34 protein-coding genes, 1 other RNA gene, 1 pseudogene and 1 riboswitch are annotated in these 53,056 nt (G+C 28.8%); of the genes and pseudogenes, 25 read left to right on the top strand and 11 right to left on the bottom strand.

Annotated features, from left to right (window positions below; translation table 11 throughout):
* Positions 1–351 precede the first annotated feature (351 nt).
* Genes B3603_RS01980 through B3603_RS01970 form a run of 3 tightly spaced genes read left to right on the top strand, consistent with a single transcriptional unit; the run spans position 352 to position 4,391 of the window.
* Entirely contained in the window at positions 352–930 is a 579-nt protein-coding gene (locus B3603_RS01980; RefSeq protein WP_291560086.1) for a TerD family protein, read from the top strand.
* A gap of 27 nt (positions 931–957) precedes the next feature.
* Positions 958–1,566, top strand: a complete 609-nt coding sequence (locus B3603_RS01975) for a TerD family protein (RefSeq protein WP_291560084.1) — start codon at positions 958–960, stop codon at positions 1,564–1,566.
* Between the two features lie 41 nt (positions 1,567–1,607).
* A complete protein-coding gene (locus B3603_RS01970; protein WP_291560081.1) occupies positions 1,608–4,391 on the top strand; it encodes a calcium-translocating P-type ATPase, PMCA-type in 2,784 nt (927 codons plus the stop codon).
* 78 nt (positions 4,392–4,469) lie between these two features.
* Here the strand turns inward: B3603_RS01970 and B3603_RS01965 are convergent, their stop codons facing one another.
* The 5 genes from B3603_RS01965 to B3603_RS01945 all read right to left on the bottom strand — a co-directional run bounded on the left by B3603_RS01965 (position 4,470) and on the right by B3603_RS01945 (position 9,560).
* Positions 4,470–5,273 (bottom strand): hypothetical protein, encoded by an 804-nt coding sequence (locus tag B3603_RS01965; protein WP_291560079.1) that lies wholly within the window; start codon positions 5,271–5,273, stop codon positions 4,470–4,472.
* Entirely contained in the window at positions 5,270–6,364 is a 1,095-nt protein-coding gene (locus B3603_RS01960; RefSeq protein ID WP_291560078.1) for a cysteine protease StiP family protein, read from the bottom strand. Before B3603_RS01960 ends, B3603_RS01965 begins: the two co-directional genes overlap by 4 nt.
* A 17-nt stretch (positions 6,365–6,381) precedes the next feature.
* The gene (locus B3603_RS01955; RefSeq protein ID WP_291560075.1) at positions 6,382–7,716 is read right to left on the bottom strand and encodes a phosphoribosyltransferase domain-containing protein; all 1,335 of its coding nucleotides are present in this window, start codon (positions 7,714–7,716) and stop codon (positions 6,382–6,384) included.
* Positions 7,676–8,752 (bottom strand): HpcH/HpaI aldolase/citrate lyase family protein, encoded by a 1,077-nt coding sequence (locus tag B3603_RS01950; protein ID WP_291560074.1) that lies wholly within the window; start codon positions 8,750–8,752, stop codon positions 7,676–7,678. Before B3603_RS01950 ends, B3603_RS01955 begins: the two co-directional genes overlap by 41 nt.
* Positions 8,753–9,146: 394 nt before the next feature.
* Positions 9,147–9,560, bottom strand: a complete 414-nt coding sequence (locus B3603_RS01945) for a RidA family protein (protein WP_291560072.1) — start codon at positions 9,558–9,560, stop codon at positions 9,147–9,149.
* 936 nt (positions 9,561–10,496) lie between these two features.
* Between B3603_RS01945 and abc-f the strand changes: the two genes are divergently transcribed.
* The 7 genes from abc-f (at position 10,497) to B3603_RS01910 (ending at position 21,790) form a co-directional block, all read left to right on the top strand.
* Positions 10,497–12,128, top strand: a complete 1,632-nt coding sequence (gene abc-f / locus B3603_RS01940; protein ID WP_291560069.1) for a ribosomal protection-like ABC-F family protein — start codon at positions 10,497–10,499, stop codon at positions 12,126–12,128.
* A gap of 530 nt (positions 12,129–12,658) precedes the next feature.
* Complete coding sequence (gene smpB, locus B3603_RS01935; protein ID WP_291560067.1) at positions 12,659–13,126, top strand: SsrA-binding protein SmpB; 468 nt, start codon at positions 12,659–12,661, stop codon at positions 13,124–13,126.
* A 299-nt stretch (positions 13,127–13,425) separates the two neighbouring features.
* Positions 13,426–13,756: a transfer-messenger RNA gene (gene ssrA, locus B3603_RS01930) on the top strand.
* An 864-nt stretch (positions 13,757–14,620) separates the two neighbouring features.
* Positions 14,621–16,321 (top strand): P-loop NTPase fold protein, encoded by a 1,701-nt coding sequence (locus B3603_RS01925; protein ID WP_291560065.1) that lies wholly within the window; start codon positions 14,621–14,623, stop codon positions 16,319–16,321.
* 939 nt (positions 16,322–17,260) lie between these two features.
* Positions 17,261–18,550 carry an SIR2 family protein gene (locus tag B3603_RS01920; RefSeq protein ID WP_291560062.1) on the top strand — a complete coding sequence of 430 codons (1,290 nt, stop codon included), beginning with the start codon at positions 17,261–17,263 and terminating at the stop codon, positions 18,548–18,550.
* An 18-nt stretch (positions 18,551–18,568) separates the two neighbouring features.
* Positions 18,569–20,410 (top strand): ATP-binding protein, encoded by a 1,842-nt coding sequence (locus B3603_RS01915; RefSeq protein ID WP_291560061.1) that lies wholly within the window; start codon positions 18,569–18,571, stop codon positions 20,408–20,410.
* Positions 20,411–20,668: 258 nt separating this feature from the next.
* On the top strand, positions 20,669–21,790 hold the full coding sequence (locus B3603_RS01910) for a P63C domain-containing protein (RefSeq protein ID WP_291560059.1): 1,122 nt from the start codon (positions 20,669–20,671) through the stop codon (positions 21,788–21,790).
* Positions 21,791–21,899: 109 nt separating this feature from the next.
* On the opposite strand, the gene B3603_RS01905 is transcribed toward B3603_RS01910, so the two are convergent.
* Positions 21,900–22,292, bottom strand: coding sequence for an LAGLIDADG family homing endonuclease (locus tag B3603_RS01905; protein ID WP_414632358.1), 393 nt, complete (start codon positions 22,290–22,292; stop codon positions 21,900–21,902).
* 546 nt (positions 22,293–22,838) lie between these two features.
* Between B3603_RS01905 and B3603_RS01900 the strand changes: the two genes are divergently transcribed.
* Positions 22,839–23,369, top strand: coding sequence for a GNAT family N-acetyltransferase (locus B3603_RS01900; RefSeq protein WP_291560057.1), 531 nt, complete (start codon positions 22,839–22,841; stop codon positions 23,367–23,369).
* A 1,239-nt stretch (positions 23,370–24,608) separates the two neighbouring features.
* Here B3603_RS01900 and B3603_RS01895 read toward each other — a convergent pair.
* From B3603_RS01895 to B3603_RS01885, 3 genes and pseudogenes are all read right to left on the bottom strand, one after another.
* Positions 24,609–25,427 (bottom strand): MerR family transcriptional regulator, encoded by an 819-nt coding sequence (locus B3603_RS01895; protein ID WP_291560055.1) that lies wholly within the window; start codon positions 25,425–25,427, stop codon positions 24,609–24,611.
* Positions 25,428–25,523: 96 nt separating this feature from the next.
* Positions 25,524–27,920, bottom strand: coding sequence for an HAD-IC family P-type ATPase (locus tag B3603_RS01890; protein WP_291560090.1), 2,397 nt, complete (start codon positions 27,918–27,920; stop codon positions 25,524–25,526).
* Positions 27,921–27,959: 39 nt separating this feature from the next.
* Positions 27,960–28,091, bottom strand: a pseudogene (locus B3603_RS01885) (cation-transporting P-type ATPase); the annotation flags it as partial.
* A 347-nt stretch (positions 28,092–28,438) separates the two neighbouring features.
* Between B3603_RS01885 and B3603_RS01880 the strand changes: the two are divergent.
* Both B3603_RS01880 and B3603_RS01875 read left to right on the top strand, forming a co-directional pair.
* Complete coding sequence (locus tag B3603_RS01880) at positions 28,439–29,074, top strand: GNAT family N-acetyltransferase (protein ID WP_291560053.1); 636 nt, start codon at positions 28,439–28,441, stop codon at positions 29,072–29,074.
* Positions 29,075–29,739: 665 nt separating this feature from the next.
* Positions 29,740–30,630, top strand: a complete 891-nt coding sequence (locus tag B3603_RS01875) for an ABC transporter substrate-binding protein (protein ID WP_291560050.1) — start codon at positions 29,740–29,742, stop codon at positions 30,628–30,630.
* 43 nt (positions 30,631–30,673) lie between these two features.
* On the opposite strand, the gene B3603_RS01870 is transcribed toward B3603_RS01875, so the two are convergent.
* Positions 30,674–31,642 (bottom strand): helix-turn-helix domain-containing protein, encoded by a 969-nt coding sequence (locus B3603_RS01870; protein WP_291560047.1) that lies wholly within the window; start codon positions 31,640–31,642, stop codon positions 30,674–30,676.
* Between the two features lie 323 nt (positions 31,643–31,965).
* Between B3603_RS01870 and B3603_RS01865 the strand changes: the two genes are divergently transcribed.
* Genes B3603_RS01865 through B3603_RS01845 form a run of 5 tightly spaced genes read left to right on the top strand, consistent with a single transcriptional unit; the run spans position 31,966 to position 37,524 of the window.
* Positions 31,966–32,898: an ABC transporter substrate-binding protein gene (locus tag B3603_RS01865; RefSeq protein ID WP_291560046.1), complete on the top strand. Its 933-nt coding sequence runs from the start codon at positions 31,966–31,968 to the stop codon at positions 32,896–32,898.
* Between the two features lie 25 nt (positions 32,899–32,923).
* On the top strand, positions 32,924–33,952 hold the full coding sequence (locus tag B3603_RS01860; RefSeq protein WP_039632917.1) for a FecCD family ABC transporter permease: 1,029 nt from the start codon (positions 32,924–32,926) through the stop codon (positions 33,950–33,952).
* Positions 33,949–34,962: a FecCD family ABC transporter permease gene (locus B3603_RS01855; RefSeq protein ID WP_291560044.1), complete on the top strand. Its 1,014-nt coding sequence runs from the start codon at positions 33,949–33,951 to the stop codon at positions 34,960–34,962. Before B3603_RS01860 ends, B3603_RS01855 begins: the two co-directional genes overlap by 4 nt.
* 10 nt (positions 34,963–34,972) lie before the next feature.
* A complete protein-coding gene (locus tag B3603_RS01850) occupies positions 34,973–35,803 on the top strand; it encodes an ABC transporter ATP-binding protein (protein WP_291560043.1) in 831 nt (276 codons plus the stop codon).
* On the top strand, positions 35,800–37,524 hold the full coding sequence (locus B3603_RS01845) for an ABC transporter ATP-binding protein (protein WP_291560042.1): 1,725 nt from the start codon (positions 35,800–35,802) through the stop codon (positions 37,522–37,524). The genes B3603_RS01850 and B3603_RS01845 overlap by 4 nt, the downstream gene beginning before the upstream one ends.
* A gap of 153 nt (positions 37,525–37,677) precedes the next feature.
* Here the strand turns inward: B3603_RS01845 and B3603_RS01840 are convergent, their stop codons facing one another.
* On the bottom strand, positions 37,678–38,058 hold the full coding sequence (locus tag B3603_RS01840) for a metal-dependent transcriptional regulator (RefSeq protein WP_291560039.1): 381 nt from the start codon (positions 38,056–38,058) through the stop codon (positions 37,678–37,680).
* A 333-nt stretch (positions 38,059–38,391) separates the two neighbouring features.
* Here B3603_RS01840 and B3603_RS01835 point away from each other — a divergent pair, with 333 nt between their 5' ends.
* From B3603_RS01835 to B3603_RS01805, 7 genes are all read left to right on the top strand, one after another.
* A complete protein-coding gene (locus tag B3603_RS01835; RefSeq protein ID WP_291560037.1) occupies positions 38,392–39,669 on the top strand; it encodes a DUF1963 domain-containing protein in 1,278 nt (425 codons plus the stop codon).
* An 82-nt stretch (positions 39,670–39,751) separates the two neighbouring features.
* Complete coding sequence (locus B3603_RS01830; RefSeq protein ID WP_291560034.1) at positions 39,752–39,889, top strand: hypothetical protein; 138 nt, start codon at positions 39,752–39,754, stop codon at positions 39,887–39,889.
* 502 nt (positions 39,890–40,391) lie between these two features.
* Positions 40,392–40,493, top strand: a riboswitch (purine riboswitch).
* Positions 40,494–40,832: 339 nt separating this feature from the next.
* Entirely contained in the window at positions 40,833–41,534 is a 702-nt protein-coding gene (locus B3603_RS01825; protein ID WP_291560032.1) for a 4'-phosphopantetheinyl transferase family protein, read from the top strand.
* Positions 41,535–41,550: 16 nt separating this feature from the next.
* Positions 41,551–42,243: a thioesterase II family protein gene (locus B3603_RS01820; RefSeq protein ID WP_291560029.1), complete on the top strand. Its 693-nt coding sequence runs from the start codon at positions 41,551–41,553 to the stop codon at positions 42,241–42,243.
* Between the two features lie 25 nt (positions 42,244–42,268).
* On the top strand, positions 42,269–46,753 hold the full coding sequence (locus tag B3603_RS01815; protein ID WP_291560027.1) for an amino acid adenylation domain-containing protein: 4,485 nt from the start codon (positions 42,269–42,271) through the stop codon (positions 46,751–46,753).
* 24 nt (positions 46,754–46,777) lie between these two features.
* The gene (locus B3603_RS01810; protein WP_291560024.1) at positions 46,778–49,858 is read left to right on the top strand and encodes a cyclic peptide export ABC transporter; all 3,081 of its coding nucleotides are present in this window, start codon (positions 46,778–46,780) and stop codon (positions 49,856–49,858) included.
* A 21-nt stretch (positions 49,859–49,879) separates the two neighbouring features.
* Positions 49,880–53,056 (top strand): amino acid adenylation domain-containing protein (locus B3603_RS01805; protein ID WP_291560023.1); only part of this gene is annotated, 3,177 nt, incomplete at its 3' end.

Genomic DNA, 53,056 nt, shown 5'->3' with positions numbered 1-53,056 from the left:
CTATTTTCCATCATACTGCGTTGTCAGAACCCGCCCATAGCTCCACTATGAGCAGAACCTGACGCCTTGTCTGATGTAAGGCATATTCAAAAAAATAACTAGTCAGTATGCTCACCTATTTTGTATCATACTGCTTCGTCAGAACTCCATGATAGCTAGCCTATCATGAAAACCTGTCTCCTTGTCTGATGCAAAATATGTTTCGCATCTTTAACTAGTTATTTTATTTCATATGCCTAAAATATACTAACATCTTTGATCTATTATTTTCTTTCAGATGCCTAAAAGATACTTAGCTCAAGTATCTTTCTTCATATATGAAGGTTATGTGGCCAATGAGGAGGAATAGAAATGGGAGTAATGTTAAAAAAAGGACAAAAAGTTGACTTAACTAAAGGATATCCTAAATTAACAAAAATAATAGTAGGCTTAGGATGGGATACTAATTCATATGACGGAGGATATGATTTTGATTTGGATGCTGCAGCTTTTTTATTATTAAGTAATGGAAGAGTTTCAAAAGATGAGGATTTTGTATTTTATAATAATTTAAGTCATGAATCAGGTTCCGTACTTCATATGGGAGATAATCTTACAGGAGACGGTGAAGGTGATGATGAACAAATAACAATTGATTTAAGTAAGATACCATCAAATGTTGAAAAAATAGCTTTCACAGTTACCATTCACGAGGCAGATATAAGACGACAAAACTTTGGACAAGTATCTAATGCTTTTGTAAGAATTGTTGATGCATCAACAGAAAAAGAGTTACTTAAATACGATTTAGGAGAAGACTTCAGCGTAGAAACAGCATTAGTTGTAGCAGAGATATATAGATATAATGGTGAATGGAAATTTAATGCAATAGGCAGTGGTTTCCAAGGAGGATTAGAAGCTCTTTGTAAGAATTTTGGAGTGAATGTATAGAAAACTTAACAAAAAGAGGTGAGACATATGTCAGTTAATTTGCAAAAGGGACAAAAGGTTAGTTTAACTAAAGATAATGCTTCATTATCTAAAATTATAGTAGGTTTAGGATGGGATGCAGCAGAAAGTAAAAGTGGTGGATTTTTAGGAGGACTTTTTGGAGGAAAATCGGTAGCAAACATAGATTGTGATGCTTCAGTATTTATGTTAAACCAAAATGGTAAATTAGTAGGTAATAAGAGTGTGGTGTATTTTGGAAATCTAAAAAGCTCTTGTGGCGGAGTAGTTCACACTGGAGATAATCTTACAGGAGATGGCGATGGAGATGATGAGCAAATCATTGTTGAGTTAAATAAAATTAGCCCTAATATCCATAGATTGCTATTTACTGTAAATATATATGATTGTATAAAAAGAAAACAAGATTTTGGTATGATAAAAAATGCCTTTATAAGAGTAGTTGATGCTAAAACAAGAAAAGAGCTAATAAAATATAATCTATCAGATGACTATAATGGTAAGACAACACTATTAGTTGGAGAATTGTATCGTCATGATGGTGAATGGAAATTTTCTGCTCTAGGTGAAGGTACAAATGATACAGGACTTCAGGACATTGCAAATAGATTAAGATAGTGTATTTTAAAAATTTAGAAGATTAATAAAGAGGTGTAAAAATGAAATTCTTCAAAGAGTCAAAAGAAGAGGTCTTGAAAGAATTAGATGTGGATTCGTCGCAGGGATTATCTAATGAAGAAGTTAAAAAAAGAATTGAGAAATATGGACATAATCAATTCACTAAACAAGAAGAAGGTAGTCTTTGGGATGATATTAAGGATGCAGTAACAGAACCTATGATGATAATCCTTTTAATTGCTGCTGGTATAAGCGCATTAATAGGTGAATATCATGATGCAATTGGAATTATCTGTGCTATATCATTAGGTATTACTATTGGAATAGTAACAGAGGGAAAATCTAAAAAAGCAGCAGAAGCTCTAGCTAAAATGACAGAAGATATTGAAGTTAAAGCAATTAGAGGTGGAAAAATACTACAGGTTAATAAAAGTGAACTTGTACCTGGAGATATAATCATGGTTGAAACTGGTGATATGGTACCAGCAGATGCTAGATTAATTGAAAGCTTAGATTTAAAAGTAAGAGAAGATATGTTAACAGGAGAGTCAGATGACGTATCTAAAAATGCAGACAATATAATAGAAATGGAAGTTATAGAGTCTGAAGGAAAAAATATAGTTCAAGACCCAATTCCAGCAAAACAAACTAATATGCTATTTGGGGGTACTCTTATAGCTTATGGAAGAGGTAAAGCTGTATTAACTTCAACAGGAGATAATACAGAAATGGGTAAAATTGCAGCTAGCCTTGTAGAAGATGATGAAGAAACTCCTCTACAAATTAAGCTAGGAGAATTAGGTGGACAAATTTCGAAGATATCTAGTGCTATAGCAGGATTATTATTTATTGCTATGGTTGCAAAAATGATATTATCAGGTGCATTACATATAGATACTTCAGGATTTATGCCATTTTTAGATTCTATAGGTCCAGTTAAAACAGCATTTATAGTATGTGTTGCTTTAATAGTTGCAGCAGTTCCAGAAGGACTTCCAACAATGATAAATATGACATTAGCAATAACAATGCAAAAGATGGCAAAGATTAATGCTCTTGTTACTAAAAAGGAAGCTTGTGAAACAATAGGAGCTGTAAGTGTAGTATGTTCTGATAAAACAGGTACATTAACACAAAATAGAATGACAGTAGAGAAAGTTTATTTAAATGGAGAATTTGTTGAGAAATCCGAGTTTACTAATGATAATTTCTTCGTTGATAACTGTATTGTGAACTCTACAGCAGATATTGAATGTGAAGGTAATTCATTTAAATATTTAGGAAGTGCTACTGAGTGTGCATTACTTCTTTGTAATGACCCACATAATTATAAAGAAAAAAGAGAAAGTGCTGAAATAGTACACCAAATACCATTTACTTCAATGCGTAAGAGAATGGTAACTATTATGAAAAGTGGACAAGATTCTGTACTACTTTCTAAAGGAGCACCAGAAATTGTTTTAAGCCTTTGTAAGTATGAGCATATTAACAATGAAACAAATGAACTTACAGAGAAAAGAAGAAGTGAAATTTTATCAGAAATAGAAAAATTACAAAGTCAATCAATGCGTATTTTAGGATTTGGTTACAAATATATACAATCAGAATTGGCAGAGGTTGCAGTAGATACAATGGCTGCAGACCAATTTGAGGAAAATCTAATATTTACAGGCTTTGTTGGAATTAAAGACCCGCTAAGACCAGAAGTTAAGGAAGCTGTAGAAACAGCTAGAAAAGCTGGAGTACAAACTAAAATGCTTACTGGAGATAATATTAATACTGCAGTGGCAATTGGTAAAGAATTGGGAATAGTAACTGATAACATGAGAGCTGTTGAAGCAACTTTTATTGATACTTTAAGTGATGAAAAACTTAGAGAAGAAATAAAAACAATTGCAATAGTTGCTCGTTCAAAACCAGAAACTAAAATGAGAATAGTTGATGCTCTTCAACATAACGGAGAGGTTGTTGCAGTTACTGGAGATGGAATTAATGACGCGCCGGCATTAACTAAGGCAGATGTTGGAGTAGCAATGGGTATTGCTGGAACAGAAGTTAGTAAGAATGCAGCAGATATAATTCTTACAGACGATAGTTTTGGTACTATTATAAAAGCTATTAAATGGGGAAGAGGAATCTATGAGAACTTCCAAAGATTTATCCAATTCCAAATCACAGTTAATATAGTTGCCTTTCTTATAGCTATTGTTTCTCAGCTTACAGGTCATGAAATGCCATTTACAACTATTCAATTATTGTGGGTTAACATTATAATGGATGGTCCACCAGCATTAGCATTAGGTTTAGAGCCAGTAAGAGATAAGGTGTTAAAGAGAAAACCAGTTAATAGAAAAGCTAATATAATTACAAAGCAAATGTTAACTACTATAATATTAAATGCATTATATATAACAGCATTGTTATTTATTCAAATGAATTTTAATATTTTAGGCGCTGAAGTAGCACCTGCTTCAGCTAATGGATTTGTACCTAATGAAATGGAAACCGTGTTATTTGGTATATTTGCATTTAGTGCATTATTTAATGCCTTTAACTGTAGAGAATTTGGTAAAGATAGTATAATACCAAACTTTACAAAAAATAAAATTGCTCTAAGAATTATAGCAATAACTGCTATAGGACAATTAATACTTACAGAAGTGTTTAAAGATTTCTTTAGTGCAGTAGCATTAAGTCCAATGATGTGGTTAAAGATTATTGGATTATGTTCAACAATTGTAATAGTTAATGAATTAGTTAAATTAGTACTTAGAACATTTGGGGCAAAAGAAGATATGAATATAGAAGGTAAAATTTCAGCTTAATAGAAATTTTAGTTTTTATAATTTTACATTTAAAAAATAACAAAAAAGTAGCTGTTAAAAAACAGCTACTTTTTTTATTTAAATATGACTAAGGACTTTTTCTAATATTTCTTCAGAAGCTTTAACTCCTATATTTTCAGTAATATAAATATTTTTATAGTTATCAATTAGTAGTTTTTCTCTCATTGAAGAATGTTTAGGTACCATTCCAACAGTAGAATTTACAAGCATAGGTAGATCAAATTCAGAATCTCCTGAACTATATAAATCGTAGTCATTTTCAATTTCCATTATATACTCAAGAGGTGAATATTTGTTTATACATAGTGGAATTATATATAATTTTCTACCATGAATTATTAAAGTGTAATCACTGTCTAAACAAATGGTTTGGGCCTTTTGGATAAGAGTATTATCTAAAAGGCTTTTATCTTTTAAAATAGCACATAAATATAGATCTTCACAAAGGGAATAAGATTCTATATAAGAGCTATTGATTAGAAAATTACAATACTTTATCATCAAAGTTAAAGGTGGAATTTTATTTAAGTTTTCTTTTATAATTTTATCCCAACTATGAAGAGGAACACCATCTTTAAGTATAACTCCACCATTACACATAACAGCATACTTAGGAACTACTTTTTTATTAAATAGTTCTATTCTTTTAAACTGATGTTGCACTCTTGTGGTAATAGGAATAAAAGTTATTTTTTTATTTACTTCATATAATAAATTTTCAATTTCCAAGGAAACATATGAAGTAGGTGAATTATTTTTATATTCAGCCACCATAAGATTATTCATATTACATTTTTTAAATTCTTTAAAAAACTTATTAGAATATATAAGTGTTCTATCTAAATCTGAAGCATAAATCATCTTTTCATCTCCATAATAATTCCACAACAACTGTAAGACATATCTTTATAAACCATTATAGGAACCCCTCTATCTTCAGCAAGTTTATATATATGGATAAGATCTGGATTATCTAAAGAATCTACTAGTATTCTCCATGGTACCCTTCTAAGTAGCACTCTAGTGGTTTCTCCAATACCAGGTTTAATATGATTGATATTTTTAATATTAAATAATTTTTTTATACGATTTACCTCAGAAAGTCCTCTATAATCTACAGTAGTATCCTTCTTATTTATACCAAAACCCTTTTCAACTGACGTTAATTCATTAAAACATTTAGATATTTCATCAATAAAGAAATTTGATACATCAATGTTTGACCATTCACTATAAAATTTAGTACCATGAAAGTCATCTTTAAAGATAAATTTATCATTATGAACTGTTCTGCTCACAAGACCGGATACCGTAGAATTAAGACAGGCACTAGGAATTAGAAAATCATCTCTTGTTCCATATATCTTTGATGCATATGCTGGATCAGAAAGAACAGCAAGAGCTGGATCTAATTTAATTCCATATTCCTTATAAAAGTCATTACAAGAAGAAATTAAAGTATCTTGAATAACTCCTTTTCCAGTCCAGCCATCAATAAATTGTATATTACAGTTTGGATGATTATCTATAATATATTTTATAGCATTTTTATCTACGCCTTTATCTCTAATTATTGAAATGCTGTAATGTGGAAGATCTAATTTATACTTTAGTTTTATATATCTTTTTATTAAAATTCCAATAGGGGTACCAGCTCGGGCAAGGGATACTAAAACTAAATTATTCATATTTTTATTTAAAATTTTTTCACTTACTATTTGAATTAAATTAGCTATTTTATTCTTTGAATGTTGCAGAGTACTATAGAATATATTCATATACTCTTCACTAGGATGATATTCAATAGGCAGCATTTCTGAATAATGAGTACCTGAATCCATTGCTACCTCTCTTGTTAGATTATTCTCTTCTTTAATTAATTTACTAATATCTTTTAATAAGAATATTACATCAGAAATATTATAACTTCCAGAAAATGTAGTATAATTCATCATATAAACCACCTTAATTAGCTTTTAAAGGATACAAAGATAACCTTTAAAATTCCTAAGTTCTTTAATTTTTCTAATAAACTTTCTTTACTTTTGTTATCTAACGGTCTTTCAGTGAAATAAATTAAGTTTTTATAAGTTCCACTAGGAATATTATAAATATAATTTTTATTAGATTTATTAAATAGTGAATCCATTTCTAGTTTATTTTTTATCCCATAGAACTCATAGCTATTATCACAATATATTGGACTTATAGTAGATGAATGAAAAAGTACATTATCTCCTAAATTACAAGCTACAAGGCTTGGCATAAATATAAACTCTTCATGTCCAAGGCATAAAGTAGGGCTATCATCAATTTTATCTTTAATTATTTCCGTAATTTTCTCTACTTCGATGGATAAATTACTCCAATCACAAGAGGTCATGCCAAATCTGCCACTATATCTATGAAATCCCTCTATATTTTCTTCATGATCTATGAGTACTTCCTCAGAAGAAATTGTATTATCTAAAGTTACAATATCAGTTCTAACTTCAGTTACTTCACCAGATTTTTCACAATTAAAATTTCCCTTAATTAGAGAAAATGAAGATAAGTTGATATTATCTATATCATTGAAAAGTTTTAAATTATCAGCACTCCTCCAATCTAAAATAGATATAATAGAAAAATTATTACATTTTAGATTATTATTTAGTTCTTTTATAAGATTCAATGAAGTTTTACCAGTGGTAATTTCATCATCTACAAGTACAATTTCATCACAATTCATAAGTAGCTCATTATTAAGAGGATACATAAGATGATCAACAGCATGAGAATGTTCCTCTTTAAAAAGACAATAGGATTTTAATGAAAGTAATTCATCTCTAGTGGTTTGAATATAATAAGCATTTTCAAAAGAAGATGCAACAGCTTGTCCTAAAGCGGTAGCTGTTTCAGCGAAGCCTATAAATAATATTTTTTTATTTAAGGTTAATTTTTCACTTAAAATATGCAAGCTATCTTCTGAAATTTTATTAATGGAAGTAGTATTAATATTTATTAAATCTTCAACTAAAGTCTCTATATTATTATCTTTTATATTATTCTTTTTAGAAAAATAATCTCTTGCAAGAATATTTCCTACAAGTCTTAAATTATATGGTGACATAGGTATATGTTTTCCAATAACCTTGCTAACAAATAAAAAACTTCTTTTAGGATTTTTTCTTGCTGCTACAGAAAATAAGGCATTGTAGGGAATATTATATTGATTTTCTGTTATTTCTATATCTAACTGTAATTTATTTTGTATATTAAAGTTAAGATGATCTTGACAGTATGTCTTTGTAAGTAAATTCATTATTTAAAACCCCCATAATCTTTGCTCTAAGTAAAATATTTTTAGCCCATATTAAATGAGGCTTAACTTCATTCATTTTATTATTAAAACTGCTCTTTAATACACCATTGCTAGAAGAATCAACTATTTTTTTAGCATCTATATAGTCTTCATAGGTAACAATATATAGAGAGTTGACTACATTTACTTGCTTTGGATGTATTACCACTTTACCAGTTAAACCATTTATAATATCTAGATGCACTTCTTTAATAAGGCCAGATAATACATCTATATTATGAATATCATAATATTCATGTACAACTCCTGATATTACAAAGCCTTCTGGTTTAAATATATTTATAATATCGCTTATACAATCACTAATGGATACTACATCATAGATAGTATCACCAATTCCACGCCTAATTCCTAAAATTCCACATAAATCTGTTCCACCAATTCTTATGTTTAGTACATATGAATTATACTTTTTTAATATATCCCTAATTCTTATAAGTTCATTAAATCTATATTCTTTGTATAGAATTTCATAGGATTCTAAGATTGGCATTCCATAAAGATGTGTATTATTTTCCAAGTTATACTTTTCTAACTTATCAAAATATTTTGCTCCTATGAAAGCTGTGAATTTTGGAAAAACAAATCCGCAAAGTGCAGATTTAGGACAATTCTTAAGACAGAAGTCAAATTGATTAACATTTCTAACTCTTATAAATAAAAGAGGAAGATCCTCTAAAGAAATTTCACCTTTTGAAAGTTTAGTTTCTATTTCTATAAATGTTTCAATAAGATTTTTTTCTGCTATAGCAACATTTGAATCGGATACAGCATCTTCTAAACAAATTATTATAGTATTTGCTCCTAACTTTTTTTGAACTAATATATTATTAAATAAATTTTCTTTTAGAGGATTTATGTAAAGTGTAGCACCTAAGGAATGAGATAATATTTCCTTTGAAGAATGTAATGAATATTCTTCTGGTGGAATGAAAAATATCTCTTTGTAATTGTCTATATGTCGAAAATAATTCATGTGATAACCTCCGTCTAGTTAAGGCAATTTTTATGTGCCTAAATAATTAAAAATATAACGAACTTCTATAATTACTATAATATAATATTTGCTTAATTAATATAACTAAAATATTCTAGATTTAAAAATATATTATTAGGGGGTATGGAGTAAAATAACTATAGATATATAAGTAGACTATAATGTAGTACATATTTTTTAATAGTGAGTAATTAAATGGATGGATAAGCAAGGAGGATAACACCTAGAATATAAGAATGACAAATAAAATATGGCATATAACATTCTTAAAATGCAAATTAAGGGAAGTCACAAATAAAGTGACTTCCCTTAAAAATTTATATATTATCAATACTATTTTAAAACAGCTCATTTTAATATTTATATTTAGTTATTATTTAGCTGCCCAAATGTCTATTTCAATTTTTAATTCTGGTAATCCTAATGCTGTAATATAAGCAATTGTCATTGATGGTGAGGGCACATTAAATAAACGGTTCCATAAATCATCAAAGTAATCCCAATCAATTTCTTCAGTTGCCCAGATATTAACTTTTACAACATTTTCAGGCGACAAATTTTGGCTTTTTAACAAATTGGAAATGTTGTTTAAGGTATTTTTAACTTGTTCATTAAAATCCTCTGGAATATTTTCATTAATATCAATTCCAATCTGTCCAGAAAAGCTATACCATTCGGCATTTTTAGCAATACGTGTTACATGGCTGTAGCTGCCAACTGGCTTAGGATATTTTAATGGGTTTAACCTTGTAACTACTTTTTCATTATTATTTATACTATTCTTCATCTCTATTACTCCTTTAAATTCAATAGAATGTTCAAGTAAATTTAATATCAAATTATTTTGAACATAATCTAACTATTTTCTTTTATTATTACTTGTATAAATAGGAATAAATGGGCATAAATACCCATAATTAGGCATAGTTATCCCTTACCCAATAATTTTAAAAGAAAACAGCAGTCGAGTATCCAATACCGAAAGATAAAGTCTTTATTGATCTTTTTTTCATTTGAATACCCTCCCCTAAATTTATAGTTAGTAATAGTATACTAATACTTTCCAATTTAACATAAAAATTTTCAATAGTCAATAAATCATATGCTTTATAAAAAATTGGTAATGCATTGCTAGTAAAGACAATAATTCAAGAGATTAATCTAAGAAAGAATTAATTTTTAAATATTTATTGTTATAATTTTTATAAAATGGTATAATACTAAGTGAAATATTATGATTAAAGAAAAGGAGGTCGCAAGTATATGATAAATATTGCAAATTTAACTATAAGATTAACAATAACTAAAAATACAATATTAAATGGAATTAGAAATAGCGACCCGATGGGCTTTAATTGTAATATAATAATTTAGAGTTAAATTGTTATTGTGATTATAAATGTCACGGGCAAAATAAAGTTCCGTGACTTTTTATATTATATATTAGCTTTTAAAAGCGATATACATCTGTAATTTACGTACATAAGAAAAAAGGTCATGGATTAATCCATGACCTTTTTTCTTTTTTAATATTACTATAGATAAGGAGGTGAAAATAATGAAAAGATATGAAGAAGTAGACGTTAAAACCATCTAGCTAGCTCATTTGGTGGTTAAAAATCCAAGGACCTAGGTTTTTAGCCATTTAAAATTAGGTATCTTCAAATTTTAGATACTTAAATGGGTTACAAAATCATCAAATGAGCAATAGGAGAGGGTTAAAATGTTAGTACAATTAAATAATGTAGGAAAAAGCTTTAATGGAGAAATTTTAATTTCAAATATAAATTTAAAGGTTGAAGAGTCAGAAAAAATAGGCTTAATAGGAGTTAATGGTGCAGGTAAATCTACACTATTAAAAATGATCTATGGAGATCTTTCACAGGATGAAGGAGAAATAATAAAGTCTAGAGGAAAAACCTTTGCTTATTTAAAGCAGGATAGCGGTTTGAATTTAGAAAACTCTATTAAAGAGGAGATGCTTTCTGTATTTAATGAACTTTTAAATGTAGAAAAAGAATTAAGACAATTAGAAAAACTTATGTCCTCACAAGAAGTTATTGAGGATTATGAAAAATTAGAAAAAATTATGAAGAAATATTCATCTAAAACTGATTATTTTGTTATGCAAGGTGGATATGAAATAGAAGCAAAGATTAATACCATATTAAATGGAATTGGATTTAAAGATTTTGATTTAAATATTAAAGTTTCAAAGCTAAGTGGGGGACAAAAAACAAAGCTTTCCTTAGCCAAAATACTTTTAAATGAGCCAGATTTATTAATGTTAGATGAGCCCACAAACCATCTTGATTTGGAAGCTTTAAATTGGTTAGAAGGTTATTTGAAAAGTTATAAAGGTGCAGTTTTAATAGTTTCTCATGATAGATATTTCTTAGATTCTACAGTTTCTGTTATATACGAAATAGAAAGAGGAAAATCTAAGAGATATACTGGTAACTACTCAAAGTATGTTTCTCTTAAAGCAGAGGAGAAGGAACTTCATATAAAAAATTATGAAAGACAACAGGAGGAAATAGAAAGACTTCAAACTTTTGTTGATAAGAATATAGTTAGAGCTACTTCTGCTAAAGCAGCTAAAAGTAAGAGAAAAGCTATAGAAAGAATGGAGAAAATAGATGTGCCTCTAGGAGACTTAAAAAAGGTTAATATGAACTTTGAAATTAAGAATAAATCTTATAAAGAAGTACTGCAACTTAAAGAAGGTATTTTATCTGTAGGTGAAGGAGAAAATAAAAAAATACTCACTGAAGATTTAAACTTTGACCTTACAAGAGGAGATAGAGTAGCATTAATAGGACCTAATGGAGTAGGGAAAACTTCATTATTAAAAGTTTTAATAGGAGATTTACAGTTAGAGCATGGTTCAATTAATTGGGGCAAAGATATCCATATAGGTTATTATGATCAAGAACATGAAAAGTTAAATCCTAATAATACTATATTAGAAGAAGTGTGGGACGATTTTCCTAATATAAAAGAAAGCAGAATACGTGGAGTATTAGGAAGATTTCTATTTTCAGGTGAAGACGTATTTAAAAGAGTAGGAGATTTAAGTGGTGGAGAAAAATCAAGGGTAGCACTATCTAAACTTATGCTTATAGAGGCAAACTTGCTACTTTTAGATGAACCTACAAACCATTTAGATCTGCAGAGTAAAGAAGTATTAGAATCTGCTTTAAAGGACTATGAAGGTACAATTTTATTTATATCTCACGATAGATATTTTATAAATAAAATTGGCAATAAAGTAATGGAACTTACAAAAGAGGGAGTAAAATGCATTAAGGGAAACTATGACGATTATTTATTAGAGGCATCTTTAAAAAAATAACAGAACAGTATATTTAGTCTATTTTATATCATACTGTGTCGTTAGAACCTACACATAGCACCACTATGAGTAGAACCTAACTCCTTGCCTGATAAAAAATATACTAATATCTTTGGTCTATTATTATTTTTCACATGCCTAATGCATCTAAATAATTAAATTTTTAGAAATGAATCTTTATTTATTTTAGTATGAATAAATAGAAGTTTATAGATAGATTAATACTTTATCAATGGAAAATTGACAATGGACGATTGACAATTGCGGAGGAAATTAGTTTTAGTCAAACTAATTTCTTTAATTGATTTTTTTACTAGCAATACAATTGCTAACTTTTAATAAGAAGTTACTGCGTAACTTCAAAAATAAATTAATTCTAAATTTCTCAGTAAAACTGAGAAATATCCATAATTGTCAATTGTCAATTCTCAATTGCAGAAATTGGTTTTACAGTAATTTTTTTAAATTGACAAAAAATAGTAGGAGTTATATAATTATTATCTAAAGAACATTTAAAAGCAGGTGTTGAAATGGCAAAGAAATTAGGAAACAAAACATTGGTTGAAAATAGAAAAGCAAGACATGATTATTTTATAGAAGAGGCTATGGAAGCAGGAATAGCTCTTGTAGGGACAGAAGTTAAATCTATAAGGGCAGGAAAGGCAAATCTTAGAGATAGCTATGCAGATATTAAAAATGGAGAAGTTTTTATAAAGAATATGCATATAAGCCCATATGAACAGGGAAACATATTCAATAAAGATCCATTAAGAGAAAGAAAATTACTTTTACACAAATATGAAATTGAAAAGCTTTTAGGATATACTGCTCAAAAGGGGTATACCCTTGTACCATTATCATTATACCTAAAGGATGGCAAAGTTAAGGTAAACCTAGCAGTAGTTAGAGGTAAAAAGGACTACGATAAGAGAGATGCAATGCTTGAAAAGGCTGCTAAAAGAGATATAGATAGACAAATGAAGGAGAAATATAGATAATTAAGAAACCTTTCTAATCTATCCATGAATTTCAGCTTGATATAAGGAGTAAAATCATATATCATAATCTATACAACCTACAAAACATACAGTTGAAACTTGGTCACGACAATTATAAAAACTATTAAAGAAATTAATTGGTCACAATTAATTTCAACATCAATTGTCAATTGTCAATTGTCAATTTTCCATTCTCAATTGTATAAGGTTGACATAACATACTAATTGCTATAAAATAAGTATACATCATAAAAATTAAATATAAACTGCGTTAAAAAAGCACATAACATGGGGGCGTACTTGGTTTCGACGGGGGTACGTGGCACCTGGGAAGCGAGTCGAGGGAGCCTGTGGGCCCGCGTTAAAAAACTACGGGAATAAAGATAAACGCAGAAGATAATTTTGCATTAGCAGCTTAGTCTGCTACGTTCTACCTTTGAGTACCGCGGCTTAGGATAGGGCGTCGACAGCGGTGAACCGAGTCTAGGAAAGCTTTGACTTAGAAACGGAAATTATGAAGCTACTGAAAGTGAAACCTGGTTGGTAGGGGTTCACTAGAGGGAATGTTAAAATACCAACTGCACTCGGAGATGCCTAGATGTGATGGCTTTCGGACAGGGGTTCGATTCGTAAAAGAGTCGCCTTTGAGAGTGATCTCAAAGTGAAAACTTGGCTTTATCGGTGAAACCTTAACACGTGACGGTGAAGGCAATACCGAGAGGTATGTGAGGAAACTCAACAGCCTTGTATCGACTTATAGGCTTCTAATCTAATAACTAAGTTAGCAAGAAGTACTAGGATGGAAGTTACAAACTAAACTACAACTTTCATAATACGCCAAGGAGCTTAAGATGAATTAAGTTCAAAATATAGTCAGCACCATTAGAAATAATGGAAGAGGGTGTCCCCTCGCCTCCACCATAGAAAAAATCCACAATCTTTAAGATTGTGGATTTTTTATTTTAAATATAAAAGTATATGTAATCTTTAAATTCACTGCCAAACCATAAGCTACGGCTCCACTAAATTGATTTTCCATTACGACTGTCACAGAAATAGATACTTCTAAAAGCCAATCTTGCCTTAAGAAGTATAACTATTCTGCTCCTAATGTCTATATGGAAAATAACTTTAGTTTCGCCTTCGCTTTATCAAGTTTAATATTTTGTAACAATCTAAGATATTTATATTAGAATTAGGTTTAATATATAGTAAGCATCATTAGAAATAATGGAGAAAGGTTTATCTCATCCATCCACTATGAAATTCACAGTAATACAAATTAAGTGCTATCGTGGATTTATTAATATATGGAACAATAAATGATAAGCTTTTAGGAGAATCTAACGCGAAAGAAGCCTTTGACTAGAATTTTTAGGAATTCATTTAGTTAGAAATGTAATAATTATATTAATTATGAATTCGATAAAATGATATAATTAAATGTATAATATTAGGAAAACAATAGTTGAATTATTTTATTGGGGGATTGTTATGAATAATGTACAAGCGGAAAAGGTTTTAAATAGAATATTCAGTAATCAAAATACAAGAATTAACTATAAACAATGTATATTAGTTAATGGAGCTTGGGGAATCGGAAAAACTCACTTTATCCAAAATTATTTTTCTGTAAATCAAGATAGATATGAATTCATTTATATAACAGTATTCGGAAAAAATTCAGTTAAAGATATAGAAAAATCTATTCTAATTAATTCATTATCAGGATTTAAGAATTTGGATAAAGAAAATGGTGTTGCTAAAGTAACAAAGACTTTATTGAAGGATGTGAGTGAAAAATTTTTAGGAATAAATATTGAAAATTATATTAATTCGTTCTCAATAGAGGATATTCCTTGTGATTTAAGTGAGAATAAGCATAAAATTATTTGTTTTGATGACATTGAAAGAAAATCAGACTCGATAGAAATGAAGGACTTACTAGGATTGATTGAAAGAGCAAAAAGTAAATTTAATGTTATTATAGTTGGTAATTTAGATGAGCTAGAAAAAAGTGATACTGAAATTTTTAATAGATATAAGGAAAAAGTTATAGACAATATAATTACAATTAATAGCTTCGATAGGCATACATTAAGTTCAATTCTAAAAAATATGAAATTTAAAAATACAGATGTAATAATTGATGTTTATTTAAGTGGTAATATATCGTTTGGAAAAAGTTTGAATGGCAAAACGATTTTAGCAAATAAAATTAGCAACCTAAGGATTTTTATGAAATATGCAGAGTTAATAATAAAGTTAGAAAGCTGTTTAGAGCCATACAGTCTGGAAGAGGATATTGCTAAAATGTGTAAAGCTGTTATTTATGATTATTATTTTCCTGGTGAAGATAAAAAGAAGAACTCTATGAATTTTGATAAATTTAATATCTATAAGACTATAAAAAAAATTTTTCTAAATGAAGATATTGAAAGAGATGAATTTAGGGAATATTTTGTAGCTAACTCTGAAATAAGAAAAGATATTGTAAGTATATACTCTGCATATAGGCTTAATGAGAATCAATTTGATGAGTTAATAAATAAAATATATATAAAAATAAAAAATAGTGATTTAGACTATTTTATGAAACAAAGAAATGTTATTTCATTAGTTAGTGCCTTAAATGAAGTTAAAAGGATTGATCAGAGTACAGTTAATAAATTATTTAAAATTTGTATAGAATTATATTCACCTGAAAATTATACAAGGCATGAAAAACTCAATTGTTTGGATTGGAATAGCATTGATAATTATGGAAATGAAATTGAGTGTGATAAGATTACAAGATCGTTTATTGAAAAAACGAATCAAAAGTGTGAAGAGAAATTTAAGCAATTTATTAATAGTAAGTATGAAGAAGCAAAGCAAAATAAAGATTATGAAGAGATTATTAAACTTTCAAAGTTCAATGAAATTAAAAGAATTGAAGAGTTTGAAGAAATATTTGACTATTATTTTAACAAGTTGAATATGAATTACTCTAATGAGATAAAAAGTAAGATAAGTACTTTAATCAATCGAACAAATAGTGAGATTATTTCTGAGTTCTTCAGCAAGAGAATTAATGCTGAAAAGCAGATAACAAAGATTAGAAAATACGAGATGTTTGATTCTGAATTAGAACAGAAAATGCAATTTGAAGCTCAGGAGGAATATTATGAAAATAATCCTCCTGAGGAATATTAGTAATAGATAAAAATAATATGAACATATTTGATTAGAAAAAAATTATTGGTGAGAGAGTAGGTAAAAGAATAGTCGGGAGCACTAATAGTTGCACTTAGTCTTCATTATGAAATCCACGACAGAATGTTGTGGATTTTTTATGGCCAAAGTCTATATTATTAAATTAATAAATGTAAAAGGGAAAGTTGAGAATGATTAGCTTGAACATTTTATTTGATAAAAGAAATATCAATTAACGTGAGTTTGGCGGAATTTTATATGATAATTTTTGAAATACACTAAAATTGAGAAATATCGTATGTTTTGGGGATTATATTTATATAATCAAAGAAATTATATATCATACAATTTTGCAAACATTGAAATCTTTAAGATTTTCATGGAAGTCACATTAATTACATATAGTATAACTTTTAGAGCTTCTTTTATTTAAAACATATAGTAAATATTAAAATGTAGTGGATTTTTTTGTTTTATACTGATAAATTCTTCATAAAAGCTTTCTTTATTAATCTTCATTTCCTAATTGCATCTACCGTTTCTGGGAGTTACTTCTTTATACTTATTTAATATTAGTTCTGATAGTTTTTCCTTTGTTTCTATTGCTTGTTCTAGTGATGAGATTTAACTTAAAAAAGCAACGTATTATTTACTTTGGTTATGATTATAAGCATAAAATAAATTTCTTGACTTCTATGCTAGAGACTGTACTTTTTTGATAAATAAAAACACATAACAAAAATCATATAATGAATAATCAACAAGATGTAACTTTATTTATATAATTATTTTGCTAAATGATGGTACAATATTGTGATATATTATGTATTATTATGTTATAATTTAGAAGTAAATTCAATTATTTACATCCATGTTATTGAAAACATAATAAAAATTATTAGCTATATGCAATTAAGGTAGGGAGTTGTGAGAGTATAAATGAAAGAAATGCTTATTAAATCTGCTAATTTATCAGAGAAGCTTAACGATGAAATAAGAGAATACTTGAAAAATATATTTGAGTCCTCCAATATTAATTTCTTAATAGGTGCAGGCTACTCAGCAGGAATTCTAAAAACTTTAGGTAATATCGAATCAATTCTTGAAATTCTCCAAAAGAAAAATAATGAAGATTATAAATTTCTAGAAGCTATAACATTATGGCGTTTTTTCACAGATTGTATTTATCCAATAAATGATGTTATAAGTGACAATGAAAAGCTTGAAAAATCACATTACTTTTTAAGAGAATTATTTAATCTTATAGAGAAAAGAGGAAACACGGTTTATCGCAAGAAGGTAAATATATTTACGACAAATTATGATCCTTTTATAGAGATATCATTTGAGAAGAATAGAATCGAATATAACGATGGATTTCTAGGTAGAATTGATCCATATTTCTGTACAGCTAATTACAATAGAATAATTAAGAAATGTACACTATTTTCTGACAAAGAATCTGATTTCCCAATGTTTAATCTATTTAAGTTACACGGATCAACCACCTGGGAAGTAAAAAGTAATGATGATATGATGGGATATCAAAATATAGAAAGTGCAAATATAATTTTTAAGAACAAATACTCATCATTATTTGAGCCTTATAATGATTTATCAAAAGAATTCTCAGTAATACAGACTAATGAAATTAATGAAAAAAAAATTGAAGAAATGAATATAAAACTTCAGAAAAAAGTGAAAGAATATAATCTTGATATGAGTAATATTAATTCAGAAGGTATAGGCTTTATAAATGAATATAAAGAGCAGTTTAGAATTGTAAATCCAACTAAAGAGAAATTTAATAATACTGTATTTAATAAAACTTATTATGAATTATTAAGGGTATATTCAAATGAATTAGAGAAACAAAATAGTACTCTTCTTGTTTTTGGTTTTTCCTTTGCAGACGAACATATTTTAGAAATCACACAGCGATCATTAAACAATCCTACATTACAAATGATTATTTTCTCATATCGAAAAGAAGCATTTGAAGATTATAAGAAAAAATTTGATGGGTTCAGAAATATAACAATTATAGGGATTGATGATTTAGAAATAGATGAGACATTAAGAATGAATGAAGAAGCAATTACCGCTGCAGGGGAAATTTGTTCAGATAAATCAGGTAGTTCAATAATAGCAGCACCTAAAAATAATAGAATAAAACAAGTAATCGATTTGGAGAAACTTACTGAAATTTTCTCAAGCATCTTACTTTAATAATAATGGGGTGAGAACATGAATGATGAAATACTTATCATTGGTGAAGTTATAGAAGTGAGGGGACAAAAGGTACGTATAAAAATATACAGTAATAAAAATAGTTCAATGTTGTTATATAACGGAAATATGATTAGAAATATTTCTGTTGGAAGCTTTATAAAAATATCTAAAGGATATATAAGAATCATTGGTAGAATAGAAGGCGAGTATATAAGAGAGCTTCCAAGCAATAAAAATGACTATGCTCGAAAAGAAGAAGGCTTTGAAAGGATTGTAGAGGTAAGTATTGTAGGATATTTAGATCGTAAAAATAATTTTAAACATGGCATTTCGGATATGCCATTAATATCAAACAGCGCGTATATTTTAAGTGAGAATGAGATACAAAAAATATTTGTATTTTTTCAGGATTCATCAAAAGCTATAAAAGTTGGTAATATCCTTGGTTATGAAAAATATTGTTTACAGCTTGATATTAATAAAATATTTGCAAGTCATATTGGTATATTTGGAAATACTGGGAGTGGTAAGTCAAATACACTTGCCCGTTTATATACTGAACTATTTGATAGGTATTCTGGAAATTCTAGTTTCTTTAGTAAAAGTAGATTTTTAATTTTAGATTTCAATGGAGAATATACTAATAAAAGAGTTATAACAAGTAATAAAATGATATATAACTTATCAACAAACAAAGAGTCAAATAATAAATATCCTATTGAGAAAGAATATATTTTTGATGAGGAATTTTGGTCGATTATAGCAGAGGCTACTGATAAAACTCAAAAACCATTTATAAGACGAGTTATAAAAAAGTGCAAGGAAATTTCTTCAACTGATAATATTACAAATTTAAAGAATGAAATATCGTTGTCAATTTTAGATTTAGTTAAAAAATTATATGAAATAGGGGATAAGTATAGTCAGTATAAAGGTTATTTTGTTGATTTAATTTGTTCAGGTTTCAACATTAACGATAAGGATGTTGAAAGTGCTTTTAATAAAATTGGTTATCATAAGAAACAAGAAAAATTATATGTTCCTAAAGAAAGTACATTTTTTAATGATCATAATGAATTTTTAGAGTATAAACCAATTAAAAATATTCTTAATAAAATTACAGCAAATAATTTCAAAATGATTAATTCACTAAACTACTTCGATATATTTAGTTATATGATAAAGTATCAGTATTTATTTGAGATTATTTATGGGTATAGTGTCGATGAGCATATTGCTCCACTTGTAAAGAGAGTTCAATCGAGGTTTAATGATATACAAAAGGTATTCACTATTGCCGAGACGTCAACTCAACAAAGCAATATTGAAGTTATCTCCCTAGTCGATGTTAATATAACTATGAGAAAAATATTGCCAATGATTGTATGTAAGCAAAATTATGATAAACAAAAAAAATCTGAAAAAGGAGCAAACACTTTACATATAATCATTGATGAGGCACATAATATACTCTCGCAAGTTTCTGAAAGAGAGAGCAATGTATGGAAGGATTATAGACTTGAGGTATTTGAAGAAATTATTAAGGAAGGTCGTAAATTTGGTGTATTTCTTACAATAACTAGCCAGAGACCATCAGATATTTCCCCTACGCTTATATCTCAGTTGCACAATTATTTCTTACATAGATTAGTTAATAACGAAGATATTAAGGCAATAAGTAAAACTATTGCATTTCTTGACCACTCATCTTATGAAACGATACCAATACTTCCACAAGGTGCATGCATAATCACAGGGACAGCTTTAAATTTTCCTGTAGTTGTACAGATTGATTTACTTGATAAAGATAAGCAGCCAGATAGTCAGACTATAGATTTGGCCAAATTATGGAGATAGCTAATGCCAGAATAAAAGATAAGTGTACAAAGTATCTATTCATAATTAATGTATAAGATCATTGGTTGTGTTACATAGGTTAGTATAATTTAGTTTTTTCTTTCGTTAAAATTATTTTTAGTGAAGTAGTATATTATTTGAGCTTATTTTAGTTAATTTAATTAATGAGTTGAAAATTAAGTCTTCTTATAGTAATATGGTCAATATCAAAGGTGGTCATATGGACCAGCTTTGTTAAAGACCAAACAGGAGGGAAGTATGGAAGATTTATTTTACAAAACAAAAGGGATATCTTTTTTAGAAAATCCTCACAAATTAAATGATTCCAAGGAAAAGGGAATTATTTATTATAAAGATAAGACGGTGGACTATGCAATTTCTAGCAATAATGGTTTAATTATTAGTAAAATGTATAAAAATTTTGTGATAGATAATCTAAATTTTATAAAAGAAGAGTATTCAGCTAAGAAAATCCCACAAGCTATAAATGAAGGAATCTTAAGTCTTGCAGGGGCAGAAGTAGAATGTGCTGTACTTGATGACAAGAGAAGAATGATAACTCAAACTGCTTTATTTCAGGCATTTGAAAGACCAAGAAAAGGATTAGTAAGAGTAGAGGGATATCCTTCAATAATAGGAGGCAAAAATTTAGCAAAACATGCTAGTGATGAGTTGTTAGAGAAATCTAAGGTTATTGAATATGTATCTATGAAAGGAAGAATTGTCACAGGATACAATGCTGAAATAATACCTTTAATTTGTGAAGTATATTTAGATGCAGAAGCAGAAGGTGAGATTGTTGCCAAACAATTATCTAATTTAGAAAGAGCCAAAATACTTATTAGGGCATTAGCTAAAATAGGCATTACAGGATTAATTGATGAAGCTACAGGTTATCAGTATGAGAGAGAAGTAAATGCGCTACAAAGACTATTAGATGGATATGTATCTGAAGATTTGACAAAATGGGGAGGAATATTTCCTAAAAAATATTATAAGGAGATATTTAGACTTCATAATTGGAATTATGACCCTACATCGAGTGCAAGACCATCCTATGTAGGAACATTTACTAATACATATGTATATGGAATGTTGCCACCAGGTGTTTTAGATAAATTAAAGATAGAAACTCCAATAAAGGTTAGTAAAAATTCAAAAAAAGCTTATAGGGCTGATAAATATTATGAACGTCTAACAGAGACTGGAATAGATGAGGTTGATAGTTATATTGATAGAATAATTATGTTTATGGAAATGTGTGACGATATTCAAGAATTTAAGAATAAATTTCCTAGGGTATTTAAAGATAGATTAGATGTTTTAGAGAAAATGCATAATGACTTTAAAGATGAATTACAATTAAAAATAAATTTATAGATTTAAATATAATTAGTGAATTTCTCCTATTGCGTTTTGTCTCTATTATAGAATAAAAAATTCACCATAGAAATATGGTGAACTTTTTTATTTTATACTGATAAATTCTTCANNCATAGAATCTTTCTTTATTAACCTTCATTTCTTCATTGTATCTACCATTTCTAGGAGTCACTTTTTTATATTTAGTCAATATCAATTCTGCTCGTTTTTTCTTTGTTTCTATTATTAAATAAGGTTGAATTTGCTTTAATAGTTCTATGGCATCGTCATATTTTACAGTATAAGTATAAGAATCTTTATGATTAATCTTATTATAATTTTTCTTCGACTTTATAGTTCCTACCTTTGTTTTTTCCTTTATCCATTGCAGTAATTCTATGGTCGTAGAGCTTATACTAACACAAGGAGCTGGATATTGATTATTATGAAACTTTGTTAGCATAATGCTACCTTCACCATCTATTATTCCTGCTATATAGGCTTTTTCCGTATCATTCATATATTTTACCTTTTATTACTTATTTGTTATATTAGTTTGCTATAAATATGAATTTTATACATTTAAGCCAATTCAATAATTAGTAGAATAATGTTATATATACAAAGTATGAAAGTATTAGACGTATAAAGAGGAGTTTATGCTTCATTGTAGAATACATTGGTAAAAAAGAAATATAAAGGCAAAAAAGAAATATAAAAGTTTTAGATTTCACAGAAGCATTGTGAACATAAAATAATAAATTAAATTTAATATAGACAAATTGTAATAACACATAGAACTATTTTATATTATGACTTAATTTTTTAGTGATTTTATGTAGAACATACATGATATCTAACTGTTTCTATTTAAAATGATGAATGAGGAAAATTATTAAGTATAATAAACTATTATCTCTATAGCACATAGGGTCTATTCTTTAGATTAGATTTTTTAAGGAATTAAATCATAACACTAAATAATATACTATTGATTATTTAGTTCAATTTCATTTTACAATAAGTCATTTCATAATAAAAATTAAAAATAAAGGGGGGTTTTTTTATGGAAGATGAAAATTATTTTGAGGTGGTATTTATTACTACTAAAGATGAAGAATCAGATTGTCTTGATATTGATGCAACATTAATAATGAAGAATTTAGATAATGAAGATGAAAAATCAGTTGGATATGCTAAGATATATGTATTTAATGAATATAGAATGAACTCTTGGAATGATTTACTTTACAATGCAGATTCAATATCAGGAGATGTATTAGAAGTAATAGATGTATTAAGTAAAGCTAAAGAAAATGAAGAAATAAGTGGATTAATTTCAGTTATAGATCATATTGAAATAGACAAAGAATATAGGGGACAAGGATACTGTAGTCTATTACTAGAGAAAATATTAGATTATTTTAATTATATTGATATTAATTATGTAGGCTTAATTCCAGCAAGAATTTATGAGAATAAAGTGGTTCAGAATGAAGATAAAGCTATAGAATACTATATAAATAGAGGGTTTAAGCCTATATCTAGAAGAGTAGGCGGAAATGTAGTAATGGGAAAATCATTAATGTATATTTAAGGAAGGTACAAAATAAACATGGATGAAAAATTTTTAAGTAATTATTTAAATATGAATAATCCTTTAGATGACCCAGATATTATTCATAAACTTTCAGTAGTAACAACACATTATGTTTTTCGAAACGGACCAGTTGAGAATATGCATGCAGATGGGAAATTATCAGATAATGCTATGATGAAGTTAAATAAATTTCTAGTAAATAGATTAGCATATATTTTTACTTTGATATTAGATGATGATAAGATGAATAGTATAGAGAAATACTGTACAACTGAAGATATTGAGTTTAAGTTAGCAAATGTAACAATAGAGTATTCATTTATCGATGGAATTAAGAATAATGAAATAGATATAGAGAAACTCGATAAAAATGATATTGATATAATAGTCGAATACATGGAGATAAAGTTGATGATTGTTTTTAATCTAATTTTAGAAAGAAATATTAAAATGATTAAAGATTACTTATTAATGGATATATTCTTTGGACAAGATTGGGATTATGCAATGCCTGAAAGTATAGATTTTGAAAGTTTTTTATATATGTTAAANNTCTTTAAGATTGTGGATTTTTTTACTTTAAGTATAAAAGTATATGCAATATTTAAATTCACAGCCAATCCGTAAGCTACGGCTCCACTAAATTATTTTCCATTACGACTGTCACAGAAATAGATACTTCTAAAAGCCAATCTTAAAGCAATTTTCTAACGCCAACAAATAACCATCCTTGGTTATGCTGGCTGATTTGCCGTCCTTGGCAATTCTACGAAAATTGCTCCAATCTTGACTCGAGATATATTCAAAAAATAACTAGTTAGTATGCTTGTCTATTTTATATCATAATGCGTCGACAGAACTCCATGATAGACCAACTATCATGGAAACCTGTCTCCTTGTCTGATATAAAATATACTTCACATCTTTGACTAGTTATTTTCTTTCATATACCTTAAGAAGTATAACTATTCTGTTCTTAATGTCTATATAAAAAATAAATTTAGTTTTACCTTGACTTTATGAAGTTTAATATTTGGTAATAATTTAGGAGACTTATATTAGAATTAAGTTCAAAATATAGTCAGCGCCATTAGAAATAATGGAGAAGGATGTTCCTTTGCCTCCACCATGAAACCCACGAAAATCTAAATTTTAGATTTTTGTGGGTTTTTTACTGTTTATATTGTGATATAAAAAAGATAGTTTTTTTAATTAGTTAGAGTACTATCATTTTTTTCAGCTATCCTGTGGGGTAAGATTAGTTTCAATTTTTATCTGTATTTCAGTTACATACTCAGAAGATAAATTTGTTTCATGGAAATCTATTAGGTATAATTCAAAAAAGTTACCTTCAGCAGTAATATTATTTTGACAAATATATTTTTTTATTTTGTTTAGATATATACTACTTTTATCATAATCACCAAAATATACAACACTAAGGTAGTTTCCAGCTGGAAGCTCGATGGTTTGAGAGGTTTTATTGTCAAATTCATTTTGAACATAAAAAACCCTATGTTTAAATACTTTTTCTTTACCATCTGAAAGATATAAAAAGCTACCAAAAGGATTTTGGTTTAAATATGGAAGATGATTTTCAAATTGCTTTTGAAGTTCCTTTAAGGCTAGGTCAACATCATTAACATTTGTATTAGTAGTATCACAAATAATATTTCTTTTATCATGGTAGTTTATAGAGATAATTCCTTCTCTTAAATTTTCAACATATTTCAATTGTTCTAATCTTATATTTATTAGTTGTTCATGATGTATGAGTCTTTCAATTTCTTTATTAATAGATTTAAGTTTACGATTAAGTAAATTATTAGTTTTATTAAAGTCTTTTTTATAAAGATAATCCTTTATTTTTTCAAGAGGTATATCAAATTTTCGTAGATCTCTAATAACATTTAACTGATTTAATTGCTCATAAGAATATACTCTATATCCATTTTCAGAGCGCTCAGGAAAGATTAACCCTATTTTTTCATAATGTCTTATTGTATGTGAACTAACATCATATAATTTGGCTACATCATTAATTTTTAGCTTCATGATAATCTCCTTTCAGTAAGTTATTAATCATTATATAGTATTAATCAATTTACATATAAAGAATACTATAAACGAAAATTGAAATAATTAAAGCGTTTAGTTATAATCATTTCTTATTTTAGAATTTAAAATTGTTTTAGTAATTAATTTTTCAATTTCTACAAATATAAAGATAATCAATGAAGCAATAAATGTTATTGATAAATCCACTAAGTTTAAGGGTGCTGTCTCAATTAATTTATTTAGTAAAGGATTATAAATTAGTAATCCTTGCAATAAAGCTAGTACTCCTAATGAAATCCAAATTGCTTTATTTTTCAAAAGGAAAAGATTTATAGGGAAATTGTATACTTCTCTACAATTAATCATATATACTGCTTGCGAAATAACTAATGTTTGTAATAAAACAGTTTCTTGAATTGATGAGCTACCACCTAAATATGCAGAGGTGTTTTTAGCTAAATATGAAACTGCCATTATTAAAATAGAAACATAAATTATTCTAAAAATTGCGTAAGGACCTAATATGTTTTCCTTGACATCTCTTGGCGGTTTTTTCATAATTCCTTTTTCAGGGGATTCAAAACCAAGAGCGTATGAGAGTGTTATCGATGAAACCATATTTAACCATAGTATTTGAACGGCAGTCAATGGTAAGTCTACACCAGCTAAAAGTGCCAATATAACTATCCAACCTTGAGCTAATGCGGTAGGGAGATAGAAATATATAGTCTTCTTTAAATTATCATATACTCTTCGTCCTTCTTTTATGGCTTTTGAAATTGTAGCAAAGTTATCATCTGTTAAAACCATATCTGCAGCTTCTTGGCTTACTTGACTACCACGAATACCCATAGCAACTCCAATATCGGCGGATTTTAGAGCAGGGGCATCATTTACTCCATCACCAGTCATACCAACTATTTCATCATTATCCTGTAGAGCTTGTACGATTCTAAGCTTGTGGTTTGGCGTGGTTCTAGCAAAAATATCAGTTTTCATAACTGCTTTCTTTAATTGATCATCGTTCATTAAGTCGATTTCTTTGCCTTCTAAAGCATTTTCAGTTTTAGTTAATCCAATAGATTTACCAATTGCACATGCTGTTTCTTTATGGTCTCCTGTAATCATCTTTACAGTTATTCCAGCATCTTTACAATCCGTAATAGCATCAATGACCTCTTCCTTAGGGGGATCAATTATACCAACTAGTCCTACGAGTATAATTCCAGAGTTCATATTATCGAAAGGAGAATCTAAGTCAATGTCTTCATGACATTTGTAACCTATAGCAATAACTCTTTTTCCTTCCTTTGCTAAAGATAATGCTTTTTCGTTCCACCAATTTTTTGATATAGTAGAAATCTTATTATTATAAAGTTCGTATTCAGCAAAATCAATTAATATATCCGGAGCACCTTTAATGAATAATTCATTTTTATTATCAATATTATGCAAGGTAGCCATATACTTTATTTTAGAGTTAAACGGTAGTTTGTTTAGAAGTATATAATTAGAAGAGGGATACTGTTCAGCAAACCTTAAAAGCGCCGCCTCTGTAGGGTTACCTATTGCCGTTGAAATATCTTGTCCTTTTTCTAAGATAGTTTCATGGCAATTTTTAATTATTTTAACTAATTTTTCCTCTTCTATTGAAGGTGAAAAAAGTTTATTATTGCTAATATCTAAAGAATTATTTCTTGTTATTACTGAAACAGCTTTCATTTCATTTTTAGTTAGAGTTCCAGTTTTATCAGAGCAAATAACCGTCATTGAACCTAAGGTTTCAACAGCTGCAAGTTCTTTGATTACAGCATTTTCTTTTGCCATACGATTAACACCTAATGACAAAATTATAGATAAAATAGCCGGAAGTCCTTCAGGAATAGTAGAAACAATTAATGCAATAATAGCAGATACAAGTGCAGAATAATGCATTTCATTATAAAAAATCCCAAAGAAAATCAAAAGTATAACACCTAAAATAATTACATGTACGATTTGTTTGTTAAGCATATTCATTTTTTTTATTAACGGTGTTTCTTGTTCAGATATATTATTTAGCTCTTCATTTATTTTACCTATTTCAGTATTTATACCTGTTCTAACAACAATTCCAGTCGCAGTTCCTCTTTGGACCATTGTACCTGAAAAAGCCATGTTTATTTGATCACCAATTAAGCAATTTATATCCAGTGTAGCTTCGGATTTTTCAACAGGCAATGATTCACCAGTTAGTATAGATTCTTCTATGATTAAATCATGAGTTTCAATAAGTCTTAGGTCAGCTGGAACTATATCCCCAGCCTTTATAAATACTATATCCCCAACAACTAATGTGTTAGCATCAATTTTGGTTTTATTGCCTGATGAGTTTATTATTGCTTCTGTACTAAGAAGAGATGATAATTCATCTAATGATTTTTGAGATTTCTTTTCTTGCCAAAATCCTATAGCAGCATTCATAATTACAACTAAAAGTATGATAGTCATTTCAATATATGATTTAGTAAATCCTTTTAGTATACCTGCAAAAATTAAAACATAGACAATTAAGTCATTAAAATACGACAAAAATAATAGAAAATCACTTTGTTTTTTTTCTTTACTTAATTCATTATAACCATCCTTTAATAATCTTTTTTTTCTTTCTTCATCTGTTAGGCCATTAAAAGAAGTTCAAGTTTTCTCCAATACTTCCTCTATTGGCTTATTATAAAAATCCATTGTTATTCCTCCAAATTTATTATTTATTTTTAATTAGTAGGGCCCAGGTTATCGAAAATCCTATTTTTATTAGAAATAATAATTAGAATTCTCTAAAATAATTGAAAAAAATTTGAATATATAATAATCTTAAAGGTTAGAACTATTCTAATGTCAATATTTTTTTATACAGTAAAAATTAAGATGATATATTAAAACCGTAAAACATAAAATCTTTAGTTTGTATAAAATTATTTATAAAAGCAAATAGTAAACTAGTTCAATTTTTAATTAGTGGAGGAAGTATGAAACTTTATTATGAAAAGGGAGTAAAAACAGAAAAAGATATAGAAGAAATTCAGCTATTAGATTCTATAACTTATAGCGATAAATATCTTATTTCTGTAGAGGATTATAAAAAAAGGCTCCAAAAGAATAGCGATATAATATATGTTGTTAGGAATTCAAGAAATAATATAGTTGGATATTTTTCAGTAATTCCTATAACACTTGAAGCATATGAAAAAATAAAAGCTGGTGGAATTGATAAAGATATAATAAATCCATCAAATATAATTTCAAAGGACGGAATTTGGGAATATATCTATTGGGATTCCATAATTGTAGATCCAAAATACAGAAAATTTAAAGTAGGGAAGAAGCTTGTTAATTTTGGTTTTTCAGATCTCTTAAAATCTAAACAAGAAATAAGAAAAATAATTGCCCATACAGTTTCAAAGGGAGGAGAAAAATTAACTTCAATGTATGGACTTATTTTAAAGAAAAAGTTAGATGGAAAATCATTAATAGTAGAAAGGGTGTTTAGAAATAGGAGATATAATAAGAAAAAGTATTACAGCGATAAAAATAAGAAAGCTATAGAAAAAAGAGTATCAAGAGCATCCGTTGAGCAAAATGAAGAAATGCTACGAGATATGTAAAAAGAGAGACTTATGCCTCTCTTTTTTAATGTTATCAACATCAGCTTCTATACTTCATATCTTTGATTAACTATTTTAAGTATAATTATCCTGCTTCTAATATCTATATGGAAAATAACTTTAGTTTTGCTTTCGCTTTATGAACTTTAATATTTGGTAATAATCTAAGAGATTTATATTAGAATTAGGTTCAAAATATAGTCAGCACCATTAGAAATAATGGAAGAAGGTGGCTCCTCGTCTTCGCCATGAAGCCCTGGACAATACAGGAATGCATTGTCCAGGGTTATTTATTTTTTAGAGCTAAGAATAATGAGTCGTACCATAAAAATTGTATACGAACAATAAGTCCTAAAGGTAGCTATTGAAAAAGTACACTTTGGAATTGGTATGTCTATAGGTGTGTTTTTTAATTTAAATATAATCCATTTTATTTAAATTATAATCCATAATGATGAGAAGTATTTTCATTTAACTATTATAAAACAATAAATTACTCTTATTTTAAGAGAAAATGACTTCTGAAAAGGGGTTTCTGAGATGTTGACAGGAGAATTTGTAAATGCTACGCTTTTAAAAGTTAGATTAGTCTTACATTTTCGTATAGTGGGGGCTCAGGCGTTATTTAGGTTAAAAATAAGATGTTTATAAGGGAGAGATATAAAATGAAAAAATTATTGTCATTATTTTGTACAATATTTATGACCACTTTAATTTTAGCTGGTTGTTCTTCGGATAAGGATACTACTAAAGAGGAAGCTGTTCGTACTGTAAGTACTGTAAGAGGAGATGTTGAGGTTCCTGCTAATCCAAAAAGAGTTGTTATTACTTATGGGATGGGTGACATTTTGGCATTAGGAGTTAAACCGGTTGCTACTTATAATGCAGAGGGTAAAGCTTATGAAAAAGAAGTAGAAGGCTTACCAATATGGGAAAAGTTTGAACCAGAAGAAATAATGCAATATGATCCAGATCTGATTCTTGTTATAAGCGAAGAAAAAATTGATGAGTTTTCTAAAATAGCCCCTACAGTTTATATTCCTTTCACCAACCTTAGCATGGAGGAGAGAATAACCTTTTTAGGAGAAGTTCTTAATAAAAAGGAAGAGGCCTCAAAGGTTCTATCTGATTTTAAAGAAAAGATAAGTAATGCAAAGGAACAATTAGCTTCCAAAGGAATTATGGATAAGAAATTCAGTATTTTTGAAGGCAGTCAAAATGGAGGCATTTGGGTATATGGTGATAAATGGGGACGTGGAGGCGATTTAATTTACAGCCAATTAGGATTTAAAGCACTAGATGTTATACAGAATGAAATTATAGGAAAAGATCAACATAGAGAGATTTCTCTTGAATCAATTAAGGATTATGCTGGAGACTATATAATATTTAGTGGAGAAGTTGGAAAACTAGAGAATAATTCAGTTTGGAAATCAATTCCGGCTGTTAAGGAAGGACATGTTATACCTGTTGATTTTACACTATTTTTTGATATTGATATTTACTCATCCAGTGTACAGTTAGATTATATTATGGATAAATTACTAGAAAGTTAGTAAAAAATTAAGATACTTATGGCATATAAGTATCTTAATTTTTTTATAAGTTAAAAGATTTCCTAAAATCACTAGGAGTGATTCTATGGACAGCTTTAAAGGCAGCAGCAAATTTGGCTGGATTTTTATAGCCGCATAGTTCAGATATGTTACGAATACTTAGATGGTCGGCAGATAGGAGCTGCATAGCTCTTTTCATGGTTTCTATTCGAATATATTTATAAAGGGGAATTCCATAATGGTTTTTAAAGGAATCCCGAAGTTTACTTTCGCTCATTCCAGCTATTCTGCATAGTTCAATTGTAGTTGGAAGATTTAAAATATTTTCATCAATCTTATTTTTAACTTGATAAATTTTCTGCTCATTTTCCCAAGTAACATAGTGGCGGCGGCTGCTTCTTCTTTTAGGGATATCAGGAAAGTTTCTAGTGATTGCAGATAAAAGATGCAAAGTCATCCCCTCAAAAGCAAGTAAAGGCATGTCTGTATTTCTTACAGCCCATCTAATTTGCTCTAAAATAAGCATTATATCAGGCGTATTATAGTGTTGAGTTTTCCAATGCTTTGCATCCTGAACACTGATTTTAGGTGCATGGGTACGATCTTTGAGAAAAGGCTTTATAAAGTCATCAAAAATTAAAACACTAGTAAAACAATAGTGTACGTCTTTAGAGAAAGTAAAAGTAAATTGTTTTTGAGGGTTAACAATTAAATTAGTGATTGGAGGAAGAGCTTGTCTCTTTTTTCCTTGATGTGAATAAATTATTTCTCCACAGTCAATACAAAAGATAATTATAAAAGGTTTATTTGAATTTATTGTATGTACTACCTGTTCGCTTGGGGTAAACCAAGCACTTGAAACAAATAATCCTTTAGCAGCATTTATTTCTGCAATCCATCCATTTGACCAATGAGGAGGAAAATCATAAATCTGTCCATTACCATAGGTCCTTTTAACAAAATCATATTTATCTGCTAAAGCACTCCAAGAAGAGTCATTATATTCATCCATAAAATTTTTATCCCTCTCTTTTCTTTGATTTGAAGTAACAATATTATAGCATCATTTGAGAAAGACTTTCAATAAGAATATAATCCATTTTATTTAAATTACAATCCAAAATAATGAGAAGTGTTTTCATTTAACTGTTATAAAACAATAAGTTACTCTTATTTTAAGAGAAAATGACTTCTAAAAAGGGGATTTCTGAGATGTTGACAGGAGAATTTGTAAATGCTACGCTTTTAAAAGTTAGACTAGTCTTACATTCGTATATAACCCAGGCGTTAGTGCTATTTGATCAATATAAGATATTTATAAGGGAGAGGGATAAAATGAAAAAAATTTTGTCATTATTTTGTGCAATACTTATGACTACTATGATTTTTGCTGGCTGCTCTTCATCTAAAAATGCAGAGGAAGAAGAAGCAACTGTTCGTACCATATCTACTGTAAAAGGAGATATTGAAGTTCCTGCTAATCCTAAGCGTGTTATTGCTAATTGGTATGTTGGAGATGTTATTACTTTAGGATTAAATTTAGTTGGATATAATGCTTGGGAACAAGAAAGTATGCCTTTTTATGATACTCTTAAAGCTTCTACAAAAATTGAAAAGTGGGAGCCGGAAGATGTCATGAATTTAGAACCAGATCTTATTATTACATATGATGAGGCAGACTTTGATAAATTCAGCAAAATAGCTCCAGTTCTTGTTATTCCAGAGGGAGATATGAATTCTCTTGAACGTATAAAAACTATAGGAGAAGCTACAGGACGTAAGGCTGAAGCGGAGAAGGCAGTTTCTAATTTTGAAGAAAAACTTGCAGATGCGAAGAAAACTTTTAAAGCTGATACATTTAAAGGTAAAACTTTCAGTATACTGGAAGACTGGGGAGCTACTGGTGAGTGGAGTGGACTATATTATGAGACAGGCTCTAGAGGTGGCACTTTAGTATATGAATATCTGGGACTTAAATATCCAGACAAGCTTAAAGAACTTATAGAAAAATCAGGAGAAGGACGCGGATCTATAAGTTATGAAGTAGCACATGAGTATTTTGGTGACTATATATTATGGTTTAAGCAAGAAGGTAAAGAGTCTGATTATGCAAAGACAGAAATTTGGAAAAGCATTCCTGCTGTTGCAGAAGGCAGAGTTGTAGAAATTCCAGGACATTATGCAGGACTTTTCTTTTATTCTGATGTTACAAGTCTTACTGAACAACTTGACTATATGGTTAATGCAATAAATTCATTAGCTAAATAATTCTAATTAAGAAAGGAAAATAAATATGCAAGATACCTATAATAAAAAGCGACAATTAGGGGCTTTGAATTTTACAATCTATATGATTGCAGGGGTGGTTTTGCTGGTGATTATGTCAGCGGCATCAATTTCTTTTGGTGCTGCTGATATGAATTTGTCTACGGCTTGGGGAGCCATTTTTAATTTTGACTCTTCTTTAACTGAACACCAGATTATTCAAACTCTCCGCCTTCCTCGTATAGCAGCTAATATAATTGTTGGGTCAAGCCTTTCCATATGTGGTGCTATAATGCAGGGAACCACAAGAAATCCTCTTGCTGATTCTGGACTTATGGGTATAAGTAGTGGTGCTTCTTTTGCTATAGCTTTTTGTATGGCATTTTTACCTGGTGGAAGTTATGGACAGATGATGCTTTTTGCATGTATTGGTGCAGCTGTTACTACAGGTATGACTTATTTTATTGCGTCTATTGGTAGAGGAGGCATGAAACCACAGAGACTTGTTTTAGCGGGTATTTCTATATCAATGCTATTTGGTGCTTTTAGCCAATATCTTTCTATTAAATATAGACTTGGGCATGCTTTAGCTTATTGGACTGCTGGAGGAACAGCAGGTGCTAAATGGAGTGAACTTGCTATAGTTTTCCCATTCTTTATTGTCGGCATAATTACAGCTCTTATTATATCACCTTCAATTACTCTTTTAAATCTTGGAGATGATGCAGCTATAGGTCTTGGACTTAATACTAAGAAGGTTAAAGCTATTTCTACTGTAGTTGTTTTAATACTTACAGGGCTTTCTGTAATTGTTGTTGGACCTGTTGGTTTTATAGGATTAATAGTACCTCATATTGTCCGCTACCTTATAGGCGTAGATTATAGATACATAATTCCAGCTTCAGGATTATATGGAGCTTTGATTACTGTGGCAGCAGATTTAGTTGGAAGGCTTATTAATAAGCCTTATGAAACTCCCATTGGAATTATTTTTGCTGTAATAGGGGTTCCGTATTTTCTTTATCTTACAAGGAAGCAAAGGAGGGAATTCGAATGAAGAAAAAGGGCTATTTAGTTTCACGTGGCTTAACTATTATTTTGGTACTTACCATTGTGCTGTTAGTTGTGGCAGTAATAAGTGTGAACTCAGGTAAAATGAATCTCTCTCCTTCAGAAGTTTTTAATGTTCTTATTGGAAAAGGTACAGCTAAACAAAATCTTATAGTATATGATTTTCGTCTTCCCCGTATTGTATTAACTATTCTTGTAGGTATTGGTATGGGAACAGCTGGATGTGTAATGCAAAGTTTACTTCGCAATGATATGGCTAGTCCTGGAACTTTGGGAATAAGTTCTGGTTCAGGGTTATTTGTATTATTGTTTGTAGTTATTTTTAAAGTAGATAGTGTATCCTCAGCTATTGCTCTCCCACTTTTAGCTTTTATAGGTGGAATGACAGCAGCTGTGTTGATATTTTTACTTTCATATAAAAAAGGAAAAAACATATCACCTACAGGATTAATTTTGACAGGTGTGGCTGTTGGAAGTGGATATAGTGCTGTTACCATGATGCTTACTTTAAAGCTAGATGAAAAACAGATGGATTTTATTCAAAGATGGAGTGCAGGAAGTCTTTGGGGAGATAATTGGACGTATATTTCTATTCTTGCACCTTGGATATTGATTATATTTTTATATGTACTTTATAAATCTCGTACTTTGAATACTTTAAACCTTGGTAATCAAACTGCAACAGGATTAGGAGTAGCAGTAAAGAGAGAATTTATAGGTTTAGCTATAGCAGCTGTTGCTCTATCGTCAGGCAGCGTGGCCTTAGGTGGAAACTTCTTTTTTGTTGGAATGATTTCTCCACATATGGCAAGGAAGTTTGTAGGCTCAAATCATAAACTATTGATTCCAACTGCATCTTTAGTAGGCTCAATAATTATTCTATTATCAGATACTATTACTAGAACTATAAGTCTTGGAACGGATGTCCCTACAGGAATTATTATTACTGTATTAACTACACCTTACTTCTTATACCTATTAGTAAAGTCAAATTAAGGAGGTTTGTATGAAAACTATTGAAACTAAAAATTTATATATAGCTTATGATGATGCTCTCATTGTAAAGGAATTAAATATGCAGATACCAAAGGGAAAGATAACTTCTATTATAGGAGCAAATGGCTGCGGTAAATCAACGATTTTAAAAGCAGTTGGACGTATATTAAAGCCTAAGAAGGGTGTAGTACATCTAAGCGGGCATGATATAAGTAAATTACCTACAAAAGAAATAGCTAAAAAGATGGCCATACTTCCTCAAACTCCTACTGCACCAAGTGGACTTACTGTAGGTGAGTTAGTTGCATATGGACGTTTCCCTCATCAAAAAGGTTTTGGAAATCTAACAGAGGAAGATAAAAGAATTGTTAAATGGGCTTTAGATGCAACTAAGTTAAGTGAGTTTGAGAGAAGAGAAGTTGATTCTTTATCAGGAGGGCAAAGACAGAGGGTTTGGATTGCTATGGCTCTAGCACAGCAGACTGATTTAATTTTATTAGATGAACCTACCACTTATCTTGATCTTGCTCACCAATTAGAAGTTTTAAAGCTTTTATATGAGCTTAACCGTAATCAACAGTGTACTATTGTTATGGTACTTCATGATTTAAATCTTGCTGCAAGATTTTCTGATTATATTATTGCTATTCAAAAAGGCGCTATCATAAAACATGGAACTCCTGAGGAAGTTATGACTCCAGAGGTCCTTAGAAAAACCTTCAATATCAATGCTGATGTTGTTATTGAACCTAAGAGTAATCGTCCAGTATGTATTACCTATGATATTGTAGATAAAAATGAGGATGTAGAGTTGAAGGAAAAGGAGGCAGTGGGCATATGAAAACTACCTTACGTATTTTTATGGGAGCCAGAAAATATTGGATTTATTTAATATTAGCATTAATAGCCGTTATTATTTCTACCATAGCAGGATTTTATAATCCATGGGCCCTAAGAGAACTTACAAGTATAGCAACAGAAGGAAGCGGTGATTTTGGAGCTCAATCTTTACGAATAGGATTGATGCTTTTAGTTGCAACTGTACTTCAATCAGCTGGAAGTTCTATTTCAGGATATTTAAACCACCATGCAGCTTTACATTATGTTGCAGATATGAGAACAGAGCTTTACTCTAAGCTTCAACATATGGGACTTAAGTATTTTAATAAAAGCCGTACAGGAGATTTAACTAGCAGAGTTATTAATGACGTTATGGAAGTAGAGATTCTTTTAGCTCACGTAATTCCTGATTTTGTTGTTAATATATTGACTTTTTTAGGTGTTGGGATATTATTATTTTCTATTAATGTAAAGTTGGCTTTTTTAAGTCTTATTACTATTCCTTTTCTTATTATGATTACTCTTTGGCAGAGTAAGCATCTTTCTCCTATATGGAAGCAGAATTCTATGGTTAGAGGAGAACTTTCTGGTACTGTTCAAGATAATTTTTCTGGAATTAAAGAAATACAGATATTCAATCAACAGGAAAGAGAAGAAAAAAGGATTAAGAATCTTTCTATAAAACATAGTAAAGCATACTTAAAGGCAAGCTTCTTTTTTGAAACCACTTTCCCGCTTCTTGCATTTTTCACCGCTTTAGGTTCTGTTATAGTTATAATATTTGGTGGATTTATGGTTTCAAGAGGAGAAATTAACATTGGAGATATTGTAGGATTTTCTATGTATCTTGGTATGTTTTATGGACCTATAAAGAGCTTTTCAAGACTTATGGAAATGTCAGGTAATGCACTTGCAGGGTGCAGGCGTGTCTTTGAGGTTATGGATGAAGTTCCAGATGTTAAAGAGAAAGTTAATGCAAAGAAAATGCCTAAGGTTAAAGGAGAAGTTGAGTTCAAAGAAGTTTCTTTCTCCTACAATGATGAGATAAACGTTTTGCAAAATGTAAATTTAAAAGTAAATCCGGGAGAAACTGTAGCTTTTGTTGGGGCAACTGGAGTTGGTAAAACCACAATAGCCAGCCTTTTAAACCGCTTTTATGATCCTCAGAATGGAAGCATTTTAATTGATGGAATAGATATTAAAGATGTAACTTTAAAGAGTCTTAGGGATAATATAAGCATGGTTTTGCAGGACACCTTTTTATTTAACGGAACAATTTATGAAAACATTGTTTATGGATGGAAAGAAGCTACTAGAGAGCAGGTTCTTGAGGCTTCAAAGGCAGCCAATGCTCATGGTTTTATTGAAAATTTAGAAAATGGTTATGATACCATAATAGGTGAGCGTGGAGTACGTCTTTCTGGAGGACAGAAACAGAGAATTTCTATAGCTAGAGCAATTCTTAGAAATTCACCTATTCTTATTTTGGATGAAGCTACATCAGCTCTTGATACAAAAACAGAGAAAGAAATCCAAGCTGCATTAGACGAAATTTCAAAAGACCGAACAACTATAGTAATTGCCCATAGATTATCAACTATCCGTAATGCAGATAAAATTGTAGTTCTAGAAGGAACAGGCATTAAAGAAACGGGAACCCATGATGAGTTGATTCGTTATGGAGGAGCTTATGCTATGCTCTATAGAAGTCAGGTATCGTAAAGATAAAAAAGAGTTCGTTGAACTCCTTTTTACAATTGAAAATTGACGATTGACAATGGACAATTATGGATATTTCTCAGCGAGTGCTGAGAAATTACTAATAGAATAAAAAACGACTTAAAATCGCAAAAGAAATTTTAAGTCGTTGTTTTTTTATTTATTCTCATGTTCCGAAAGAAATTTTTGCATAGCGTAAACAGAATCTGAACTAATAACATGTTCTATAGCACAAGCATCTTCATCTGCAATAGAACTATCTATGTTTAGAATTTTTATAAAGAAATCTTTAATAATGTGATGCTTTTTAGATGTAGATCTAGCTATTTCTAAGCCTAAAGGAGTTAAAAATATTTCCTTGTATCTTTCATTGGTTACAAGTCCCTTTTCAGCTAAAGTTACCATAGCGCTATTAGTGCTGGCTTTAGTTACTCCAAGCTTTTCTGCTATACGTGTCATTTTAACTCCTTTGCCTTCTTCTGATAACTCATAGATAGCTTCTAAATAATTTTCCATTACAAAAGTAAGTTTTTCCATACAAATCTCCTATGATTTTTAAAATTGATTTTACTTGCTCTACATTAGTAAAAAGTCTTTTAATAATAATAACACACTTTAAATGGAGTTCCAAGAATAGATACATTTGTAGGAAATCAAGAAGTTGTATTATAATAATTCCAATAGTAAAGGGTTTTGATATGAAGTTTGATTCATTAGCAAGTTATAACATAAGAGTAATATGGGGATTTGCTTTTGCATTAATGCAAACATCTTTTGAGAATAAAGGTAATCATCCTAAAATTATCATATTTGATTGAAAGTCTAAAAATATAATTATTTTAGTTATAGCATAGAAAGAGAGGAATAATTTTGAGTGAGCGTATATCTTGTAGAAGTGAAGGTTGTAAGGCAACTATTTTGCAAACAACAGCTGATAGAACCGGTGGTTATTGTATGCCATGCTATCAGAAAATAAAAAGAAAAGAGGAAGAAGAGTTTATCAAGAAAAATAGGAAAGATATCAACTTGTATGATGGTATAACTGATCCTGTTGAAATCTTAAAAATAATGCATACACCTAAGAAATATAGTCCATTAGAAAACTATGTGAAATATGAAAAAAGTATCGAAGAAATGTATACTTCTCTTTCTAAAGAAGATATAGAAAGAATGAAGGATTATGTGATAAAGCTAATTGAAAGTGAAGATATAGAGAGGGCTCAGGATATATTATTGGAAATTGTATGTTATACAAATACGGAAATTGAAGAATGTCTACAAGCATTAATAAAGAAGAATGAGTGTTATCCTGAAGTAATATTTAAAGATGCTCCAGTTGATGTTAGAGATTATTTGATAGAACAAGTTAGTAAAGGCTCAGATACCTTAAGCTTAAATCATATGTTAAGTGCTTTAGCTTGGATTGGTGATGAAAGAGTTGTACATTTATTTCATGAATGGAAGAAGAATACCCCTAAATGGAGAAATAAACTTTATGTTCCACCAGAAGAATATTCTTTAGAAGCTGGATGGGAGTTAACAGAAGGTGGAGAGAGAAGAAATTTGTTTTATAGAGATTGTTATGCTATTGAAAAGAAAAATGCTGCTGAAGATGAACCTATATTATTTTTACAGACACAAAATAAAAAGTGTGAATGGTGTGAAGGAGATTTAGTAAATCTATTTAGTTTCGATCTAACGAACTCCCTATTTCAGTTTATGAATCTAAATGGTGAGAGATTGAATATAGCAACTTGCCATGTATGTAACTGCTATGGAGCTATATATACTGATATTGATACTAGTGGTGCTGTACATTGGAGTAAATTAAATATTAAACCGCAATATTTATGCGATGCAAATGATGAGGAAGCTATAACTCCTAAAGGGTCAATACGCATGTCAAGGATAAAGAGAAACTGTTATCATGCAGCAAGTCAATTTTTAGAAACTACATTTTCACAAATCGGAGGGCATCCCACCTGGATACAAGATGCAGAATATCCCAAGTGTTCAAAATGCTCAAAGCATATGAAATTTATAGGACAAATTGATTGGGCTGATATTGAGGAATATGGTGAAGGCATGTACTATGCTTTTATCTGCGAAGAATGTAATATAGCTGCTACAAATTATCAACAGTCTTAGAAGGTATACAAATTAGAGATGTTAGGATAGTGATAAGAAAAAGTAAGATATTTTTGTTGATATATTAGCAGACTTACAAGAAATGTCCAGAGGTAGAGAAAAACCAGTTGCATTAGAATCAAATCCCATTTCAGCAGAAGATATAGAAAAATTTATTTCAGGTGTAGAATCTAAAAATATGAAATCGGAAGTTTGGTATTGGGAAAACTTATTTGATTAATCTGCTCTCCCTAGTAATACTACTGATTTTAGAACATTCCTTCTATTGATTAACATCAAGGGCTATCCATCTCCCTCCCAAGAGGAGGGAGAATTATGCCCGTTAAGTTAAATATATTATACAATTTTAAATTAAACTTTGGTTAAAAGGAATATTTACAATAATAATCGCAAAGATATATAAATAATAGCCAAGTGGCAAAGGGAAATATTCAAACTAAAGTTAAGTTAATAGCTTATATAAAAAACATTTTTGATATAAGCAATCCTATAATTTTATATTTTGTTTGGTATTAAATTGAATTATTTTAAAATTTGAGGAAAATTTGTCTTAAATTATAATATTTTAAAATTTAAGATAAATCAAGGAAAATGATGAAAAATAGGAAATGCTAGGCATATATTAACTTTTTTGGGATATAGCAGGTATATACATAATTTTATGATTATACTATAATAAATCCGTAAATTAAATAAATTTATATATTATGAATATTTTATTAGTTAAAATATATTGTAATACTCATATATGCTTAATAATATGGTTTAAGTGTTTCTACCAGGTAACCGTAAATTACTGGACTATGAGAATTTGTAATAAGATATAAATTGCTATCATAAGAGTATGTAGTTTTATATAGATAAACAAATTCATAATTTAACTTATGAGAATTATTTTTAATAATACTTAATGTTTACAAAATATATTGAGAGTTTGCTTATCTCTTTGAGAGAAACAACTTTTTTTATTATATAAACTAAGTGTTTAATTTATTTTTCTATAATATAAATTATGTAATTTATTTGCTGTTTACTGCAATTTATAAATAAATAATCTTGTTATAAACTCCATAGTTTTCTATGGAGTTTTTTCGTGCACCGTTATAAGTAAATCATAATATTAGAAATTAATATATTTTGAAAAGTATATAGTGGGGTAATTTATGAAAATTTATGCTGTGAAAATTTCAGATATGGGTGAAGAAAAACTATATAAGTTATGCCTAATGGTTGGTTCAGAAAAGAAGTATAAGATTGAAAAATTCATTAATAAAAAAGATAAAATTAGATCATTAATTGGAGAAGTATTGATAAGAACAATAATTGCTGAAGAGTTAGACATTACCAATAAATGTTTAAAGTTTGAGAGAAATCAATATGGTAAGCTATATCTGAAAGATCATCCCCAATTTAATTTCAACATATCTCATTCTGAAGAATATGTAGTATGTGCTATTGATAACAAGCCTATAGGAATTGATGTTGAAATGATAAAACATATTGAGTACAAAGAGATAGCTAAAAGCTTTTTTACAACAGGGGAGTTTGGTTATATTGTTAATCAAGACTTGAATTTTCAATTAAATAAATTCTATGAAATATGGACTTTAAAAGAGAGTTATATTAAGTGCTGTGGACAGGGACTATCAATACCGCTAAAGTCATTCTCTATCCAAGTAGACCAAAATGAAAATATTAAAGTGATTAGCAATAATAAGTGTAAAGAATATAAATTTAAGATACTTGATATAGAGCCGGGATATAAATTAGCTGTGTGTTCATTAAATAAAGAAATTTCTAGCAACATAACGATAGTAGATCAGAACAGTTTAATTAATCAATATTTTAGATTTAATATGCAGTAAGTAGGGGGAGAGTTCAATGAAGTTATTTTGTTTACCTTATGCAGAAGGAGCAGAGGCTATATATTATAAATGGAAAAAACATTTAAACTCTTCCATACAGTTAGAACCAATAGAGCTTAAAGCAAGAGGAAAGAGATTTAATGAAAGTTTTTATGAAACTTTAGAAGAAGCTGTTGAAGATATATTTCAAATCATTAAAGATAAGATAGTACATGATGAATATGCTATTTATGGGCATAGTATGGGAAGTCTTTTAGCGTATGAATTATATTATAAGATAGCTAGTAAAGATCTTAAGATACCTAAACACATATTTTTTTCAGGATACAAATCACCAGATATTAAAAGCCAAGAAAAGCATATACATCTGCTTCCAGATGAAGAATTTATAAGAGAGGTTATTGGTTTAGGAGGAACGTCAGAGGAATTACTAGATAATAAAGAGTTGCTTGAGCTATTTATTCCAATTCTTCGAAGTGATTTTAGAGTGCTAGAGAATTATGTATATATAAATAGAGAAGATAAAATACAATGTGATATTTCTGTTTTAAGCGGAAAAGAGGATGACATAACTCAAGAAGAAATACTAGCATGGAAAAATCATGGAGATAAAGAATTTAAGGTTCATAACGTTGAAGGAGGGCACTTTTTTATAAATACTAATAGTGAAATCATAACTGATATTATAAATAAAACATTAGCTCAGTAACAAAATATATTAAAGGGGAATGAAGATGGATAACGATGAGAGGGTTTATTGCAAATTAACACATCCACAAAAAAGAATATGGTATATAGATAAGATAAATATAAATTCACCATTACATAATATTGGTGGATGTTTAGAAATAGATGAAGCTATAGATGTTGAAGTTATGATAAAGACTATAAATATTGTAATAAATAATAATGAAGGATTAAGATTAAGGTTTTCACAGAAGGAAGATAAACCAATTCAATATGTCCAAGAATTTCAAAATGAAAATATAGATTTTTTAGATTTTAGTAACCATAAAAATCCTATAAAAGAATTAGAAAAATGGTCAGAAGAGCTATTTAAAAGAAACTTCAATATAGAAGATAATAAGTTATATTATTTTGGAATATATAAAATAAGCGAGAAAGAGTATGGTGTATTACTAAATATTCATCATATTATATCTGATGGATGGTCTATTACTCTTATACAAAAACAGATATGTAAAATATATGGAATGCTAATAAACAAAGAAAAAATTAGTATAGATGAAAGTTTCTCTTATTTAGATTTTATAAAAGAAGAAGAAGAGTATTTAAATTCAGAAAGATTTATTAAAAACAAAAGTTTCTGGAAAGATAAATTTTCAGATGCACCTGAAGATTTTTTATATAAAACATCTAATAGTTTAGAGGGAAAAAGACAATGCTTTAACATTGATAATGAGTTATCAAATAAAATAAAAATGTTTGCTGATGAGAAAAAGTGCTCTCTAAATACTTTTTTTATAGCAGTGTTGCTTATATATATAAATAAAATTACATATAAAAAGGATTTAGTAATAGGAACTCCAGTATTTAATAGAGCTGGTAAAGTACAAAAAGAAATGGTTGGTATGTTTACAAGTACAGTACCATTTAGGTTTAAGCTAGATACTGAGCTAAAAGTAGAAAATTTAATAAAATTGGTTAATAAGGAGTTAAAGCTTTGCTTTTTAAATCAAAAATACCCATATGATCTTTTAGTTAAGGATTTAGAGTTGGGGAAAATTGGCTATGATAGTTTATTTAAAATGTGTGTAAATTACTATAACTCAAAATATGATAGCAATATTAATGGAATGAATGTAGAAGTCAAGGAGCATTATTGTGGAAACCAAAGTTACTCACTACAACTAACAGTTAAGGAGTGGGAAGAGAGCAAAATAACACTAAACTTTGATTACAAAACGCTGGAGTATTCAGATAAACAAATTGAAATAATGTATGAATCTATGATCAATATAGTTAAACAAGTAGTAGCAAATGAAAATATTACAATAAATAAAGTAAAACTTGTTAATAGGGAAGAAAATAATCATAAGGTATACTACTTAAACTCAACAGCTAGCTACTATCCAAAGAAAACAGTATGTGAACTATTTGAAGAACAAACAATAAAAGCACCTAATAAGATTGCTTTAAAGTTTAAAGAAAAGTCATTAACATATAAAGAACTTAATGAAAAATCAAACCAACTAGCAAATTACTTAAGAGAAAAGGGAATAGATAGGAAAGCAATTGTAGCAATTATGGAGACACATTCAATAGAACTTATGGTCAGTATTTTAGGAGTTCTGAAGATTGGAGCATCATATTTACCTATTGATCCTAGCTATCCTCTAGAAAGAATAAATTATATGCTTGAAGATTCAAAAAGCACTATTTTACTAACAAATTTCAAAATAGTAGAGGAGCTTCAAGCTAAGGTAAATACAATTAACATAAGAGAGTTGAATTTAGATAGGTACAATAAAAATAATTTAATTAAAACTAATAATTTAAATGATTTAGTTTATATTATTTATACATCAGGGTCTACAGGCAAACCAAAAGGTGTAATGCTTGAGCATCAAGGTCTTACAAACTATATATGGTGGGCTAACAAAATGTATTTAAAAGGTGAAGATGAAGTTATGGCTCTATACTCTTCAATATCTTTTGATTTAACAATAACTTCTATATTCACACCATTAATTTCTGGTAATAAGATAATAATTTATGACAGTGATGAAACAGAATTTGTTCTATATAAAATATTGAGAGAAAATAGAGCAACTGTAGTAAAGCTTACACCTGCACATTTAACTTTATTAAAGGATATGAATAATACTCACTCTAATATAAAGAGATTTGTTGTAGGTGGAGAAGACTTAAAGGTGGCTTTAGCAAAAGATGTTTACAATAGCTTTGGCAAAAATATAGAGATACTTAATGAATATGGGCCAACGGAAACAGTTGTTGGATGTATGATATATAAATATGATGAGGAAAAAGATAAGAGAGTATCTGTACCAATAGGTTACCCTGCTGATAATGTGCAAACTTATATATTAGATAATGAACTAAATACTGTTCCAACAAGCGTTGTAGGGGAGCTGTATATTTCTGGTGATGGAGTTGCTAGAGGATATTTAAATAGAGAAGAGTTAACCAATGAGAGATTTATTGAAAATCCATTTATTAAGGGAAAAAGAATGTACAAAACTGGTGATACTGCAAGGTATTTAGAAAATGGAGCTATTGAGTATGTAGGGAGAATTGATAATCAAGTAAAAATAAGAGGGCACAGAATTGAAATCGGTGAGATAGAGAGATATTTACTAGAAAATGAATTTGTTAAAGATGTAGTTGTTGCGTTAAAAGAAGACTCATCAGGAAATAAATTATTAAATGCATATATAGTCACTAAAAAAGAAATATCAGATACCGAATTAAAACAGGAGCTTTTAAAGTTCTTACCTAAATATATGATTCCAAACAACTTTGTGTATATAGACAAGCTACCATTAACCTTAAATGGAAAGGTAAACTATGATTTACTTCCGGAACCAGAAATAGCTAAGAAAGAGTTTATTAAATATACAACCTTAGTTGAAAAAGAGTTAGTTAAAGCTATGGAAGAGATTTTAGGGGTAGAAAACATAAGCATGAATGACAACTACTATCAGCTTGGAGGAGATTCAATAAAAGCAATTCAAATTTCTTCAAAGCTTAAAAATGTGGGACTTGATATAAAAGTAAAAGACATATTGGCATATGATTCTATTGAAGAGATAGCTGCGTCAATAGAAGAAAGTAAAGTTGATATGACTATAAGTCAAGAGAAAAAAGAAGGAATTATTGAGAAAACACCTATTATAGAGTGGTTTTTTAATCAAGATTTTAAGAATCAAAATGTATACAATCAATATGTATTACTGGAATACAATGAAAAGTTAGATATTAGTAAAGTTGTAGGTGCTGTAGATAAATTAACAGAATATCATGATGGATTAAGAATTAATTATGATAGAAAGAATAATAAATTATATTACAATAATGGGCATTTAAATAAGACTTCAGCCATTCAATATTTTGATTTATCCCAATATTCATACGAAGAGCAGAGTAGAAGTATAAAAAAATTAATAGATGAAGCTGGTGTTAATTTTGATATAGAAAATAGTCTTTTATTTAATGTAACTATAATCAATTTAGGTGAGGAAACACAAGCTATATTATTTACATCTCACCATTTAATAGTGGATGGAATTTCATGGAGAGTAATATTAAATGATTTTATAACCTTAATAGAGCAAATGAATGATGAAGTAGAAGTTAAACTGCCTATGAAAACTCATTCATTCAAAGATTGGGCAAAAGCTTTGAATGATTATAGTAAAAAAGATTTTAGTGAAGAAAAAAACTATTGGCAAGGGATATTAAATAAAGAGGTGAACTTTCCGGTAGATTATATTGAAGGAAAAGACAGAGTAAAAACATCTAATATATTAAGCATAGAATTAGACGAAGAAACATTAGTAGACTTAACAAAAAAGACAAATGAAATTTATAATATGGAACTTAATGAAGCTTTAACAATTGCATTAGTGTTTGTAATTAATGATTTAACTAAGAAAGATGAAGTAATAATTGAACTTGAAAGGCATGGAAGGGAAGCAATAAATGAATGTATTGATGTATCTAGAACCGTTGGATGGTTTACAAGCATGTGTCCTGTATATTTTAAAGTAGAACATGAAGATAGAGCAAATAATATTAAATCTCTAAAAGAGCAATTAAGAAAAATACCTAATAAGGGCTTTAATTATGGCATTCTTAACTTCTTAAATAAGGAATTTAAAGAACAAGCAAATAAATATATAAGATTTAATTATCTTGGAGACTTTGACAATATAGTAAATAAAGAAAAGATAAACTTATCAAATATAGAATTTGGGTTGAACAGTGATGAAGATAACTCATTAACAGCACTAATAGATATAGCTGCTATGATAGTGAATAAAAAGTTAAAGATAACTGCTGAATATAGCAGAAACAGATTTAATGATGAAACAGTACAAAAGTTTATTGAAAGCTATATAGATACATTGAAGTTAATTCTAGATCAATGCTTTAACAAGGAATCCAAGGAATTTACTCCATCAGATTTTGATGATGTAGAAATTTCACAAGAAGATTTAGATTCATTGTTTGATTAGAAGTTACGCAAGGAGTAAATTGTTATGAAAAAACAAAGTAGATTTTTGATTATACTTAGTGTTTTTCTAAGTATAGTTTTATTGCCACCTAAAGGATATGCCTTAAATAATGAATCTGAGGAGATAAATTATTTATCTAATGATGAAAATTTAAAAATAGAAAAATTTATAAAAGAAAATATGGATAAGGGTAAGATTACAGGACTTTCTGTCACCATAGTTAAAGAGGATAAAACTATTTACCGTAAGGGCTTTGGATATTCAGATATAGAGTCACAAAAAGCTGTTGAGTCAAAAGATTTGTTTGAAATTGGATCTAATAGTAAAGCTTTCACAGCATTAGGAATTCTTAATTTACAAAAAAGCGGGCAAATTAAGCTTGAAAATGAAGTAACTAAGTATATACCTTGGTTAAAGGTTAATTATAAAGGTAAGGAAGCCCCAATAACAATAGAGCAATTATTATATCAAACAAGTGGAATACCTTTTAAAACTATAGATAACATACCAGTTTCTAATGAGGATAATGCACTTGAAGAGACAGTTAAAACTCTGATTAACATAGAATTAGACAGTGAACCAGGTAAAAAATTTCAGTATGCAACCATAAATTATGATGTTTTGGGGCTAATAATTGAAAAAGTAACAGGAAATTCTTATGAAAGCTATATCGAAGAAAATGTAATAAAACCAATGGGTCTCAATAATACTTATCTTTATAAAAATGAAGTTGTCAATGAACATATGGCTAAAGGATATAAAATTAACTTTTTAAAACCCCAGCCTTATGAAGCACCAGTATATAGAGGAAACAAACCAGCTGGATATATCATATCTAGTTCCGAGGATATGGCAAAATGGCTTAAGATTCAGATGGGAACTTTAAGCGATTCAAAATTTGACAATGAAATAATTGAGCAGTCACACGAAGCTAATCGTAGAGTTCCACCAGAGGGAGATGGATCATCGTATGCAAGTGGATGGTTTGTCTATCAAAAAGCAGGGGGGGAAATTTCCCATGGAGGAAACAATCCTAATTACTCTTCATTTATAGTGTTTAAGCCAGAAGATAAGATAGGGGTTGCAGTGCTTTGTAATATGAATTCAGATTATGTTAAAAAAATAGGACAAGGCATTAATGAGATATTACAAGGAGAAACTTATAATAAGGATTTAAAAGATATAAATAGAAGTGCAGACAAAATTTCTATTTTAATCATAGCTACTTGTAGCTTGATAATTCTTACTACACTATTCTTCATAGTTCAGGGGTTAAAGGAAGTAGTAGAAAAAGAAAGAATTTTAAAGAAAAAAGGAGTAAAAAGTATTTTAAGACTTATTTTTTCCTTAATTTTTATGTTAGGGCTAAGCTACTCAATATATTTAATTCCTTATATTTTATATCACGGACTATCATGGCAGTTTGTTTTTGTATGGTTACCAAAAGTTGTAAAAATTGCGGTTTATTTTATGTGTGTAAGTATATGGACAATATATATATATTCAATATTTATAAGCTTTTATAAAAAAAGTGGAGATAAGTCTATATTAATATTAGCAATATTAAGTATAGCTAGTGGATTTGGTAATGCTCTTATTATTTTTACTATAAATATGGCTATAAATAGTGAAAGTTATATGAAAATTAAATTATTAGTGTATTTTATTCTTGGAATAATACTTTACGTTTATGGTCAAAAAATTGTAAGAAGAAAGCTAATAGAAGTAACAAATGGAATAGTTTATGCAAAACGTATGGAAGTTGTTAATAGTATATTAAAAGCTCCATATAAAAGATTTGAAGAGATTCAAAAAGGACGAATTGAATCTACACTAAATAATGATACAGAAACTATAAGTAGGTTTGCTAACATTTTGATCAATGGAATAACAAGTGCAGTAACACTTATTTGTTGCTTTATGTACTTAGGCTTTATAAATATTTATGCTTTGTTACTCTCAATAACCATAATGTTACTAATAGCGAGTATTTATTATTTAGTTGGTAGATATGCCAAGAGAATTGGAGAAGAATCAAGGGATCTTCAAAATATATTTTTTAAGTTTATAAATGATTTGATTGGTGGCTTCAAAGAGTTAAGCTTAAATGAAAAAAAGAAAAATGAATTTAAAAAAGACATGGAAAAAAGTTGTGATAAATACAGGATGAAAAGAGGAAAGTCAGCATTAGCTTTTGCAAATATGTTTGTAATAGGAGAATTATTATTTACACTTGCAATTGGAACTATAGCAATCATATTTCCTTTAATCTTAAAAAACTTAGAAACTGTAAATGTAACAAGCTATGTTTTTATACTACTTTATATGACAGGGCCTGTTCATGGAATATTAGATGCTATACCAAATGTTATTGAAGTTAGAATAAGTGTAAAAAGAATCAATAGCTTATTAGAGGAAATAGTTAGTTCACAAGATGAGAATTCTAATAATGTAGAAGTTAACGAAAAGAGAAATATTAATTTAAATTTAAATGAAATAGAGTATGTCTATGATAAAAATGATGAAAGAAGCTTTAGGGTAGGTCCTATTAGTTATGAATTTAATTCAGGAGAGATAATATTTATAACAGGTGGAAATGGCAGTGGAAAATCAACACTAGCTAAATTGATAACAGGACTTTATAAATCGTATAAGGGAGAGATAACTTTAAATGATATTAAAGTAACACAAAAGATGCTAAGTGAAAACTACTCTACAGTTTTTGGAGATTTCTATTTATTTGATAAGCTTTATGGAATTGACTATAGAGATAAAGAAGAAGAAATTAAAAAATATTTAGAGGTACTTCAACTTGATAAGAAGGTTGAGATAAAGGATGGAAAATTTAGTACAACAAAATTATCAACAGGGCAAAAGAAGAGATTAGCACTACTAGTAGCCTATTTAGAAGATAGACCAATCTATTTATTTGATGAATGGGCAGCAGATCAAGATCCTGAGTTTAAAATGTTTTTCTATGATACTCTATTACCAGAACTTAAAGAAAGAGAAAAGTGTGTAATAGCTGTAACTCATGATGATAGATATTTCAACATTGCAGATAAGATTATAAAAATGGAGTTTGGAAGGATAAGCAAAATATAAATATTGTAGTGAGGTGATATTGTGGGGCTAGATAATAAGTTAGATAAAAATAATATAGAGAATTTCATGTCCTTAACTAGTTTACAACAAGGTATGCTATTTTATTATATTAGTGATGATAAAAGTAGCATGTATCATGAACAGTTAAATCTAACTATTAAAGGGGACATAAAACTAGATTTACTACAAAAATCATGGAATTTTGTTATAGCGAATAATGAAATGCTAAGAACAATTTTTAGATGGAAAGGAATAGAGAAGTCAATACAAGTTGTTCTTAAAAATCATGAAGTTCCAATTAAGTATATGGATTTTGCAAATGAAGTAGACAAAGAGAGTTTAATAAAAGAAATTAAATTAAAAGATTTAAACAATAAGTTAGATATAACTAGAGAAACTTTAAGAATTTACTTATGTAAGCTAGATGAAGATACACATAAGATGATCATAAGTAACCATCATATTTTATATGATGGTTGGAGCAACGGAATAATTTTAAGAGAGCTTATGGAAGTATATAGTTGTCTATATAAGAGTAAAGATCCCCAAAAGACTAACAAAACAAAGTTTAGTCAATTTATTAAGTATATAAATAGTATTAATAAAGATGAAGAAAGAAAATATTGGACAAACTATCTAGCGAATTTAGAAGGCAAAGATGACTACTTTAATTGTAAAGAAGTAGGTGTTCATAAAGAAATATCATATAAGATAGATAGTCATAAGATAAATAAAATCAAAGACTTTTCAAAGGAGAATAAGGTTTTATTATCATCAATATTATATGGTGCATGGGGAATACTACTTCAAAAGTTTAATAATTCAAATGAGGTTTTATTTGGAACAACAGTATCAGGAAGACCAGAAAATATAAATTCTATAGATAAAATGGTAGGCCTATTCATAAATACTATTCCATTAAGGGTAAAATTAGATAGTGAAACTACACTAATAAAGTTAGTTCATGATTTAGATGAAAATCTTAATGAAAGAAGAACTTATGAGAATACATCATTAATTGACATAAAAGAATATTGCGGATTAAAAGCTAATGAAGATATTTTTAATTCAATAGTTACTATTGAAAATTATCCATTAGATTTAAATGCAAATAGAGAGAATGTGTTGTCAGTAAAAGACTTTTCAATTGTAGAGCAAACAAATTATAACATGGCTTTAGAAATATTAACTTTTGATGGAATTGAGTTCAAGTTTAATTTTAATAGTTTATCAATAGATGAGTGTGTTGTTAAAAAGTTAGGAATGTATTTAGAAAGAATTATAGATAATTTATTGAATAATCCAAACATTTTAATAGAAGAAATAGATTTGCTACCTAAAGAAGAAAAAAATCAAATACTGCATGAGTTCAATGATACAAAAGTAAATTATCCAAAGGATAAGACAATACATGAGTTATTTGAAGCTCAGGTAGAAAGAACACCAGATAATATTGCAGTAATGTTTGAAGATAAGAAGTTAACTTATAAAGAGTTAAACGAAATGTCAGATAGTCTTGCTAGAATACTAAGAGATAAAGGTGTTAAGGTTGATTCAATAGTAGGAGTAATGGTAGAAAGATCTCTAGAGATGATAGTAGGAATAATGGGAATCTTAAAAGCTGGGGGAGCCTACTTACCAATAGATCCTGGCTATCCTAAGGAAAGAATAGAATATATGCTAAAGGATAGTAAAAGTAAGATATTATTAAGCAAAAATGCTTTAGTAGAAAGCATAGAGTTTCATGGTGAATTTATTGATTTATTTGATGAAAATCTATTTAAAAATGACTCAAGTAAACTAGAGCAGTTAAGCAAATCAAGTAATTTAGCATATGTAATTTATACTTCAGGAACCACAGGAAAACCTAAAGGAGCAATGATTGAACATAGATCATTAGTAAATAGATTAAATTGGATGCAAAAGAAATATCCAATAGGTGAAAAAGATACTATCCTACAAAAAACAACTTACACTTTTGATGTTTCTGTATGGGAGATTTTATGGTGGTCATTAGTAGGAGCAAAGGTATGTATGCTTACCCCTAATGCTGAAAAAGATCCTATGAAAATAATAGAAACAATAGATAAGTATGAAGTAACAACAATGCATTTTGTACCTTCTATGTTGGATGTTTTCTTATACTATGTAGAAGAAAACAGGAATAATATAAACTTATCAAGTTTAAGACAGGTATTTTCTAGTGGAGAAGCATTAAACTTTAAGCAAGTATCAAAATTCTACAAAGAATTTGAAAGTGGTAAAAGCCTTATAAATTTATATGGTCCAACGGAAGCTACTATAGATGTATCTTATTTTGATTGCGCTAATGAAGACAGAAGAGTAATACCAATAGGAAAACCTATAGATAATACAGAGCTATACGTTCTAAATAATAACAATATTATACCAATAGGGGTGGTAGGGGAATTATATATATCTGGAGATGGATTAGCAAGAGGGTATGTAAATAGACCAGAATTAACAGCTGAAAAGTTTGTAAATAATCCATTTAAGCCTGGCGCAAAGATGTACAAAACAGGAGATTTAGCTAGATGGTTGCTTGATGGGAATATAGAATTTCTAGGAAGAATAGATAATCAAGTTAAGATAAGAGGATTTAGAATAGAACTTGGTGAGATTGAAAATAGATTATTGCATCATGAAAGCATCAAAGAATCAGCAGTTTTAGTTAAGGAAAACAAGGACGGAGAAAAATATATTTGTACATATGTTGTAAGTAAAGAAAATCTTGAGAATTTAAACATAAAGAGTTTTTTAAGGGAAACATTACCAGAATATATGGTTCCAGCTTACTTTGTACAATTAGAGAAGATGCCACTAACAGCTAATGGAAAGCTTAATAGAAGAGCACTTCCTGAACCAAATTTAGATATAACTTTAACTGAATATGAAGCTCCAAGAGATGAAATCGAAGAAACTTTAGTGAAAGTATGGAGTGAAGTATTAGGTATTGAAAAAGTAGGTATAAATGACAATTTCTTTGATCTTGGAGGGCATTCTTTAAAAGCTACTGTGCTTATGTCTAAAATTCATAAAGAATTAAATAAAGAAGTTCCTTTAAAAGAGCTATTTAAGACACCAACGATAAAGGAATTAAGCAAGCATATTAGGAATACAGAAGATAATCTTTATTCAAAGATAGAGAAAGTAGGAGAAAAAGAATACTATGAAGCA

Source organism: Clostridium sp. UBA2485 (genome assembly GCF_002341865.1).
Taxonomy (GTDB): domain Bacteria; phylum Bacillota; class Clostridia; order Clostridiales; family Clostridiaceae; genus Clostridium_J.
Note: the sequence above shows the minus strand (reverse complement) of the source record. Positions and strands in the feature narration are given on the sequence as shown.

Coding starts and splice junctions, on each gene's coding strand:
- B3603_RS01820 (WP_291560029.1), top strand. CDS start 41,551: ATGAAGTTATTTTGTTTACCTTATGCAGAAGGAGCAGAGGCTATATAT.
- B3603_RS01925 (WP_291560065.1), top strand. CDS start 14,621: ATGAATAATGTACAAGCGGAAAAGGTTTTAAATAGAATATTCAGTAAT.
- B3603_RS01920 (WP_291560062.1), top strand. CDS start 17,261: ATGAAAGAAATGCTTATTAAATCTGCTAATTTATCAGAGAAGCTTAAC.
- B3603_RS01875 (WP_291560050.1), top strand. CDS start 29,740: ATGAAAAAATTATTGTCATTATTTTGTACAATATTTATGACCACTTTA.
- abc-f (WP_291560069.1), top strand. CDS start 10,497: ATGTTAGTACAATTAAATAATGTAGGAAAAAGCTTTAATGGAGAAATT.
- B3603_RS01870 (WP_291560047.1), bottom strand. CDS start 31,642: ATGGATGAATATAATGACTCTTCTTGGAGTGCTTTAGCAGATAAATAT.
- B3603_RS01865 (WP_291560046.1), top strand. CDS start 31,966: ATGAAAAAAATTTTGTCATTATTTTGTGCAATACTTATGACTACTATG.
- B3603_RS01955 (WP_291560075.1), bottom strand. CDS start 7,716: ATGAATTTACTTACAAAGACATACTGTCAAGATCATCTTAACTTTAAT.
- B3603_RS01975 (WP_291560084.1), top strand. CDS start 958: ATGTCAGTTAATTTGCAAAAGGGACAAAAGGTTAGTTTAACTAAAGAT.
- B3603_RS01880 (WP_291560053.1), top strand. CDS start 28,439: ATGAAACTTTATTATGAAAAGGGAGTAAAAACAGAAAAAGATATAGAA.
- smpB (WP_291560067.1), top strand. CDS start 12,659: ATGGCAAAGAAATTAGGAAACAAAACATTGGTTGAAAATAGAAAAGCA.
- B3603_RS01810 (WP_291560024.1), top strand. CDS start 46,778: ATGAAAAAACAAAGTAGATTTTTGATTATACTTAGTGTTTTTCTAAGT.
- B3603_RS01970 (WP_291560081.1), top strand. CDS start 1,608: ATGAAATTCTTCAAAGAGTCAAAAGAAGAGGTCTTGAAAGAATTAGAT.
- B3603_RS01915 (WP_291560061.1), top strand. CDS start 18,569: ATGAATGATGAAATACTTATCATTGGTGAAGTTATAGAAGTGAGGGGA.
- B3603_RS01895 (WP_291560055.1), bottom strand. CDS start 25,427: ATGAAGCTAAAAATTAATGATGTAGCCAAATTATATGATGTTAGTTCA.
- B3603_RS01910 (WP_291560059.1), top strand. CDS start 20,669: ATGGAAGATTTATTTTACAAAACAAAAGGGATATCTTTTTTAGAAAAT.
- B3603_RS01815 (WP_291560027.1), top strand. CDS start 42,269: ATGGATAACGATGAGAGGGTTTATTGCAAATTAACACATCCACAAAAA.
- B3603_RS01980 (WP_291560086.1), top strand. CDS start 352: ATGGGAGTAATGTTAAAAAAAGGACAAAAAGTTGACTTAACTAAAGGA.
- B3603_RS01900 (WP_291560057.1), top strand. CDS start 22,839: ATGGAAGATGAAAATTATTTTGAGGTGGTATTTATTACTACTAAAGAT.
- B3603_RS01830 (WP_291560034.1), top strand. CDS start 39,752: ATGTCCAGAGGTAGAGAAAAACCAGTTGCATTAGAATCAAATCCCATT.
- B3603_RS01945 (WP_291560072.1), bottom strand. CDS start 9,560: ATGAAGAATAGTATAAATAATAATGAAAAAGTAGTTACAAGGTTAAAC.
- B3603_RS01890 (WP_291560090.1), bottom strand. CDS start 27,920: ATGACTATCATACTTTTAGTTGTAATTATGAATGCTGCTATAGGATTT.
- B3603_RS01850 (WP_291560043.1), top strand. CDS start 34,973: ATGAAAACTATTGAAACTAAAAATTTATATATAGCTTATGATGATGCT.
- B3603_RS01840 (WP_291560039.1), bottom strand. CDS start 38,058: ATGGAAAAACTTACTTTTGTAATGGAAAATTATTTAGAAGCTATCTAT.
- B3603_RS01845 (WP_291560042.1), top strand. CDS start 35,800: ATGAAAACTACCTTACGTATTTTTATGGGAGCCAGAAAATATTGGATT.
- B3603_RS01825 (WP_291560032.1), top strand. CDS start 40,833: ATGAAAATTTATGCTGTGAAAATTTCAGATATGGGTGAAGAAAAACTA.
- B3603_RS01950 (WP_291560074.1), bottom strand. CDS start 8,752: ATGAATTATTTTCGACATATAGACAATTACAAAGAGATATTTTTCATT.
- B3603_RS01860 (WP_039632917.1), top strand. CDS start 32,924: ATGCAAGATACCTATAATAAAAAGCGACAATTAGGGGCTTTGAATTTT.
- B3603_RS01965 (WP_291560079.1), bottom strand. CDS start 5,273: ATGATTTATGCTTCAGATTTAGATAGAACACTTATATATTCTAATAAG.
- B3603_RS01855 (WP_291560044.1), top strand. CDS start 33,949: ATGAAGAAAAAGGGCTATTTAGTTTCACGTGGCTTAACTATTATTTTG.
- B3603_RS01960 (WP_291560078.1), bottom strand. CDS start 6,364: ATGAATTATACTACATTTTCTGGAAGTTATAATATTTCTGATGTAATA.